Source organism: Janthinobacterium sp. BJB301 (assembly GCF_002735685.1).
Lineage (GTDB): Bacteria > Pseudomonadota > Gammaproteobacteria > Burkholderiales > Burkholderiaceae_D > Janthinobacterium > Janthinobacterium lividum.
The window spans coordinates 56,043-113,713 of record NZ_PDZJ01000003.1; the positions used below are offsets into that span (position 1 = coordinate 56,043).

The 57,671-nt window shown below is 60.9% G+C and carries 46 protein-coding genes and 1 tRNA gene (2 of these 47 cut by a window edge); 7 read left to right on the forward strand and 40 right to left on the reverse strand.

Annotated features, from left to right (window positions below; genetic code table 11):
- From CSQ91_RS19595 to CSQ91_RS19605, 3 genes are all read left to right on the forward strand, one after another.
- Window positions 1-22, forward strand: partial view of an NF038120 family PEP-CTERM protein gene (locus CSQ91_RS19595; RefSeq protein WP_099389352.1) — the end only. 737 nt of this gene lie to the left of the window's left edge; only the last 22 of its 759 coding nucleotides appear in the window; its start codon lies off the left edge, out of view; the stop codon is at window positions 20-22.
- A gap of 43 nt (window positions 23-65) precedes the next feature.
- Window positions 66-3,218, forward strand: coding sequence for a S8 family peptidase (locus tag CSQ91_RS19600; protein WP_070253556.1), 3,153 nt, complete (start codon window positions 66-68; stop codon window positions 3,216-3,218).
- 112 nt (window positions 3,219-3,330) lie between these two features.
- Entirely contained in the window at window positions 3,331-3,750 is a 420-nt protein-coding gene (locus CSQ91_RS19605; protein WP_180277066.1) for a protease inhibitor I9 family protein, read from the forward strand.
- Here the strand turns inward: CSQ91_RS19605 and CSQ91_RS19610 are convergent.
- From CSQ91_RS19610 to CSQ91_RS19625, 4 genes are all read right to left on the reverse strand, one after another.
- Window positions 3,747-4,418: a LuxR C-terminal-related transcriptional regulator gene (locus tag CSQ91_RS19610; RefSeq protein WP_099389354.1), complete on the reverse strand. Its 672-nt coding sequence runs from the start codon at window positions 4,416-4,418 to the stop codon at window positions 3,747-3,749. The two genes, CSQ91_RS19605 and CSQ91_RS19610, sit on opposite strands and share 4 nt — an antisense overlap.
- A complete protein-coding gene (locus CSQ91_RS19615) occupies window positions 4,415-5,113 on the reverse strand; it encodes a winged helix-turn-helix domain-containing protein (protein WP_099389355.1) in 699 nt (232 codons plus the stop codon). Before CSQ91_RS19615 ends, CSQ91_RS19610 begins: the two co-directional genes overlap by 4 nt.
- A 187-nt stretch (window positions 5,114-5,300) precedes the next feature.
- The gene (locus CSQ91_RS19620; RefSeq protein ID WP_099389356.1) at window positions 5,301-5,939 is read right to left on the reverse strand and encodes an NF038129 family PEP-CTERM protein; all 639 of its coding nucleotides are present in this window, start codon (window positions 5,937-5,939) and stop codon (window positions 5,301-5,303) included.
- A gap of 10 nt (window positions 5,940-5,949) precedes the next feature.
- On the reverse strand, window positions 5,950-8,943 hold the full coding sequence (locus CSQ91_RS19625) for an ExeM/NucH family extracellular endonuclease (protein WP_099389357.1): 2,994 nt from the start codon (window positions 8,941-8,943) through the stop codon (window positions 5,950-5,952).
- 456 nt (window positions 8,944-9,399) lie between these two features.
- Between CSQ91_RS19625 and CSQ91_RS29295 the strand changes: the two genes are divergently transcribed.
- A complete protein-coding gene (locus CSQ91_RS29295) occupies window positions 9,400-10,122 on the forward strand; it encodes a PEP-CTERM sorting domain-containing protein (RefSeq protein ID WP_257217412.1) in 723 nt (240 codons plus the stop codon).
- Window positions 10,123-10,180: 58 nt separating this feature from the next.
- Here CSQ91_RS29295 and CSQ91_RS19635 read toward each other — a convergent pair whose 3' ends face one another.
- The 8 genes from CSQ91_RS19635 to CSQ91_RS19670 all read right to left on the reverse strand — a co-directional run bounded on the left by CSQ91_RS19635 (window position 10,181) and on the right by CSQ91_RS19670 (window position 19,999).
- Window positions 10,181-11,203, reverse strand: a complete 1,023-nt coding sequence (locus CSQ91_RS19635; protein WP_306508843.1) for a TIGR03790 family protein — start codon at window positions 11,201-11,203, stop codon at window positions 10,181-10,183.
- 139 nt (window positions 11,204-11,342) lie between these two features.
- Complete coding sequence (locus CSQ91_RS19640) at window positions 11,343-11,921, reverse strand: FxDxF family PEP-CTERM protein (RefSeq protein ID WP_099389359.1); 579 nt, start codon at window positions 11,919-11,921, stop codon at window positions 11,343-11,345.
- 84 nt (window positions 11,922-12,005) lie between these two features.
- On the reverse strand, window positions 12,006-12,563 hold the full coding sequence (locus CSQ91_RS19645) for an FxDxF family PEP-CTERM protein (protein ID WP_099389360.1): 558 nt from the start codon (window positions 12,561-12,563) through the stop codon (window positions 12,006-12,008).
- 182 nt (window positions 12,564-12,745) lie between these two features.
- Window positions 12,746-14,200, reverse strand: a complete 1,455-nt coding sequence (locus tag CSQ91_RS19650; protein ID WP_070282750.1) for a mannose-1-phosphate guanylyltransferase/mannose-6-phosphate isomerase — start codon at window positions 14,198-14,200, stop codon at window positions 12,746-12,748.
- A 20-nt stretch (window positions 14,201-14,220) separates the two neighbouring features.
- Window positions 14,221-15,375 (reverse strand): sugar phosphate nucleotidyltransferase, encoded by a 1,155-nt coding sequence (locus CSQ91_RS19655; RefSeq protein ID WP_099389361.1) that lies wholly within the window; start codon window positions 15,373-15,375, stop codon window positions 14,221-14,223.
- Window positions 15,376-15,424: 49 nt separating this feature from the next.
- The gene (locus CSQ91_RS19660; RefSeq protein WP_099389362.1) at window positions 15,425-16,687 is read right to left on the reverse strand and encodes a glycosyltransferase family 4 protein; all 1,263 of its coding nucleotides are present in this window, start codon (window positions 16,685-16,687) and stop codon (window positions 15,425-15,427) included.
- Window positions 16,668-17,978 carry a nucleotide sugar dehydrogenase gene (locus tag CSQ91_RS19665; RefSeq protein WP_034782139.1) on the reverse strand — a complete coding sequence of 437 codons (1,311 nt, stop codon included), beginning with the start codon at window positions 17,976-17,978 and terminating at the stop codon, window positions 16,668-16,670. Before CSQ91_RS19665 ends, CSQ91_RS19660 begins: the two co-directional genes overlap by 20 nt.
- An 11-nt stretch (window positions 17,979-17,989) precedes the next feature.
- A complete protein-coding gene (locus CSQ91_RS19670; protein ID WP_257217413.1) occupies window positions 17,990-19,999 on the reverse strand; it encodes a heparinase II/III family protein in 2,010 nt (669 codons plus the stop codon).
- A 455-nt stretch (window positions 20,000-20,454) separates the two neighbouring features.
- On the opposite strand from CSQ91_RS19670, the gene CSQ91_RS19675 reads away from it, so the two are divergent.
- Genes CSQ91_RS19675 through CSQ91_RS19685 form a run of 3 tightly spaced genes read left to right on the forward strand, consistent with a single transcriptional unit; the run spans window position 20,455 to window position 23,857 of the window.
- The gene (locus tag CSQ91_RS19675; protein ID WP_143451061.1) at window positions 20,455-21,687 is read left to right on the forward strand and encodes a phenylacetate--CoA ligase family protein; all 1,233 of its coding nucleotides are present in this window, start codon (window positions 20,455-20,457) and stop codon (window positions 21,685-21,687) included.
- Window positions 21,684-22,781 carry a glycosyltransferase family 4 protein gene (locus tag CSQ91_RS19680; protein WP_180278469.1) on the forward strand — a complete coding sequence of 366 codons (1,098 nt, stop codon included), beginning with the start codon at window positions 21,684-21,686 and terminating at the stop codon, window positions 22,779-22,781. Before CSQ91_RS19675 ends, CSQ91_RS19680 begins: the two co-directional genes overlap by 4 nt.
- A complete protein-coding gene (locus CSQ91_RS19685; protein WP_099389365.1) occupies window positions 22,778-23,857 on the forward strand; it encodes a CapA family protein in 1,080 nt (359 codons plus the stop codon). The genes CSQ91_RS19680 and CSQ91_RS19685 overlap by 4 nt, the downstream gene beginning before the upstream one ends.
- 14 nt (window positions 23,858-23,871) lie before the next feature.
- On the opposite strand, the gene CSQ91_RS19690 is transcribed toward CSQ91_RS19685, so the two are convergent.
- The 28 genes from CSQ91_RS19690 to CSQ91_RS19825 all read right to left on the reverse strand — a co-directional run.
- Window positions 23,872-25,092: a glycosyltransferase gene (locus tag CSQ91_RS19690; RefSeq protein WP_099389366.1), complete on the reverse strand. Its 1,221-nt coding sequence runs from the start codon at window positions 25,090-25,092 to the stop codon at window positions 23,872-23,874.
- A gap of 312 nt (window positions 25,093-25,404) precedes the next feature.
- The gene (locus CSQ91_RS19695; RefSeq protein WP_257217414.1) at window positions 25,405-27,663 is read right to left on the reverse strand and encodes a DUF4962 domain-containing protein; all 2,259 of its coding nucleotides are present in this window, start codon (window positions 27,661-27,663) and stop codon (window positions 25,405-25,407) included.
- 541 nt (window positions 27,664-28,204) lie between these two features.
- The gene (locus CSQ91_RS19700; protein ID WP_099389367.1) at window positions 28,205-28,948 is read right to left on the reverse strand and encodes a glycosyltransferase family 32 protein; all 744 of its coding nucleotides are present in this window, start codon (window positions 28,946-28,948) and stop codon (window positions 28,205-28,207) included.
- Window positions 28,945-30,213: a lipopolysaccharide biosynthesis protein gene (locus CSQ91_RS19705; protein ID WP_099389368.1), complete on the reverse strand. Its 1,269-nt coding sequence runs from the start codon at window positions 30,211-30,213 to the stop codon at window positions 28,945-28,947. The genes CSQ91_RS19700 and CSQ91_RS19705 overlap by 4 nt, the downstream gene beginning before the upstream one ends.
- A gap of 2 nt (window positions 30,214-30,215) precedes the next feature.
- On the reverse strand, window positions 30,216-31,814 hold the full coding sequence (locus CSQ91_RS19710; RefSeq protein WP_143451062.1) for a hypothetical protein: 1,599 nt from the start codon (window positions 31,812-31,814) through the stop codon (window positions 30,216-30,218).
- A 62-nt stretch (window positions 31,815-31,876) separates the two neighbouring features.
- A complete protein-coding gene (gene epsI, locus CSQ91_RS19715; protein ID WP_180278470.1) occupies window positions 31,877-32,560 on the reverse strand; it encodes an exosortase-associated protein EpsI, B-type in 684 nt (227 codons plus the stop codon).
- Complete coding sequence (gene xrtB / locus CSQ91_RS19720) at window positions 32,557-33,435, reverse strand: exosortase B (protein WP_099389371.1); 879 nt, start codon at window positions 33,433-33,435, stop codon at window positions 32,557-32,559. The genes epsI and xrtB overlap by 4 nt, the downstream gene beginning before the upstream one ends.
- Before the next feature lie 17 nt (window positions 33,436-33,452).
- Window positions 33,453-34,325, reverse strand: a complete 873-nt coding sequence (gene epsG / locus CSQ91_RS19725) for a chain length determinant protein tyrosine kinase EpsG (protein WP_099389372.1) — start codon at window positions 34,323-34,325, stop codon at window positions 33,453-33,455.
- A 14-nt stretch (window positions 34,326-34,339) separates the two neighbouring features.
- Window positions 34,340-35,749 (reverse strand): chain length determinant protein EpsF, encoded by a 1,410-nt coding sequence (epsF, locus tag CSQ91_RS19730; RefSeq protein ID WP_099389373.1) that lies wholly within the window; start codon window positions 35,747-35,749, stop codon window positions 34,340-34,342.
- Between the two features lie 64 nt (window positions 35,750-35,813).
- Window positions 35,814-36,602: a polysaccharide export protein EpsE gene (epsE, locus tag CSQ91_RS19735; protein ID WP_099389374.1), complete on the reverse strand. Its 789-nt coding sequence runs from the start codon at window positions 36,600-36,602 to the stop codon at window positions 35,814-35,816.
- 57 nt (window positions 36,603-36,659) lie between these two features.
- Window positions 36,660-37,664, reverse strand: coding sequence for an EpsD family peptidyl-prolyl cis-trans isomerase (locus tag CSQ91_RS19740; RefSeq protein WP_306508845.1), 1,005 nt, complete (start codon window positions 37,662-37,664; stop codon window positions 36,660-36,662).
- Window positions 37,665-38,291: 627 nt separating this feature from the next.
- On the reverse strand, window positions 38,292-39,674 hold the full coding sequence (locus CSQ91_RS19745) for an undecaprenyl-phosphate glucose phosphotransferase (protein WP_099389614.1): 1,383 nt from the start codon (window positions 39,672-39,674) through the stop codon (window positions 38,292-38,294).
- 8 nt (window positions 39,675-39,682) lie between these two features.
- Window positions 39,683-40,954 carry an XrtB/PEP-CTERM-associated polysaccharide biosynthesis outer membrane protein EpsL gene (gene epsL / locus CSQ91_RS19750; RefSeq protein ID WP_143451063.1) on the reverse strand — a complete coding sequence of 424 codons (1,272 nt, stop codon included), beginning with the start codon at window positions 40,952-40,954 and terminating at the stop codon, window positions 39,683-39,685.
- 40 nt (window positions 40,955-40,994) lie between these two features.
- Window positions 40,995-41,684: a CAAX prenyl protease-related protein gene (locus CSQ91_RS19755; protein WP_257217415.1), complete on the reverse strand. Its 690-nt coding sequence runs from the start codon at window positions 41,682-41,684 to the stop codon at window positions 40,995-40,997.
- Window positions 41,685-41,833: 149 nt separating this feature from the next.
- Window positions 41,834-43,726, reverse strand: a complete 1,893-nt coding sequence (locus CSQ91_RS19760; RefSeq protein ID WP_034782110.1) for an ATP-binding cassette domain-containing protein — start codon at window positions 43,724-43,726, stop codon at window positions 41,834-41,836.
- A 172-nt stretch (window positions 43,727-43,898) separates the two neighbouring features.
- Window positions 43,899-43,973 (reverse strand) — tRNA-Arg (locus CSQ91_RS19765).
- A gap of 88 nt (window positions 43,974-44,061) precedes the next feature.
- Window positions 44,062-45,066, reverse strand: a complete 1,005-nt coding sequence (locus CSQ91_RS19770) for a hypothetical protein (RefSeq protein WP_143451064.1) — start codon at window positions 45,064-45,066, stop codon at window positions 44,062-44,064.
- Between the two features lie 35 nt (window positions 45,067-45,101).
- Window positions 45,102-46,574 carry an MBOAT family O-acyltransferase gene (locus CSQ91_RS19775; protein ID WP_099389379.1) on the reverse strand — a complete coding sequence of 491 codons (1,473 nt, stop codon included), beginning with the start codon at window positions 46,572-46,574 and terminating at the stop codon, window positions 45,102-45,104.
- Between the two features lie 234 nt (window positions 46,575-46,808).
- Complete coding sequence (locus CSQ91_RS19780; RefSeq protein WP_218963766.1) at window positions 46,809-47,555, reverse strand: PEP_CTERM-anchored TLD domain-containing protein; 747 nt, start codon at window positions 47,553-47,555, stop codon at window positions 46,809-46,811.
- Window positions 47,556-47,677: 122 nt separating this feature from the next.
- Window positions 47,678-48,070, reverse strand: a complete 393-nt coding sequence (locus tag CSQ91_RS19785) for a RidA family protein (RefSeq protein ID WP_070253587.1) — start codon at window positions 48,068-48,070, stop codon at window positions 47,678-47,680.
- 26 nt (window positions 48,071-48,096) lie between these two features.
- On the reverse strand, window positions 48,097-49,257 hold the full coding sequence (locus tag CSQ91_RS19790; RefSeq protein ID WP_099389381.1) for an acyl-CoA dehydrogenase family protein: 1,161 nt from the start codon (window positions 49,255-49,257) through the stop codon (window positions 48,097-48,099).
- A gap of 1 nt (window position 49,258) precedes the next feature.
- On the reverse strand, window positions 49,259-50,113 hold the full coding sequence (locus CSQ91_RS19795; RefSeq protein WP_099389382.1) for an enoyl-CoA hydratase family protein: 855 nt from the start codon (window positions 50,111-50,113) through the stop codon (window positions 49,259-49,261).
- Between the two features lie 2 nt (window positions 50,114-50,115).
- On the reverse strand, window positions 50,116-50,628 hold the full coding sequence (locus CSQ91_RS19800) for a MarR family winged helix-turn-helix transcriptional regulator (protein ID WP_099389383.1): 513 nt from the start codon (window positions 50,626-50,628) through the stop codon (window positions 50,116-50,118).
- A gap of 13 nt (window positions 50,629-50,641) precedes the next feature.
- Window positions 50,642-51,430: an SDR family NAD(P)-dependent oxidoreductase gene (locus CSQ91_RS19805; protein WP_099389384.1), complete on the reverse strand. Its 789-nt coding sequence runs from the start codon at window positions 51,428-51,430 to the stop codon at window positions 50,642-50,644.
- 1 nt (window position 51,431) lies between these two features.
- Window positions 51,432-53,813 carry a bifunctional salicylyl-CoA 5-hydroxylase/oxidoreductase gene (locus CSQ91_RS19810; RefSeq protein ID WP_099389385.1) on the reverse strand — a complete coding sequence of 794 codons (2,382 nt, stop codon included), beginning with the start codon at window positions 53,811-53,813 and terminating at the stop codon, window positions 51,432-51,434.
- Window positions 53,810-55,429, reverse strand: a complete 1,620-nt coding sequence (locus CSQ91_RS19815; RefSeq protein ID WP_099389615.1) for an AMP-binding protein — start codon at window positions 55,427-55,429, stop codon at window positions 53,810-53,812. Before CSQ91_RS19815 ends, CSQ91_RS19810 begins: the two co-directional genes overlap by 4 nt.
- A gap of 93 nt (window positions 55,430-55,522) precedes the next feature.
- A complete protein-coding gene (locus CSQ91_RS19820; protein ID WP_034782102.1) occupies window positions 55,523-56,233 on the reverse strand; it encodes a response regulator in 711 nt (236 codons plus the stop codon).
- Between the two features lie 86 nt (window positions 56,234-56,319).
- Window positions 56,320-57,671: the 3' end of a hybrid sensor histidine kinase/response regulator gene (locus CSQ91_RS19825; RefSeq protein WP_257217416.1), read on the reverse strand. Its footprint extends 2,878 nt past the window's final position; the window shows 1,352 of its 4,230 coding nt (coding positions 2,879-4,230); the start codon falls outside the window, past its right edge — the gene reads right to left on this strand; the stop codon is at window positions 56,320-56,322.

A 57,671-nucleotide genomic window follows, 5' to 3' on the forward strand; every position in this document is an offset into this window, starting at 1 on the left:
GCGCCGCCGCCAGCAAGCCTGATTTATCCCTTTCGATTCCCGCTACCGTCACCAGGAAACCCTACATGACATTCCGTCCCGCCTTGCGTCCCATTTCGCTCGCCGTGCTGAGCCTGTTTGCCAGCCTCAGCTTCCAGGCCCACGCCGACGACCTGCGCCGCCCCTACATCGTGCAACTGAACGACAAACCGATCGCTTCCTACACCGGCTCGGTGGAAGGCCTGGGCGCCACCCAGCCTGCCGCCGGCGGCCGCCTCGACCTGGCCAGCACACAAGTGCAGCTGTACGGCGACTACCTTGAACAGAAACAGGCTCGGGTACAGGCCCTCGTCGCCGCCGCGCCCGTGCAATACCAGTACAAGATCGTCCTCAACGGCTTCTCCGCCCTGCTGACCGACGCCGAAGTGCGCCAGCTGCAGGCGAGCGGCGAAGTGGCCAGCATCGCCCCCGACGAACCGCGCGCCCTGCAGACGAACTACACGCCCACCTTCCTGGGCCTGGACCAGCCGGGCGGCCTGTGGAGCCAGCTGGGCGGCAAGCAGCATGCGGGCGAAGACATCATCATCGGCATCGTCGATGGCGGCGTGTGGCCGGAAAACCTGTCGTATGCGGACAAGGTCGACGCCAACGGCGCCCCGACCTTCGACCCGAACGCCACCCTGGCCTACGGCGCCGCGCCGGCCGCCTGGAAAGGCAGCTGCCAGACGGGCGAAGGCTTTACGCAAGACCACTGCAACAACAAGCTGCTCGGTGCGCAATACTTCAATGCCGTGCGCCTGACCGAGACGGACAAGATCCAGCACTGGAGCGAATTCACCTCGCCGCGCGATTCCATCGGCGACCCGAATGGCGAAGGCGGCCACGGCACGCACACCTCGTCCACCGCGGGCGGCAATGCGGGCGTGCCCGTCACGGCCAACGGCTCGCCGCTGGGCGCCATTTCCGGCGTGGCGCCGCGCGCCCGCCTGTCCGTCTACAAGGTGTGCTGGTCGTACAACCTGGCTACCCAGCCGACCGGCGCGAAGAACGGCTGCTACGGCGGCGACAGCGTGGCGGCGATTGAAAAAGCCGTGCAGGATGGCGTACATGTCATCAATTACTCGATCAGCGGCGGCGGTACCGTCAACGATCCCGTCGAGCAAGCCTTTTTGCACGCCTCGAATGCGGGCGTCTTCGTTGCCGCTTCGGCCGGCAATGCGGGACCGGCCAATACCGTGGCCCACGTCAGCCCATGGATCACCACAGTGGCCGCCTCGACGCACAACCGCGCCAACCAGGCCAAGGTGACCTTGAGCAACGGCGCCAGCTACACGGGCGCCTCGCTCAACTACAATCCGCTGCCGGCCACCACCCTGATCCGCGCGCAAGACGCGGGCCTGGCCGGCGCCGATGCACAAAAACTGGCCCTGTGCTACCGCGCCGGCGACAACGGCGGCGTGGCCCTGCTGGATCCGGCCAAGGTCGCCGGCAAGGTCGTCAGCTGCCTGCGCGGCACCACGGCGCGCACCGACAAGGGCGTCGCCGTGCTCGAAGCGGGCGGCGCCGGCATGGTGCTGGTCGACACGGGCGTGGGCCTCGTGTCCGACCCGCACGTGCTGCCGGCCGTGCACGTGAGCGCCGCCGATGGCGCGCTGATCAATGCCCAGGCGCAAACGGGCACGGCCACGGCCGCCATCTCGCGCTTCGTCACCAACGGCAACGGCCCTGCCGCGCCCGTGGTGGCCGACTTCTCGTCGCGCGGCCCGAACCTGTACGACGCCAACCTGCTCAAGCCGGATGTCACCGCGCCTGGCGTGGACATCCTGGCCGGCGGCACGCCTGCCCTGTCGCGCGCCCAGCGCGACGCCGTGCAGGATGGCAGCCTGGTCCCTGCGCAAGCCTACATCTTCCTGCAAGGCACCTCGATGGCCAGCCCGCACGTGGCCGGCCTGGCCGCCCTGCTGCGCCAGCAGCATCCGGACTGGAGCCCGGCCGCCATCAAGTCGGCCCTGATGACGACCGGCAGCACCACCTTGCCCGACATCCAGGCTGGCGACGCGCGCGGCATCCTGCCATGGGGCCAGGGCGCCGGCCACGTGACGCCGAACAAGGCGACCGATCCCGGCCTCGTGTATGACGCCAACCTGGCCGACTACAAGAAATACATGTGCGGCGTCGGCATGACGGCCGAGTGCGCGGGCGGCACCCTGGCCGGCTACAACCTGAACATGCCGTCCATCACCATCGGCAACGTGCTGGGCACGCAAACGGTAACGCGCCGCGTCACCAACGTGGGCAGCAGCAGCGCCACCTACACGGCCAGCGCCTCGCTCAGCGGCTACAGCGTAGCGGTGGCGCCTGCCACCCTGGCGCTGGCGCCCGGCGAAACCAAGTCCTTCACCGTTACCCTGACGCGCACCACGGCGCCGGACAACGCCTGGCAGTATGGCGCCCTCGTGTGGAGCGATGGCGTGCACACGGTACGCAGCCCCGTCACGGCCCGCTCGGGCCGCGCGGTGCAGTCGCCGGCATTGCTGCAGGCCGACAAGGTCAGCGGCCTGCGTTCGCTGACCCTGTCCACCGGCTTTGCCGGCAAGGTCGGCGCGGCAACGGGCGGTCTGAAGGAAGTGGCGCGCAGCGCGCAAACCATCAGCCAGGCCGCGCCGGGCAGCGTGGAAACGCTGGTGCAGATGGCCGACGCGTGCAAGGCGGGCGGCAGCGGCGTGCGGGTCGTCAATGTCAGCATTCCCGCCAGCACCGTCGTGGCGCGCTTCGAAATCTTCGACCGCGACACCAGTGAAGGCGCGGGCAATGACCTCGACCTGCTGCTGCTCAACAGCGCTGGCGCGACCGTTGCCACCTCGGCCACGGCCGGCTCGAACGAGGCGATCACCGTGACCACCCCGGCGGCAGGCAGCTACAAGGTGTGCGTGGTCGGCTATGAGCTGGCGAATGGCGCGTCGACCGGCTTCGGCCTGTCGTCGGCCGTCGTCACGACAGCCGACAAGGGCGGCAACCTGAAAGCCACCCTGCCTACCAAGGTGTATGTGGGCGGCAGCGCCACGGCCGGCGTTAGCTGGTCGGGGCTGGAAACGGGCAAACGCTACCTGGGCGGCGTAGTCTTCCTTGATGGCAACAACGCGGCAGCGTCCACCACCGTGCTGTCGGTGGAGACCAACAGCCCGTTGCCGCTGGCCGTCCCCAGCCAGCGTAACGTGAAGGCGGACGCCAAGCTGTAACGGTATCGCTCCAGGCGGTAACACGACGCGCCCTGCGGGGCGCGTTTTTTATGCGTAACACGCGTACAATCGGCGCACGGGCAACTCGTCCGCCATGCGCAAAGGAGTTTGCATGTCCGCATTTCGCCTCAGCATTGCCATCCTGGCCGGCATGGCCAGCCTCCATGCACTGCCTGTCGCGGCGCAGGCCGCTGCGGCGCGACTGTCCTATCTGGTGCAATTACGCGCCCCGCCGCTGGCCTCGCAAGCGGACGGCGTGCATAGGCTCGATACGGACAGCGACACGGCGCGGCGCTACACGGCCCAGTTGGAAGCGCAGCAGCGCGCCGTGCTGGCGCTGGTGCCCGATGCCCCAGTGCAATACCGCTACACGGTGGCCTTCAATGGCTTTGCCGCCATGCTGACACGCGCCGAAGTGGCGCGCCTGCAAGCGAGCCCGGACGTGGCACGGGTCTCGCCCGGCAGCATCGAACACACGCAAGATGGCGGCGGCAGCGGCAAGCCGCAGGCCAGGCCGCAGGACCAGCGCTAATGGCTGAGCAAGCGCAGCGCGATGCCGCGCGACACGGCTTGCATGCGATTGCTCACGCCCAATAATTTGTAGATACGCTGCAAATGGCTTTTCACGGTAGTGCCGCTGATACCGAGAATTTCCCCCACCTCCTCATTGCTTTTCCCTTCGCGCACCCAATGCAGCACTTCCAGTTCGCGCGCACTGGCCGCGCGCGTGGCAGCCGGGCCCGTCATGCGCGCGCGCTGGCCGCCTGGCAGCGCCAGCCAGTGGACGTGCAGGTAGGGCAACAGAAGTTCCAGCACATACGCCTGGCGCGAAGCGTCCGCCGGCATCACGGCGAACAGGGCAAAAAAGCTGCCGCCGGCGTCGCCCACGCTGCCGTGCACCAGCACGCCGTCGATGACGGCAGCCCCCTGGCCGCCCGCGCGCCAGGCCAGCGCAAGGTGCGCCAGTTGGCCCTGGCGCTCGCGCAGCAGCGCGTGATCGGGCGCGGCGCTGTGCCAGGCTTCGCTGCGCAGCACGGCACCATCGGCATCCAGTTGCGCGCACATTAATATGTCGTGCGGTAACAGCGTTTGCAGCGGCCCCTGGCTCCACAGAAAGAAATCGCCGGGCGCGGCGATGCCATGCGCGCCGAGGATGGCGTGCAGCAGGTATTCCTGCTCCCGCCCCGTCAGCAGCATCATGCGCACACGGCGGCGTCAAACGCCAGATAGCGGTAGCCGCTGCCGCGCACGGTTTCGATGCGGTGGCCGCAGCCGCCCGGCTGCAGCGCCTGCCGCAAACGCCCCACGTGGGCGTCGACCGTGCGCTCATCGAGATACGCTGCATGGCCCCACACCTGGTCCAGCAACTGCGCGCGGCTATGCACCCTGCCCGGATGGTTCATCAGGAAATGCAGCAGCTTGAATTCCACACGGCCCAGGTTGACGGGCACGTTACCGGCCGTCACGCGCAGGGTGTGCGGGTCGAGCCGCAGCGCTGCCGTGCCTGCGCGCAAGGCCGATGGCGCGCGCCGGCGCAGCAGCGCGTGCACGCGGGCCAGCATTTCACGGGGACCGAAAGGCTTGCACAGATAGTCGTCGGCGCCGCTTTCCAGCGCCAGTACCTTGTCCTGTTCGCTGTTGCGCGCGCTGACCATGATGATGGGCAAGTCGCACAGCACGCCATCCTGGCGCACCTGGCGCAGCAGCGCGATGCCGGACGCATCCGGCAGCTCCCATTCCAGCAGCAGTACATCGGGTGGGCCGGCCGCCAGCAGCGCCAGCGCGCCGCGCGCATCCAGGGCGCAGCTGACCCGGTAGCCGGCGCCTGAGAAGTTATGCGCCAGCAGCGCTTGCATGGCAGGCGCAGGGTCCAGCACCAGGATATGGCCAGGCATCGATGCATCCTTCCAAAAAAGTGGCGGCCGCCCATGAAAATACTAGACTGCCCGACAAGTTTTTTACTATGCATCAAGCGTAAAACGGTGACCAATACAATTTAGTTTCCTGATTTATAGCTATTTCAAATAAATAAACAAAAAAAACACAGCGGCCCGCAGGCGCGCTGTGTCCAGGCTGGAAAGACTAGGCCCGTGTGCCAGGCTGGCGGCGGCGCAGGGCAAAACCGATCAGCGCCAGGCCACCCGTCAGCATCATCCATTCCGACGCTTCCGGCACGGCCGAGATCGTCGCGATGCTGGCGTAGCTACTGCCCGCAATGCTGGCGGGCAAGCCGCCGTTGAGCGGGGTCAGTTCGAATTGCACGAGGTTGCCATTCGCATTGCCCAGATAAGCCATGCCGGTGTAGTCGAGCAAGCCCACGCCAAACGTCGTGCCCGCGTTGCCGGCCGTGTTCAGGAAGTCGCCGCCGAAGACGATATTGAAACCGAACTTGCCGCCCAGGGTCACGTTGTGAAACCAGTCGTTGTAGGCGCCGCTATTGCCGAAGGTCAAGGTGCCGGGCAAGCTGCCGCTGACATTGCCTTCCTGCGATACCAGCCCGCCAAACGCACCCGAGAAATTGCTGAGCACGGCGCTGGCGCCCGGCGCGGGGCTGTTGCCGGCGATAAAGGCGAAGTCGAGGAAACCGGCGCCCGAGAACTGGCTCGTGTCGATTTCCACGCGGTAGCCGAGCGGATCCGCCAGCGCCAGGCTGGAGCTGGCGGCCAGCACGGCGGCCAGGACGGCGCGGCGCAGGGCCGGATGGAGTGTCGTTGTCAACATGATCGTGTCCTTAGAAGTTGCCGGCGAAAATGCTGGCGGAATAATTGATCGTCACTTTCGACGGATTGGTGAAACTGACGGCAAACGAGGCTGTCGCGCCCGGCGCCAGGCTGGCCGCGTTGACCGTGACATACGCGGCGCCCGCATGGCTGCCCGTGGCATTGGCCAGGGCCACGCCGGCAGGCAAGCCGCCGAACACCACCTGGAACGGGCCGTTCAAGGCGCTCGTGCCCGTGTTGGTGAACGAGAAGGTGCCCGTGTATTTTTGCGTCACGCGGTTGTACGCGAGGCCCGAACTGGCTTGCGCCACGCCGGCCGTGATGTCGCGGTAAGCGGGCTGCAAGTCCAGGCTGATGACGACGGGATCGTGGTCAGAGGCGCGGTAAGGCAAGCCGTTGTACAAGTCTTGCGGCTTGGCCGAGTCGATGTTGTAGTCGATCACTTCCGGCTCGTCCGCATTCACATGCCATTCGGCCACGCCCGCCACTTGCGGGCTCAGCGACGCACTGGCCAGCGCATGGTCGAGGTAGCCGCTCTGGCCGCCGAATACATACGAGTACGGCATGCCGGACGGCCGCACGAAACGCTCGAGTTCATTGACGAAGCCAGCGCCCGTGATGACCTGGATCGGGTCTTCCGCGCCATATGAATTCAGGTCGCCGATGACCAGCACGTCCGCGTCGCCGGCAGCGGCCGCCACTTGCGGCACGAAACTGCCCACCAGACGCTGGGCTTGCTGCACGCGGGTGGCATTCCAGCAGCTCTGGCTATCGTTCTGGTCCGCGTCCAGCCCGCTCGATGGGCAGCTGCCCTTCGACTTCAGGTGGTTGACGACCAGCGAGAATTTCTCGCCATTGCCGGCGCGGAAGGTCTGTGCCATGGGTGGACGGTTGTTGATGGCGTTGGCATCCGACAAGGCGCCGCCTACCAGGCCCAGCTTGGCCGGCTTGTAGATCATGGCCACGCGGATGGCATCCGTACCTGTGGCGGCCGGCTTCGGCACCACGGCATACGTGACGCCGCCGATGGCAGCGTTGAGCTGCTCGACCAGATAAGTGACGGCCGTTTCGCCATTGTTCTGGATTTCCATCAAGCCCACCACGTCCGCATCGATGGCTTTCAGTTCGGCGACGATCTTGTCGCGCTGGCGCACGAATTCGGCCAGGTTGTCGGCGCCGCGGCAATTGCTCTTGGTGGTAGACGAGCCCACGGTGCAGCCCTGCCCCGTCTGGCCAAACACGTTATTGCCATTGGTAAAGGTCGTAAAGAAGTTCAGCACGTTCGCGCTGGCCACCTTGACGTTGCCTGATGGCAGTTCCGGGCTGCCCGTGCGCGGGTTGTCGCGCGAAAATTGCGGCGCCTGCGTCGGCTGCAGTTTGTAGGCGGCACCGCCACCGCCGATGGCGCCAAAGTCCACCACGCCCGTCAGGTCGGCCACCGTGTCGCCGCTGCGCACGGTGCCATCCTGGCCGATGTACGGTATCGTTGGCGGTGCGACAAAGATGCCATCATCGAGCACGATCAGGTTGTTCGCATTGGCGGCGATCAAGGCTTGCGCCTCGGCGGAGCCGGCCGGATAACGGTTGGTCGGCACTTCGCGCCGTCCCGCCGAGAGGGTCAGCTCGCCGCGCGCGCCCAGGTAGGCGTTTTGCGACACGGTCAAGGGCTGCGTGAAGCGCACCAGCATGCCTTCCACGGCGGCCAGGTTCTCGTTCGGCAAGGTCACATTCGTCGGCACGATGGCGTGGCCCGCGCTTTGCGTGAGGATGGCCGTCACGTCCTTGAATTCCGTATAGGAATTTTTCGCGCCCGACGGCGTGTATTCGACCACCGTGCCCGTCACGCGCACCAGCTCGCCCGGCTGCACGGTGGTGGCCGTCGCGCCCGTGTACACGAAGATGCCGTCCGAGGTGGATGGATCGCCATCGCCGGCCGCGTCCTGGATGAAGAAGCCGGTGCCTACTTTCAGGGTGACCACGCCCTGCGTCGTCTGCACGGAATTGGCGTACGGGCTGGCCGCGCCGCTGCCCTGGATCTGCGGGATCGTGTGGCTGACGGCAGCCAGTCCTTGTACGGCGACATCGATCTTGCAACTGGCGCTTTGCTGCTGGTCGTTGCTGAAATTCACGATGACAGGGTAATTTCCCACCGGCACGCCGGCGGCCACCAGCAGGCTCACCATGGCGCTCTCGCCCGCCACGCCGGCCGCGCTGAAATTGGCCAGACTGATGCCGGCCACGGCCGGCGAGCTCAAGGTGGCGGCATTCACGACGCCATCGACGTCGGATGCGCGCAGCACGGCGCTGCCGCCATTGCCCACGGCCAAGGCCAGGCTGGCTGGGCAGCTGGTGACGATCTGGTGCACGACAGGGCCGCCGCAGGCATTCAATGGCGACGCCGTATTGCGCGGCGTCACGCTGCCGGTGGCGAAGTCGGCGCTGTTATCGTCCGTGTCGGCGCAGCCGCCATTCGCGCGCGCAATCGACAGCGTATTCGATGGCGCGGGCGCGACGGCGCCTTCGAAGCCGTTGGCCGTGCCGAAGCCGACCAGGTCGATGACGGCGGCGCCCGTGGGGCTGGTGCCCGTTTGCGCCGTCTTGCTATTGCTCAGCAACACCTTGCCCGCCGTACCGGACATGGCCAGGCTGCCCGTGGCATCCGGCGCAGGCAAGTCCTGCGTACCGCCCGCGCCCTTGGCTTGCTGGACCAGCAAATACTGGCCAGGTTGCAATTCGATAGCCGGCAAGGCCGTCACCGACCAGCTGGAACCGGCGGCGGACGCGTATTGCACGCTCCAGTTGCTCACATTCACGGGACTGGCACCGCGGTTGAACAGTTCGATGAAATCGTTGCGGTACAGCGCCCCCGTATTGCCGCCCCCGCCATACACCTGGCTGATGACGATATCGGAAGCAGCCAGGGCCGGCACGGACAGGCTGGCCAGCAGGGAGGCCATGACGGTCAGGCGCAACGGCGTGCGCAAGGGGGAAAACGAGGTGTGCATGAGGATCCCGGTCGGTAAATAAATGACGCCGGTCCCGCATGATCGGCCGGCGCGCCACAATTAACAAAAGTATTTCAGACTTGTTATTTGCATATTAAAGGCCCAGGATGACGACTTGATGACATTTGATTAAGCCGAATGGAGTAAAAGTCCATTCTCCCATCGCTCATGCAAGTAGTTAGTCAACAACATTTGACCTTCGGACTTCAGCAAGCACAGCAAATTGCTCAAAAATATGATATATTTCTACTAAATAAGTTTTATTCCTTGCAAGTTTGTAAAGCTTGCCCAGTCAGTAGCGACACGCCAGTAAATAGAGATATGCAAAGGGCCCAGTCCACGCCCTGCGCCACGCATAATTCGATGCGCTATTTGAATGTACTGCTAATTTTATTGCGTCGAGATTATGGAGCGCACAGCGCCCTGTCGACATGAAAACCCTAGCGAGATCAAACCATGAAAAAATTCACCCCCGCCGTCCACCTATCCCTGCTGGCCATTGCCGCCACCCTGGCATTGAGCACAGGTTCCGCGACAGCGCAAACAGCGGTACCAGCCGCTGCGGACAATAAACGCTGCGAAGCAGACAATGCCGGCACCAATGGCAATGCCAGTGAGGCAGACATGAACAGCACATATAGCGCTTGCCGTTTGGCAAATGGTGCCGTCGGCATGGGTTGGCGCACCAACGACGGCAAAGGGTCCACGCCCGAATTTGGCAATGAAGAATCGTCACAAGTGTTGCGCAAGCCACATTTTGACAGTCGCGGCCATGATCTGAGCCAGTTCGATACGGATGCCAGCACTCGGGCCAAGGGACTGGGAAGAGGCGTCAAGCAAGATGGTTTTGACTATAGTTCGGGTACGCGCAATTTTGTTGCGCAAGAAAAACTGGAACCGTTTAGCGGCGGCGAAGGCTATGGTGTTGTGGGACGGGCGATGCCGGAACAATACGCCTCGCTGCTGACGTCCTCCGACACGGCCCCTCCTGCAGCAGCCGGTGGCGGTGGCGTTGGCGCAGGCGGCGCCGGAGGTGGCATCGAGGGCAGCGGCACGACTCCCAATGTCGTATTACCGCCTGTACTCGCCGTTCCTGAACCGGAAACCTATGCCATGCTGCTGGCTGGCCTGGGGTTGGTGGCCTTTATTGGACGCCGAAAACGCACTGCCAAAATCTAATAAAAAAAGCTCGCAAGAGCCTTTTTTATTAGCCTGACAGCAATGCAAGCTAGCGCTGTTAACGTCGGAACTTCCCGTAGGGCGCCGCCAGCGGATCGCCGATGAACAATCCCTGCGCCGGCCACGCCACACTCCCCCAGTACGCTTCCAGTGCCGTCATTCCTGTCAGATAACGCCGCAGCAATACTGTAGGATTAGGAAACTTTTGCCAGTAATTGCACGGCTCGCTGACAGTACCGTAGCTGGCCGTCGCGCCCGCCTCCAGCCAGCGTTGGCTGCTCATTTGCGCCGTCCCCTGCAGATCGCCACCGAACGAAGTCAGGTGATCCGCCAGGGCGCCAGGCAGGAAGCGCAAGGTGTCGAGCTTGGCGACCTTGGCCATGCCCGTCTGGTACACCATGATGTCCTGCGCCCCATCGAGCACATCGGCCTTCAGGTTCCTGACCGTCAACTTGCGCTGGCGCACGATCCCGGCAGGCGGAAAAAAAGCGGCACGGCTGTTGCGCGCATTTTCGCTGGTGGTCAGATAATACGCGCTGGCGGCAGGCACGGAAAAACCGCTGACCGTTCCACGATCCACCACGGCCTTGGCCTCTTCCACAAAGTCGATGGGCAGCAGCATGGACAGGCGCATGCCCATCTGCGTAAATGGTTGCGGCACATTGCTGTTGAAATAGCTACTGGACTTGCCGGCGTCACACGTCTTCGCGCATTGCCCCGCATCATAGCCCAGGGTATAGGCGGAAGTAATGGAATTGCATTCGACCGCATATGGCGCACTCCACACCATCAGCACGGCCTGAATATGGGGCTTCAATTGCGCGTCGATACGTTCCTTCAACTGTGCGAACTGACCCATGCTGAGCTTGCGGGGGCGATTCGGGATATTCACGTGCACAACATTCGCAAGTGGGATGCCATGCGCCTGGCGGTAGTATTCACCCACTGCGATGCTGTTCGGTTCGGCGTCATTGATCACGACAGCCAATTGCGCGGCATGCAATCCCAGGGGCATGGATGGCGCATCGGCGTGGGCGATGCCAGCGGCCAGCGCCAGCGAAAGGAAGAGAGATTTGTGCAAGGTCAATTTCGTCGTTGAGGAAGATCGAAGCAGCCATGCCGCAGCCGCCCACTGTGCGTGACGATTATAGCCCCACGGCGGCCGGCGGCAAAAAAAACGGAGGCCGCAGCCTCCGTTTCATGTCCAGAATGTTTTATCTTCAGGCTTGCAGCTTGCGGCGGCGCGCCGCGAATCCCACCAAACCCAGGCCCGCCAGCAACATGCCGTAGGTTTCCGGTTCCGGTACCGGCGTGACGGCCAGGATGCCGCTATAGCTGCCGCCAGTTGGCGAGGCAACATAACCATCAATTTGCAGGAAGTAATTACCAGCAGCCAAAGGCGTGGAACCGGACTGCAGCGACCATGCCTGGTCTTGCGCCGTGAAGTTGATCAGGTCAAGCGCGCCATGAAACAGAATGCCGCTGGCATTACCCAGGCTGAAGCCGGTCAAGGTCAGGCCCGAGTTGGCGCTCGGCTTGAGCGATGTCGCCAGTGCGCTCAGGTCGTTAAAGCCAGTCACGCTGAACGTGAATTTGTCGCTGAAAAAGTTATTGCTGGCGCCAGCCAACTGGCCTGGGGCCAGCGAAAACGAGCCCAGCAGTTCACTGCTGGAATAATCGAGCAAGTCTTGCGTCAGATCCACCGTGGCGTGGCTGATGTCAACCGGCGCAGCATGGGCTGCCAGGCTGCTGCCGGCAAACATGGCGGCCACAAACAGGGATTTCAGGAATTTTTTCATACTTTTCACCAAGAGGACTGCAACTGGCTCAGGCCAGCTGCGGGAAGGAAACGCAAACGAGGATGCCAATCAACCAGGCAGGGCTCAAGCCGCCTTCTGACGACGGCGTGCCATGAAGCCCAGCAGACCCAAGCCCGCCAGCAACATCGCATACGTACCGGGCTCAGGCACGGCCGATACCAGGCTGCCGTTCGCACTGAAAGCCGCGCCCGAGTTCGACACCACGTTGCCGCTGACTTTCAAGTAATAGGAACCAGCAGCCAGGTTGGCATACGACAGGGTCCACTTGTCATCAATGCCGGTCAACAACTGATTACCACCCAGCAGCAAGGTATTGCCAACGCTGCTGTACAAGCCGAAACCCGTCAGGTTCAGGCCATTCGTCGCGCTGCTGCTGCGCGAACTCAGTACCACGCTCAGGTCGCTGGCCTGTGCCACATTGAACGTGAACAGGTCATTGAAAAAATTACTCTTTTGATTGTTTTTGAACTTGTCGCCAAACGTCAGCGAACCGCCCGCTGCCAGATTGACGGCGCCAGGCGTGGAACTGATGTCAACGGGCGCGGCAAAGGCTGCCTGCGCGAATAAAGCTGAGCCGGCAAAGGCCAGCGCGGCCAGCACCGAATACGTATTTTTCTTCATGCGATTCCACTGAACGTGAATGCGGACGCGCCAGCGCGTCCGCATGAGTTATCTGATCAAACCAGACAGAATCATAGCATAAAGCAATTTTTTATGTTAACTATTGTTTAATGAGAAGTTACTTTATAGCATCATTCTTTAAGCCAATAGTTTCACGGTGCTGGTATCGCAAAAAACGCACCTCAGGCACGCTGGTAGACATCCTCCAGGCGCACGATGTCGTCTTCGCCCAGGTAGCTGCCCGACTGCACTTCGATCAGGTGCAAGGGCAGCTTGCCCGGGTTTTCCAGCCGGTGCGTCATGCCGATGGGGATGTAGGTCGATTCGTTTTCCGTCAGCAAAGTCACCTTCTCGCCACACGTCACTTGCGCCGTGCCGCTGACCACCACCCAGTGTTCGGCGCGGTGATGGTGCATCTGCAGCGACAGTTTGCCGCCCGGATTGACCGTGATGCGCTTGACCTGGAAGCGTTCGCCGATATCGATGCCTTCATAACTGCCCCATGGGCGGTACACCTTGCGGTGCTGCACGTGTTCGCTGCGCCCCGCCTGCTTCAAGTGATCGACCACCTGTTTCACGCGCTGCACCTGGTCCTTGTGCGCCACCAGCACGGCGTCGTCCGTTTCCACCACGATCAAGTCCTGCACGCCCAGCACGGCCACCATGCGGCGCTCGGCGCGCACCAGGCAATTGCTCACGCCGTCGAGATACACGTCGCCGCGCACCACGTTGCCGTTGGCATCACCCTGCTGCACTTCCCACAGGGCCGACCAGGAGCCGACATCGCTCCAGCCGATGGCGGCAGGCAGCACCACCGCATGCGCCGTATGTTCCATGACGGCATAGTCGATCGAATCGGATGGACAGGCGGCGAAGGCTTTCTCTTCCAGGCGGCAGAAATCGAGGTCGCGGTAGCCGTCGCGCACGGCCGTTTCACAGGCGGCCAGCATGGCGGGCTGGAATTGCCCCAGCTCGCCCAGATAGCGTTCGGCGCGGAACATGAACATGCCGCTGTTCCAGAAATAGTTACCGGCGGCCAGGAACGACTGCGCCGTGGCCAGGTCCGGCTTTTCCACGAAGCGCTCGACCTTGCAGCCAGCCGTACCCGACGCCACGGGCGCACCGCTGCGGATATAACCATAGCCCGTTTCCGGCGCCGTCGGCACGATGCCGAAGGTGGCCAGCGCGCCATCGGCCGCCAGCAGCGCCGCCTGGGCGATAGCCTGGTGAAACGCAGCCACGTCGGTGATGACATGGTCGGCCGGCAAGACCAGCATCAGCGCCTGCGGGTCGATGGCCAGCAGGTATTGCGCGGCCACGGCCACGGCCGGCGCCGTGTTGCGTCCCACGGGTTCAAGCAAAATGCCCAGCGGCGGCAAGCCGATCTCGCGCAGCTGCTCGGCCACCATGAAGCGGTGCTCATTGCCGCACACCACCAGCGGCGGCATGACCTCGAAATCGGCCAGTCCGCTATCGCCGGCACGGCGGTTGGGCAGGCTCTGCACGCGCAGCGCCGTTTCCTGCAGCATGGTCTTGTCCGTTACCAGCGGCAACAGCTGCTTGGGCAGCACGGCGCGCGACAGCGGCCATAAACGGGTGCCCGAACCGCCGGACAGGATGACTGGGTAAATTTTCATGATTTCATTTCAAAAACAGTTTATTGGGCAGCATACAGGGCCGGCGGCGTTTCGTCGCGGCGCAGGCTGCGCCGGTCGCGCGCATTGCCCCAGGCATCTTTCTCATAGTCGGAAACATGGCGCATCTGGCCGGCGCGGTCGACACTATAATCCTTGAAGACGATCATTTCATCGAGTACCACATCCGGCAGAACGCGCGTGTATTCGAACAACACACTGCGCACCACCTCGGCACCGGCGCAGACGTGGCTGCCGTGGCCTATCCAGGTGGGGCCGATGATGGTCGCGCCCGCCTCGATGCGGCAGCCCGAGCCGATGTAGACGGGCCCCTCGATGCGCGTGCCGCCACTCCAGTCGATGCGGGTATTCAAGCCAGCCCATACCCCATCGGCAATCTGCGTGCCCGGCACGTGCAACTGGGCCACCTCACCCATCAGCACGCTTTGCAGCACTTCCCAGTAATCCTTGACGCTACCGATATCGATCCAGTTGTACTGGCGCTTTTGCGCATAGAAGGGCAATCCTTGGGCGACCAGCAGGGGAAACAGTTCCGAACCGATATCGAAGGGGCGGTCGCAGGGAATCAGGTCCAGCACTTCCGGCTCGAACAGATAGATGCCGGTGCTGACGCAATTGGACAGCGCGTCGGCCTGTGCCGGTTTTTCCTGGAAGGCGCGGATGCGTCCGTCGTCGTCGCTGACCACCACGCCATAGCTCGACACCTTGTCCCACGGCACTTCCAGGGTGATGACGGACGCCAGCGCGCCGACACGGCGATGCTCGCGCAGGGCCGCTTCCAGGTCGAGGTCGATCAAGGCATCGCCGCACAGCACGATCGTCGTGTCGTCAAAAAAGCCGCCAAACTCCTGGATCTTCTTCATGCCGCCGGCCGAACCGAGCGGTTGAGGCACGACCTCGCCAGCGTCATTCGTATAGCCTTCGAAGGAATAGCCGATGCGCACGCCAAACTGGTGGCCCTCGCCGAAATATTCCTCGATCTTTTCATGCAGATAGCTGACGTTGACCATGATGTCGGTCACGCCATGCTGCGCCAGGTGTTCCACCAGGTAAGCCATCACGGGCTTGCCCAGGATGGGGATCATCGGCTTGGGCAAATCATAGGTCAGGGGCCGCACGCGCGTGCCCTTACCTGCCGCTAGAATCATTGCTTTCATCGTCAAACTGCTCCATCAGGGTTGGGGATGGCTGGCCAGGCAGCGCACTTCAGCGGCCATCCTTGCTCAAGGTCACGGCAGCGGCGGGCGCGGCGGCGGGAAACAGGCGCGCATACGCGGCCAGCAGCTTGGGCGCTTCATATTCCCACTCCAGCTCGTTGATCACGCGATGGCGGCCAAACGCGCCCATCCGTTCGCGCTGGGCCGGGTCATCCAGCAATTCGACGATCTTGCGCGCCATGTCGATAGGATCGTTCTTCAAGGCATACAGCGACGCCTGCTGTGCGGACACCTTGCCCTCGACCAGGTCGAATTGCACGATCGGCTTGCCAAGCGCCATGTATTCCATGATCTTGTTCATGGTCGACTTGTCGTTCATGTCGTTGGCCACGTCCGGGTTCACGCACACATCGGACGTGTTGAGCATTTCCAGCAATTGCTGGTCCGGCACGCGCCCGGTAAACGTCACGTAGTCGGCGATGCCCATGTCCTGCGCCATCTGCTTCATCTGCTCCAGCGACGTGCCGCCGCCCACCAGGCCGAACTGCACATCCTCGCGCTTCAAGGTCTGCACGATGTATTGCGCCGCCTGCAACAGCAGATCGATGCCTTCCTGCGCGCCCATCACGCCCACATAGCCGACCAGGTAGCTACGGCCCTTCTTGAGTTCCGGCACGGGCGGCAGCACGCGCAATCGGTCCAGCTTGGGCCCGCTGCGCACCACGTAGACATCCTCGGGCTTCATGCCGCCCCGCTCGATGGCAATCTTCTTGTACGACTCGTTGGTGGCGATCGACACGTCGGCGCTCTTGAACGACCAGCGCTCGAACAACACCATCAATTTATAAAAGAAATCGCGCCGGCCGAACTTGGCTTCGTACAGTTCCGGATTGATGTCGTGGTGGTCGAACAGGAAACGCTTGCCCATCGTCAACTTGAAGAAGCCGCCGATGAGGAACAACAGGTCGGGCGGATTGCAGGCGTGAATGACGTCGAAGCCGCGCGCGAAATGCACCTTCCACGCCAGGCGGAAAGTGTGGAGCAGCGCCAGCGAATATTCGACCAAGTAGCCCTTCGCCCCTTCCGCTTCGAGCGGGAGGTTGTAGCGGTAGATATGGATGCCGTCGATGGCTTCGTAGCGCGACTCGTAGCCCTTACCCGTCGGGCAGATGATCGACACTTCATAGCCGTTCGCATGCAGAGTGGTCGCTTCCTGCCACACGCGCCGGTCGAATGGCGACGGCAAGTTTTCCACCAGGATCAGCACGCGCCGCGGCTGGCCTGCCACGGTGTTACCAGCAGATGCCGTCATACTGCTCTCCACTTTGTTCCTTGCTGATGCGCACCAGGTCGACGATGTGCTGGTGCGGCTTCAGGCTGCCCGGCACGCTCTTGAATTCGGCTGCGCCATTGCCGATGACGATGGTGTCGGCAAAGTCGAGCACGTCCTGCATGTTGTCCACCATCAGCTTGGAAATATGCGGGATCATGTTCAGGATGTAATCCTGGTTGGCACCCGTCAGGGCGGCCAGGTTGACGTTCTTGTCGTACAGCTTCAGTTCGTAACCTTTGCCCAGCAGATACTCGATGACATCGACCAGCGGCGACTCGCGCAAGTCATCCGTGCCGGCCTTGAACGAGAAGCCCAGGATGCCCACCTTGCGCGCGCCTTTGTCGACGATCATCTTGATGCCCTTTTCCACTTGCCGCTGGTTCGACGGCAGGATGGAGTTAAGCAGCGGCAAATCGAGGTCCAGGCTGCGCGCCTTGTAGGTCAGCGCGCGCACGTCTTTCGGCAGGCACGAGCCGCCGAAGGCAAAGCCCGGCTTCATGTAGTACGGCGACAGGTTCAGTTTGGTGTCCTGGCAGAAGATTTCCATCACCGTGTGGCCATCGATGCCGACGGCCTTGCAGATGTTGCCGATTTCATTCGCGAACGCCACTTTCACGGCATGCCAGGTATTGTCCGTGTACTTGACCATCTCGGCCGTTTCCACATCCGTGCGCACCAGCGGCGCGTCCATCTTTTCATACAGCTGCACCAGCAGCGCGCCAGCCTTTTCATCGGATTCGCCGATGACGGTCTTCGGCGGATTGTAGTAATCGTAGACGGCCGTGCCTTCGCGCAGGAATTCCGGGTTGTTGCACACGCCAAAGTCGACGCCGGCCACCTTGCCCGACGCCGCTTCCAGGGTCGGAATGACCAGCGAGCGCATGGAACCAGGCAGCATGGTCGAGCGCGCCACGACGACGTGGAAGCTGTCTTTTTCACGGATGGCGGCGCCGATTTCCTGGCACACCTTGCGCACGTGACTCAGGTCCAGGTTGCCATTGAGCTGCGAGGGCGTGCCCACGCAGATGAGCGACATGTCCGAGCCGAAGACGGCGTCGCGCACATCGAACGTGGCGCGTAAATGGCCGCTCTTCACGGTGGCGGCGATCATCTCGCCGATGTCTTTTTCGATGATAGGCGTGGTGCCCTGGTTGATCAGTTCCACCTTGGTCCGGTTCGGATCGACGCCGATGACTTCATGCCCATCCGTTGCCAGGCAACCTGCAGAGACTGCGCCCACGTAGCCGAGGCCAAAAATACTGATTTTCAAAATATGCTCCCTTAATAATTAGCCGGCGAATCAGCCGGCGACGCCTGCGGCATCAGTTCGATGTGCGTCACGATTTCAGTTGTTCCCTGCACCCTCATGCGCCAGGCGGCACTGGCAATCGGTGATTTCTCGTCGAAGCGGCGCGATATCCAGCCGCCAGGCGGTGTATCGCTGCCGCGCAATAGGTCCAGCGTTCCGTGCGAACAGCGCATGCGCAATCCGGACCGCAGTCCCTGTGCCCGCAATTGCCCCTCGTCGACGATGACCTCGCAGTGTTCGCCGAACTGCCAATGCACGGAAATATCATGTACATTTGTACATTGTAATATGTCTTTTACAACAATGCATTTATTATTAAAGTTGAACTCGATACGACGCCGGTGCAGCACGGGATCGGTCAGGCGGCCGTAGCCATCGTGTTCGCCCTCAAAAACTTGCACGTCGGAATTCGTTTCATGGGTAATCATGCGCGCATTGGCTTTTTTCAGCCACATGAAATTACCGCCGATTTCAGACTGGTCCAGGCCATCGACGGCTACCGTGTTATGCGCAGGCGTGCTGCGGAAGTAGTCGCGCCATTTTTTTTGCGTGTGATAGGCGTAGGTGCCGGGATCGGTGAGCAACTCTTCACCGGCGACGGAGAGGGTAAATGCCAGCGCATCGGCATGTCCATGCGCGGCAATGGAAAGATAGCCAAGCGGTGCGCAATCGGCCACCAGACGTACTTCATCGGTCGTGCCGAAATGGCTGCCAAGCAAGAAGTAGCCGCCGTCGGGAAATGCCATCACGGGCGCTTCGGCCCCGCTCGCGTCGAGCGCCTGCCACTGTCGTAACCCCGCCACACCGAACAGCCAGCGGTTCTTGTCGTCAAAATGGCTGGCCTTGCGCTTGAAGTCGGCGCGGCCAAACAATACGGCGCAGCTGGCCAGCAGCGAGCGGTAGCGATGCCAGCCATCCTCGTGCGCAAGGCGCACCATCTGCGCATCGTCGGCATCGCCCGTCATCGGTACGTTGCCGTCCACGTCCATCAGCGCGGCGATGAACTCAGCCAGGCGCTCCAGGCGCTGCAAGTACGCCGTGGAAAAGCCTGCACCGTTGGCCTGGCCGATCCTATGGCACAGCAGCATCATGTCCATCACCTCATGCTGATAATAGACGGCTTGCTCGCGGTTCACGCCATCGGGCGTATTTTGCTTGAGCGCCTCCTCTTCCAGCCCCTTGCGCGCCAGCGCCTGCCACTTCGCACTTTCCGGCCAGCAAGGCCATACGACACCGGCCACAAACAAGCCCATGTATTCGCCAAACAGATGGTTGTTCGCCGACGAGTGGCGCGAAAAATAACCGGCGATGAAGTGAGCATGCTGGTAGATGGCGGCTAGCCACTGGCGCTGGAAACGCTGGCCCGCCTCGCCCTGGAACAGCGGCGACGCCAGGCCGCCCAGCAATTCCCAGGCGCAAGCCCAGTTCAGCAGGCGCAGCGCCAGTTCAAGTGAACTGGTCCAGTGCACACCCATGGGATACGGGCATTGCGCGAACCACGACTGCAGCAAGGTGCGCGCGCCGTCGGCGTAGCGCGGCTCGCCCGTCACTTTCCATGCCTGCGCCAGCGCCACCAGTTCCAGGTGCCGGTTCGGCTCCCATAGATACTTGATATCACCGACCACTTTTTCGCTGCGGTAATCGATCTGCTTGCCCAGAGTCAGCGGCGCCACGGTACCCGTCTTCGGATCGCGGTTCCATTCTGGCGGGAAACCCAGTTCCGCGCCACGCAGGGCAAACACATTCCAGCGCCCCGCCAGCACGGCATCGGCCGCGGTGCGCAGAGAGGCGATATCGGTATCGCGGCCATCGCCAGCCAGAAAAGGCAGGCCCATACGCTTCAATTGCGGCGCCGGCACGCGACGCAGCAAGCCGATGCCCAATTTGCTGGCCTTCTTTTGCAGCAACTGTTGCACGCGCCAGGCAATTTCGGGGGCGCCCATCAGCTTCAGACGGTTGATTTTCCACGCGATCGACGTCATACCCTTACCGTTCCATTCTTTTCATGTTGTAGCCTGCAATCTTCCAGCACATCGATAAACACCAGCAGGAATTTCCTTGTGGAATTATTATTAATTCAATGACATGATAATACCGTATTGCAGCAAAACTGCGAAGTCGATGGTGCCAAGCAACATTCCCGTGCCGCGCATGATGCCTGTAAGAAAGCCTATTTTACTTACCCATTTGACGGAGATGGCCCTGTAACGCTATAGTCCGGGCAAGTGGGAAAATTTCATATACGTCAACATAATTGCCCCGTATCCCGCACCGCCTGTGTGCGCCGGCACCATCCTAGCTAAGAAGCTCACGTATGCCTTTTCCAGTTGTGAAAAATTTATCATTCCTGACCCGTCATCTGGTACGCCGCAATCCCTTTGCCCTGGCGCGTGCACGCGCCCTGGTCGCACGCGAACGCTGGCCTGCGGAACAGTTGATGGCACGTCAAGAGAGCCTGCTGCGCGCCACCCTTGCGAGCGCGCGTCGCCTGCCTCGCTATGCCCGGATGGCCGAGGCCCCAGCCGATGTGCCCGTCCGCGACTGGCTGAGCGCCACTTATCCCGTGATCAGCAAACCCGACCTTGTCTCCGGGCGCGACAGTTTTTATCCGAACGGGGGGAAACGCCGCCCATGGTGGGCACAGGGAAAAACCAGCGGCTCATCCGGCACACCGCTGGAAATATTCCGCAGCATCGATTCGATTATCTGGGAAGAAGCGTTTCAGTTGCAGTTCTGGCACTGGGCCGGCCATGAAAATGGCCAGGCACAAGCCATCTTGCGGGGGGACCAGGTCATCGGTATCAGCCAGCAGGATGCGCAGCCCTGGCTATGGGACCGTTTCGGCAAGCAGTTGCTGGTATCGACGCGCCACATGAACCGGGATACGGCCGAGGGCATGCTCAACAGCATAGCCCGCGTCGGGGCCAGACAGCTGCGGGCCTATCCATCGTCAGCGTTTGAGCTGGCGCGCGCGGCAGAACGGCTGGCGCACCCCTTACGCCTGCGCGGCGTCGTCACCGGTTCCGAACCCGTCTACCCGGCCCAGCGCGAACAAATCGAACGCGCCTTTGGCTGCAAGGTATTCGACTTCTACGGCATGGCCGAACGCATCGCCTTTGCCGGCCAGTGCGAACATGGGTATTACCACCTGCATCCAGAATATTCCTACGTGGAAATCCTGGACCAGCACGATCAGCCCACGGACGATTTCGGCTACGTGGTCGGGACCACCCTGCATAACCATGCGATGCCGCTGGTGCGCTACCGCATTGCCGACCGAGCGCGCTGGGTATCGGGTGCCTGTCCCTGCGGCAGGCATTATCCCCGTATCGAACTATCCTCCGGCAAGGTTGAGGATCAGCTGTATGACAGCGAAGGCACGCCCATCAGTGCGGGCATCATTACCTTTGCCGTCAAATTTCTCGCCAACATCAAAAAAACGCAGGTGGCGCAGGTTGGCCCGGGGCAATGGCAATTGCGCGTGGTGCCAGACCATGGCTATACGAACACCGACGAACTGGCTTTGCGCGAACATTTCGACAAGTATGTAAGCCTGAAAGTAGCAGTTGACATCGTGCTGGTGGAGGATTTGGCGCTGCAATCGAGCGGCAAGTTCAAGTGGATCGTGCAGGAATGGCCTGGCGCCAAGGCTCTGGCGGAGAAACGATGAAAGCCACAATACTCTTTTGCGGCCCCATTCCGTTGTCCGGCGCAACGCCCGTAGGTGGCTACGAAGCATGCAACCGGCGCACCATCGATGCCCTGCGTGCTGGCGGCACCATCGTGCATGAATTGTATTACCCTCAACCGCGCGGTAGCGCGCTGGCCAAACTGCGTGGCTACCTGAGCGGCTTTGCCGCCCTGCGGCGGCAGATCCGCGCCATGAGCAAACCAGGGCCGGAATCGAAGATCCTGCACTTGACGGGCCTGTACAAGCACTTTGCAATCGGCGAAATCCTGTTGCTGCGCCAGGCGCGCAGGCATGGCGTCAGGACGATCTATGATATTCGCGCCGGCTCCATGCACAAGCACTATGCCCGCCTCGGCCCCCTGTATCGCTGGCTGTTCCGACGCCTGCTGTGCAGCGCAGACCAGATCATGATCGAAGGCATGGACTATGCGCCCTTCGTTGCCGAGACAACAGGCGGCAAGGCATTCTATCTGCCCAACCATATCGAGACAGGCAGCCTCCCGCAGCGCTCTTGCGAGCGCGCATCGCCGCTGCGGCTTGTGTATGTGGGGCGGGTTAACCTGGAAAAGGGCGTCGCGACCGCCTTGCAGACGGCACAACTGCTGCAAACACAGGGAGTGGACTGCGAGATCGCCATCATCGGCCCGGGCGATCCACAGCTGATCGCCAATCTGCGCAGCGAGTATGCGCCGGTGGGCGCACAGTGGCTCGGGTCGCTGCCGTCGGCACAAGTGCTCGAAGCGCTGGGCCGCTCGCACATCTTTATCTTCCCCACACGCCACCATGGCGAGGGCCACTCGAACGCGCTGACCGAAGCGATGGCCATGGGTTGCGTTCCCGTCGCCACGGATAACGGCTTCAACCGCTCGGTGATCGGTGCCGCAGGCATGGTCGTCCCTTTCGATGCGGAGGCCGGCGCCTATGCGGCCGCCATTGCCGCTCTGTGGCAGCAAGGGCGCTGGCCGGAGCTATCCCGCGCGGCCATGCAGCGCACCCGTCAGCTATTTTCTACGGAGCAAGCCATTGCCCGCCTGGCCGACGCCTACCAAGATCTTTTGAAAGTATCCCGATGAGTCTTTTTGTTGCCGGCGACCTGGCCTGGCCTGAAGCCGATGTGCTCGCCTTTGATGAATTGCAGCGCCTGTGCGCGCACGGCCAGATGGTCGTCAACCTCGAAGGCGGCGTCCTCGCTGCAAGCGCCGAAGCGAGCAGCGTGCACAACGATTACAAGTTCAACCTGTATTCGCACGCCAGCGTCATCGATACGCTCAAGGCGCTCAAGGTGCGCGCCTGTGGCCTCGCCAACAACCACATTTCGGACTATGTGGGCGGCATCGGCGCCAGCAAGGCCATGTTGGCGGCAAATGCCATTGCCGCGTTCGGCACGCGCGAACACCCTTGGTGTGAATTCCAGGTCGGGGAGCAGCAGTATGTGCTCTTTGCCGCCTGCTCTCCCTTGCCCGAACCTCGGCGCGACCGCCAGGACGACGAGGCGCTGCTCTTCCAGCCTGCGGCGGCGCTGAGCCTGCTGCATCAATTGCGGCGCGATTTCCCGCATGCCACGTTGATCGCCTTCATGCACTGGGGCTACGAGCTTGCCACGTTCCCGCAGCCGGCCGACCGGGAATGGGCGCGCCAGGCGATCGATGCGGGCGTGAACCATGTCATCGGCCACCATCCTCACGTGGCGCAGGGTTATGAAGTTTACAAGCATGGCAGCATCGCCTACTCGCTCGGTAATTTGCTGTTGCCACAAGTCGACTTCCGCGGCCGCAAGCTGCATTACAAGACGCCCGCCGTATGCGAACAACTGATGCTGGAACTCACGCCTGCCGGATTGCGCTCGCACTGGCTGCGTTACGCGCCGCAGGAGCAGCGCCTGTCTTATCTGGGTGCCGCGATGGCGGCAGAGGATGAAAAACTACGACAACGCACGCCATTTGCGGGCATGGACAATGCGCAGTACCGGCGCTGGTTCGCGGCCAAGGGCCGCTTTGGCAGCGAAGGCAAGCGCGCCGGCACCGTCTTCTGGAGTTACCGCGGCTGGGGCCGTATCGACTCGGCCATCAAACAGGCGCTGCTCGATGCCAAGGTCAGGGTGCGCAAACTGGCGATCAGGAGCGGCCTGCACACACCGTACAACTGGTGATGCCGGTCTGCTAGCTAGCGGCCCCTGGACGCGAGCGGCAGCAAGGCCTGATAGCGGCACGCCAGCATCGCGGCAAGTTCGCGGTAACTGCGGTGCGCCTCGATGTAAGCCGGACCGCCGGCTGCGCGCTGGCGGGCGGCGACGGGGTCGGCCAGGATTTCGTTCAATGCCTGCGCCATGGCAAGCGGATCGCTGGTGGTCAGCCAGCCGGCCCCGCTCGCTTCCAGCACGTGCGCCTGGTCGGGAATGTCATTGCCCACCGCAGGCATGCCCAGTGCCAGATATTCAAGCAGCTTGGTCGGTGAACTGACATCGTACAAGGGCCCGCGCGGAATATAAGAGACCGCCGCATCAGCGGCAACCAGCAACTGCCACGCCTGCGCCGAAGGCAGCCAGCCCGTGATGCGGACCGCCTGTTCCAAGCCCGCCTGGCGCACATACGCGAGCAGCTGGACTTCATCGTGTGGCGTGGGCGAGTTGCCAATCAACAATAAACAGGTGGACGGCGAGGTCATGCGCACGATCGCCAGCGCGTCAATCACCCGCTCCAGCTGCCGCGCCTTGTCCAGGGTGCCCAGATAAGCGATCAGCGGTACCGCCTCCCAGCCTTCCGGCCGGCGCGGCTGAGGCTGCGACTTCCCCAGCAGCGCCATGTCGACCCCCATCGGCACGGCCGTCATGCGCTGCGCCGCGATGCCTTTCGCCTGCAGCAAGGCCAGCATGGCGTCGCTTTGCACGAAAACATGTTGCGCGCGTGGCAAAACCACCTTGTAGAGAAGAGCCTGCTCCAGCTGGCCCTTCCACAATACCAGCCGGCTGCGCAGGCCCGCGCCTTGCCGCAATTGCTCCTGCGCCCGCTCGATGCGCCCTTCGCTCATCAGGTACGAGACCCAGTAATAAAACGGAATGCCCTTGCAACGTGCGATCAGCATGGCCAGCAGACCCAGGGGCACCATGTCGCGTACCTGGATGGCATCGCACCCGCTGCGCCGGACTTGCAGCAATGCACGCAAACTCACAAAAAAATAGGCCAGTTCGCGGCGCGCGCGGCTGCGGTGGTAGGCCGGCCGGCGCACAGATCGAAAGCCCTGCAGCTCGGGCGACTCGGCAGAAGCCTTGCCGACAACATCGCACAGCACCTGATGCTGCGGCAAGTACTTGCCAAACAAAACGCTGACATCGGCGCGGAACGTGGGCAGGGCCTCGGGCACGAACTGCAAGATATGTAAGGACATGGTCGACGAGGAGAGGGAAAAGTGAAGACAGAAGCGGCGGGAACACAAAGCCAGCCACAAAAAATTGCATTATATATCACAATTCATGGATGACAGAAGCCAATTGGCGTCGCCGCGCGGGCGGCGCCCGCGTCAGACAATGCCATGAGTGCTTTCCGTTCGCGAGAGCGGTCCGGCACATGGCGGGCGCCCCTGAAGCCGCGGCAAAGACGGGGCCGTTTTTGCTGTCCGCATAAAAAAAGCCTGCGGGTAGCCGCAGGCTGATCCGGGCGGGCATCGCATGGCAATGCCCGCCGCGGTCCCCTACCTCGCTCAGTTGGGGATGGTGATCGTCTGCGTACCCACCATCAACGACTGGCCCGTCGCATTCGTGGTGAGCGTGACTTTGGGACGCTTGCATCCGACATCGAGCAGTACGATGAATTCCGCGTTTTTGGCCGCCACCGTGCTGACGAACGCACCATGGTCTTCCGTCGTGCCCGGTTTTGGCGGCGGGCCTGAGCGCAGCTGGTAAGCATTGCCTTCCTTCCCGAGCGAACTGACGCACAAGGTGCGGTCCACCTTGGTGATCTTCACCGCCGTGGCGCTTTCCTTGAGAATCGGCCCACCCGCATGCAGATTCCATTCGAACGACAGCGGGCCCGGCGCCGCCAGCCTGTCGACAACGACGACCGCATCCTGCCCGCGCAAATACCAGACCTTGCGCACGGCCGAGCTGAGCGCACCGCCATACGACAACGTGGCATCGCCAGCCGCATAATCGAGTGTCGGCGTGGTTGAAAACGCCGTGATCTTGCCATTCAGGGCGAGGTTTTGCGTATTCTTGTCGATGATCTGACCGATACCGCCATTGAAGGTAATCGCATTGTGCGACTTGGTCTGGCGATACCATGACAGCACCAGCGGCGAATAGTAATAGTCCTCATAACCGGACTCGATCAGCAGACGGCGTCCGCCGCTGTCGATGACGAGCGAGTTCTGATCACCATGGCTATGGTTATAGGAACCGTAGGGACTGGACTTGAAATACACGGAAGTACGCGCCCTGTCCGCCAGATTGCTATGCATGGCAACCCAGCCGATGCTCGGGTATAAAGCCGCGTTCGGTGGCGGAACCGGCGCTTCCTTGACGGTATCGACAGGGAGAGGAAATGGCGCCTGCAGCAAGGTCAGGTCCGCTTCCTCGCCGACGATATTCTTGACATACCACGCGGCATTCGGCGACTTGATGCGTGCGGAAAAACCCTTCAACACAAAGTTGTAAATATCGCCCTCACTCTGGTCGCCAAAAACCTGACCAGGGGCGCCCGGCGGCAGGAAATGCATCAGGTAACGCGAGAACCCTTTGGCCCAGGGCTTGTCGAAGATATTTACCCCCGTCGACTCGATCAGTGGCTGCCACAACTGCAATGCATAATCGGTGCTGAACATCGCATAGGAGGTGCCATTCGAATAACCGCCTTCCGGGCCGCTCCAGACATAGATCGAATTGACGTAGGAACGGAACGCAAAATCGAACCAGGTCGTGGCCGCAGGGATATCGCCCATCGTCAAGGCAGAGATGACGGCCAGGTAGCCCATCGCCACCGTGCCGTGCGAATCGTACGGTTCATCGTCGAGACGGTAGTTGTCGCGGATAAGATCGGCATACATCGGGGCAACCCTGGCGCTGATCGCCGCCATCCAGCGCGCCTTGCGCGCCGCATCCTTGTTCAGCTGTGGTGCAATCAAATCCGACACCTTGGCCAGTGCCAGCATGATGCTGCGCGTGGCAATGTCGTGATTGACATAACTGGTCATGCCGTTAGGATCGAGCGCCGCCAGCTGATCGCCGCGCGTCAACGCTTCCTGCAGATACTTGGACTCTCCCGTGATCCGGTACAACAGGGCTGCGCCCAATGCCTGGTTGGTCGTATTGCCGATCGAACGCGTAATTTGCGCGATATAGGCGGTACGCGCCGCCGTTGGCGTGGTCGAGGTCAGAGGCCACTGTGCATCGGCCGGCGCGGTCAGGCTGGCCAGTTGCCCTGTCATCTGATTGCTCACCTGCACACTCAGCCGGGCAACCGCCGGGCCCCGCGCGGCCTGCATGGCGCTCGACCAGGAGGCCTGCGGCAGGAAGTCGGGCGCTTGCTGGCGTGGTCGCGTATGGGCGAGCAGGCGGGCCTTGATGGCATCGTTTTCTGGCACTTCGAATAGTTGCGCAGAACTGTCGATGGTAAAGCTGCGTGGCGTCGACCAGTCGACCTTGGTATTCGGACGCACGCGCCAGGAATACTGGCCGATCGCTAACGCCTTCGATGGCAGGTAGAAATTACGTGTGGATGTGTAGTTGGCGATCACGGTGCCACTCTTGCTTACTTCCAGCATATAGTAGGCGGGCTTGACTGCACCAGGGTAACGCGCCCAAGCAAAGGCCGGTGGATTCTGCGCCTGTGACTGGCGGTCCACTGGCGCTGGCCGCACCACGTACAGATCCGCTGCCTCAGCCCAGTCTGCGCGGCTGGGTGCCGCAAACACACTTGTCGCCAGCGCCAGGCTGACGGAAAGAAGCGGCTTATTGAACATCATTGTTGGCTCCCTCAAAAGACGATTCGACACAGGCGGAAATTTCAACGGAGAAGTGGACGCTACACCAGGCCACCAATTAGTCGGCCTTGCATCATTTTCATTAACACCTGAATATGATTTCTCGCCTGCGCCATTAATCCGTCCACTATACACTTTCAACCCACAAACCACGTTGTTTCAGGCCAACAAATAACTCAAGAAATAAGAAAACCACGCAAAAAAATTATTTTCCAGATGACTCAATTGCAACAAAGAAAACAAAATAAAAGAACATTACATTTCTTAAAATACTGGACAATAAATATTAGAAAATAACAAATAGTAACTCAAGATAAATACTATTAATTATTTTCTCATATATTCCAGCATCTACAATTCCGGCATCGTCAAACCAGCCAGCCTTCCCTGCCAGGCCCGCCAGGCCTGGCTTCCCGCGATACCGCGGCGGCACCATCCTGGCCGCGCAGAAAAACAGCGGCAATGGCCAGCCAGGCGATGCCTTCCCGCGAAACGGACAAGCCTGCGAATGAGACGAAAATTATTACTTTGTCGGCATTCCATTCAAATCACCAAATGGTGCAAACGAAATATCCCAGCGCCGTTGCAACGCCAGGCGTTTGATGATTTTAAAGATAATCCGCTTTAATCTGCTGCTCATCCACGATGCTTTCAACCCATAATGATGAATACCCAATGTTTCCGGTGTAATGTCGCTATACATCAATTGCATGGCATTATTCGGATAACTGCGGTCATGCGGATTAAAGGGATAAAAAGTCACCGGATCGAGCAGCGTAGCATGCTGACCACCGTGCATGTCCACCGCTCTTTTCAAGATAACGGGCGAGGTGGCAAACACACGGCGCGGCACCAGCTCACGCAGCACCAGATCGCGCGCCAGTATCATCACGGGGTTGTTGGCTTCACAGGCCAGGAAGCCGGTACCAAAGCCGATACCTTCCTCGCACTTGGTTTCGCGCGCCATCAGGCAGCCAGGCATGTCCAGCAGCGCATCGAGTGAACTGATCAGTTCGAGGTCCGTATCGATATAGATGCCGCCTTCCCTGGCCAGCACATCGAAACGCACCCAATCGGCAACAAAAGCCCATTTTTTCTGAATGATCGCCTCGCGACAATATGCATTGTCGATATCGGAATTATCTTCATTCCATAACTTCAACTCATATTCGGGGCAGTATTTTCTCCATGATTCGATGCAGCGGCGATGCAGCACGCTCATTTCACCCCGGCCAAACCAGCAATAATGAATAACTTTAGGAATCATAGGCTTCTCACAGCAATTTTTTGGAGCAAAACAATCTTCACCAGAGCGACAAAGACGACGTGAATCAAGAAGGAAAAAACAGCACCAAACAGGCCAAATTGCACAGTGAGCAACCATAATAGTAGCAGATATAGCAAGTTTGTCCCCACTGAAATGATGGTGGACTGCCGCAGCTTTCCCAGTCCCCAATAGAACGCGTGCGTGGTCACAAACGTACCAGCAATCACGGCCGTCAACAGGACGACAATGAACTCGGGCAAGTATCCCTGCAGCACGGGAAACAGTCTCGGCATCCAGAGAACTTTGCTGACATAGCACGCCACACCTGCCACAGCCGTCACGCAAAACAGCATCTTCATCGTCTTGTGCCACAGACTGAAGGCACCAGCCAGGTCGCCGGCGTTGGCGCGCGCGGCAAACTCGGGAATCGAGGTGGTATAAAACGGTGCCGTGGCGAGATTGACGAGCGAATAGATGCGCTTCAGGATGCTGAAGACGCCCAGATTTTCACCGGGCAAGGAAAAACCGATAATGACGCGGTCCAGTTGCACCACCGGCAAGTCGCAGATCGCTTGCAGCGTGCTCCACTTTCCCGCTTCCATCAGACGCTCCTGGCGCAAGGCGGCGTACGGCAGCGCACCGGCAATGCCGCTGCGGCTGCCAAAGATGAGCAGGAAAAGCAGCAGGCAGCGAATGACTTCCGGAATCGTGTAGGCCAGGATCATGCTCGACAGGTCCGGCTGGTAACGTGAGACGCCGAACAGGAGGGCCAGTTTGATCAAATTGGTCAGGAAGCCTGCAAACATCAGCACGTTGTAGCGGTTGACCAGTCGGAAGTACGCGCTGTGGGTGCCGATGACGGGAAAGACGGCCGCCAGCGATAGCAGCAGCAGGTCGCACCAGGAAAACTGGGCCACCTGCGACAGCGTTGACATCGCCAGGCCGCCAGCGACCAGCAGCACGGCCAGCAGCGCCAGCAATTCGAAACGCAGGCTTTTGAACACCGCGGCACGCAAGGCACTGCCGTCTATTTGATGGCCTGGCATTGCCACCAGCATGCCCTGCCAGTACTGGAATCCGCATACGGTAAAAACGGTCAGGGCGATCGACTGCACCAGCACCAGATGGCCATACGCCTGCACGCCGGCGATCGCCAGCATGACGGGAATAGTGATGACGCTCACTCCTGCCCCCGCCACATTCAGCAGGAACATCATCGAACTATTTTTTACCAGGTTGCCAAAGGACTTGCTTACCTTGCTCATGACTACGCTGGCATCCCGCGCAAGGTCTTGTCATGCTCCGGCACCGCAGCCCCGGCCGTCGGCAGGCTGGCCGCCGGTTGACCATAACGCACGAACTGCACGATGCAACCAAGGCAGAAAAAACACAGCAATTGCATGGGCGGCTCGTCGATCAGCGTGCGGTTGTATACCAGCGTACTCAGGAAGAGCATCAGCATGATGGTGCTGGTATCGGCAATCGCCAAGCGCTCGGCGCTGGCGCCGCTGCGTGCGACATAGCGGATACCCAGTAACGTGCCAAGAATAAAGATGGATAGATAGGCAAGCGTCCCCAGTATGCCCACGTCCCACAGCAGCGTCGCCAGGCCCGTGGAGCCTATCTGCAGCAAGCGGTAGCGGGCAGCCACGACGCCGCGTCCTACCGATTGGCTGGTCAGGCTCGCACTCGGTCCATAGCCGATCAGCCGCTCCTGAATGGTGGGCATGGGATCGTAATACCACAGCGCAAGCGTGGCGCCGCGGCTGATTTCACCGGTGACATAGTTAATATTATTCGGGTTGACCACATAACCGCCAAGCGTATTGAGCTTATCCTCGGTGGTTTCAGTCTTGGTCACCGCGCCCCAATATAAAGCGTGATAGGTCATGAAGATGCCCGAGCTGATCACGGACATCAATGCCACGAAAACAATAAACGCCATCAGGTTCTTCATCACCCGGCGGCGCAATACCCAGAAGACGCCGAATGGCAGCCACAGGAATACTGCCTTGACTTCTCCCAGCAGGATAATCGCCAGACCTATCACAAATACGCATACCACCTGCCAGACGGGGGTAATCCCGCGCACCCAGCGGGCCAGCATGTACAACATGCCGGCGACCGTAAATAGCACCAGCACCGGACTCATGCTCGTGCCGAAGGAACCCACGACGCCGTCCCAGCCCAAACTGGACATCATGAAGAAGTGCTGGTAGATGACCAGCGGAAGTTGCGCCAGGACGATCCAGACGATCATCCACCACAACGTCAGCAGGCGCTTGTCCGACCACTCGAACCAGTACATGGCGAACAGCACGCCAAAAATGGGCAGGCAGAAACGCAATACGGAAATCAGCTGAGCCGTCTTGGCGTGGCCAAGAAAGATACTGAAAGCATAAAATGCCAGATAGATCCAGGCTGCGGCGAGGACATAGGTGGCGCCGCGCGCGTTCTCGGCGATGCTCTCCTTGCGCAAGCGGTTCGACAGGCTCACCTCAAGAATGACCCTGGCAAAAAAAAGCGCGCACAGGCCGCTGGCCATCCATGTCGCCATGCGGATATTGAAAAAAAATTGAATCGACCCCGCAATCAAAAACACGACGACGAACATGATCGGCATTAACTTCTTGGTGTCGATAAAAAGCAGGATCGGTATGAAAATCAGCAAACCAGCCAGCATGGCTGTCAGCTGGATAGCTCCTAGCGCAATTACCATGCCAAGCAGTAGCGCCGTCGCAAGGCCGCCAAGCACCAGCATGGCGGCAGTCAATCCAGTGATACCCGTCCTTGCATTGCCGGGCTTGCTGCGTGCAGCGCGCGAAGATCCGCCATTCCATCGCAGTTTCTGGGACAAAAAACTCATATGTATTCCATGCGCGGCGCGGACGCCGGGCTCAATAAGGTGAAACGCCGACAGCGTAGCGCTTAGTGCGAAGTGCCGGCAAAGTGGCCGCGCAAATCGGCCGGCATCGCCTGCAATAACTGATCGACAAAGGCCTGCTGCAATCGATAGCCTTGTTCCGTATCGCTATTGATATTCGAGACACGCATCAAGGTGGCATCGGGGATCAAGCCGCGCACCGCGTAGGCCAGCTTGACCTTCTTGACTTCCCAGGAATTCGGCACCGCCTTGTCGCCCACGACAACCCAATAGGTAATCGGTTCGATGCGATTATTCAAGGTTGCAACCGTGCGAGAGACGGGGATAGTGCCGGCCATCGTCGGCAAGGAAACCTGATTGGTCTGCCCCACGGCGAAGCCCTGCCCGCCATAACAGCCTTCCGGGAAATGCACGGACAGATTGTCGCGCTGATCGGTTCCGTAGGCGATCGAGAGCATGATGCGTTCGCCCTGCCCGTTCACATAGGTGCGCGACAGGGTTTCGGCATAGATCTTGTTGAGTTCCGCCACGGTGGTGGGATTGACGACGGCAGCGACCTGGCTCGCATCTTCTTGCCAATCGCCAAACTTGGTAGGAATCACCGTACTGAGGACGATTTGCGGACGCGTGTCGGCCAGACGCACCGTTGGCGTAACCGCCTTGGTGCACAGGGCGCCGGCCAGCATCAGGGCGCCGATGGTCAGGCTGGTGATGGTGCTTTTTTTCATGATGCCGCCTTTCGGGCATGCCACACGCGTGCCAGCCATTGCAGAAGGGAATCCAGGCTGAGGATCAGTATCAGGGCGCTGACAAACAGCACCATCCCGGCGAAGCCATGCAGGAAGCCCTGCCCGGCCGCATCACCGAAGTAATACGTAATCAAGGTCAGTGCCACGACACGCATCACATTGGCGGTGAATGAAATGGGAATGATCAGGATCGCCAGACCGATGTTACGGATGGCGGAAGTATGGCGCACCAGGTTCAGATAAAACAGGCCCAGCGCCTCCAGGGTCAGCAAGGTTTGCAAACCGGCGCAGGCGTCGGCCACCAGCAGCTGGTATTGGCCAATTTGAAGAATGACGCCGGTACGCGCGATCGGGTAGCCAAGCCAGTACAAGATATGCTCGCAGACATACGATACGGCCATTTTCATGGGCAGGGTCAGCGCACTGACCACCGCACTGGGCAGCGGTATCATGAAGAGCATAAAAAAGAACGGAAACCAGGCGACGAGCAGTGAGCGCATGCCCAATTTCAGCACCAGAATCGCTGCCACGATCAGCACGAAAGAACCGATCTCGAAAGCGAGTATCTGCTGCGAACGGCCAGCGATATACAGCAGCAAGCCGACGGTCAACATCAGCCAACCCGACAGCGGTGCCCGGTTGTATTGCGCAACGGCCAGTATCTGTTCGCGCTGGCGCCACAGCAGCCAGATGGACAGCGCGAGGATAATGGGACCATGCGCCTGCTCTTCAGTGGCCCAGACACCAGTAAACAGGGTATAAAACGAGGGGACATACAGCACTGCGAAGCCGATGACGATGGGCAGCCATTCCAGCAGCTGATCGCGCCGTTGCAGGGCTGGTGCCAAGCTCATCCGAGTGCTCGTATTCATCAGAAATCTACCAGGACCGAGCCGACCACTTGCGCGCCGCTGTGCAGCATCTGTTCCGTCATGGCATTGATGTCGGCGACCGGCGTGTGGTTCTTGCGCGCCACCAGCAGGACACCGCCCGTGCGTGCCGCCAGCGCCAGGGCATCGGATCCCAGCGAAAATGCCGCCGAATCGTACAGCACGACGTCATAGGAAGACTCGAGTTCCGTGCGCAAGGCGGAAAACGCGGGACGGCTCAGCAGTTCCTGCGGGTTTGGCGGCAAGGTACCGGCCCCCAGCACGGACAAGTCAACGAACGATTCGATGCGCGTGATCACATCGCGCTCGGCACGGCCAGCCAGGATATCCGACAAGCCCTGGCGCGCATCAAGACCGAACACTTCATGCTGGCTGGGATTGCGCAGATTGGCGTCAACCAGCAGAGTCTGTTCGCCCAGCTGGGAAAACACCACGGCCAGGTTGGCGGCAAACAGGCTCGCCCCGTCGCCGTCGTTGACACCGACCACGACCAGCGATTTACGGCCCAGAGCCATCCAGCGCAACATTAACTGGCTACGGATGGCACGCAGGGTTTCCACTTGCGGACTGAACGGTTGATAAGCGGCGATCAGCTTGTCCGAATACTTGCCCTCGCCCTGCTGCAGATAGGGATAGTCGAACTGCCGTGCCAGAACTTGCTGAATATCGGCCTCGGTCACCAGTCCCAGGCGCTGCGCCGCCTCGCCAAAACGGATGCCCAGTTCTTTCTGCATGCGCAGGACGCGCTCGGCGCTCTCCGGCGTGATCTTGCCAGAAGCAAGCAAAAGGCTACCGATGCTGGAATCGGCCGTCCGTGGCACGGCGGAGACGAGCGGTTGCAATGCTGGATTCATATTATTTCCAATACTTAATTAAGACGCAAGCTGCGAGGCAACAACGATTTGAAGCGGTTCAGGCGGGGGCGGGTCGGTGCGCTCCAGTCGATCGAGCCGAGCACCGGCAACTGCAACAAATCGCTCAAATCGGCTTCGGAACGTACGCGACGGTCCAGCATTTCAGCCAGCAAGGAAAAGCCCACGCCCAGCAAGCTCCCCAAAAACAGTGCCAGCAAGGTATTCAACAATACTTTCGGACCGGCCGGCTTGATCGGCGCCACGGCAGGATTGAGCAGGGAGATATCCGATTGCTCCGACTGACCCTCGATACGGGTTTGCGAGAAGCGTTGCGAGGCGATATCGAAGGCGCGCTGTGCGCTCTCGACATCCTTTTGCATGACGCCCATTTCGTCACGGGTGCGGTTCAATTCCAGGACTTTATCCTTTTGCGCCGCCAGTGCCGCCCGCACGGCGCCTTCGCGCTGCTGCAGGATGCCGGCATTCTTGCTGACCGAACTGGACGTTACGCGCGTGCCGTCCGCCAGTTCGCGGCGCATGCGCTCGACTTCCGCGTTCAGGCTTTCGTATTGCGGATGATTGCGTCCCAGGCGCTGCGCCATCTCGGCCAGCTTGGATTCAGCCGTTGCCAGGCTCAACTTCAGATTCTGCACCAACGGATTCGACGCCACGTCCGGCGACTCGAAGCCGGCATTGCCCTCGGCCATGCGCTGGCGCGACGAGGCTTCCATCGCCTGGCCTTGTGCGGCCACAAGCTGCGCCGACAGGTCATTCAAGCGATTCGATTCGACGTCAAGGCGGTTATCGACGCTGACGATACCATGCTCCTGCTGATACTTCGACAGGCGGCTTTGCGCCACTTCGAGATTGTCACGCAACAGCTTGGTTTGCTCATTGAAATACACGGCCACCTTTTTCAGGGGATCGACTTTCAACTGGATACTGGTTTTCTGGTATTCATCGGCAAAGGCATTCGCAATGGCGGCAACAAACTGCGGATCGTTACCCTGGAAACTGATATCGACGACACTGCTTTCGCGCGACGGAACGATCTCCAGCTTGGCCAGCAAGAGATCCGCCAGCCAGTCGCGCACAGTTCCCTTGCCTTCCGTAGCCTCATTAAACTGCGCGATGACAGCCGGGCTTTCGGCCAACCGCAAGTGATCTACTACTTTCAGCGCCACATTCTTGCTGCTGATAATATCGATTTGCGTCGCCATATACCCCGGCAACAGTTGCATCGGCAATGCCAGGCCGGTGACGGGGTCAACCCCTTTGTAGTTTATTAACAGCGACGCTGTTCCCTTGTAGGTCTTGGGCAGCACCAGGCTGACCACCACCGTCGCCCCGACCGTGATGAGCAAAGTGAATAGCAAGATTCGTTTGCGCGCAAACAAGACGAGTAAAAACTGGTGAAAATTCATGGTCAACTCTCATATTAATAAAACAGCGCGCGCCAGATTGGACCGCGTGTCGGAACGATGTAGCTTAAAACAGGCTTTCTTTGACATACACGATGTCATCGACTTGAATGATATCGTCATGCTTGGCGTCGAGTATCTGCATCACGCCGGCCGCATCGCGACGTTTGATACGCACGCCACGCTCGGTACCGCGCTGCGTCAATCCTCCACCGACGGACAAAGCCTGCAAGACCGTCATCGAACGCTCCAGGCGGAACGCACCAGGACGCTGCACTTCACCATAGATGTAAAAACGCGGCGCCCGCTCGACGTACAGGACATCGTTGCCCGTCAGGTCGAAGTCACGCGCCAGATCGGCGCTGCGCATCATGTCGACGATGTCGATGGTTTCCTTGGTGGTGGTGCCATTGCGCTTGCGAATCAGGCTCACCACGTCGCCGCCATCAGGACTCTGGCCACCGGCCATGGCCAGGATGTCGAGCAGGCTGCGCTTGCCCTCGATCGGATAGCGGCCGGGACGATTCACCTGCCCCAGCACGGATACTTGCTGGCTCTGCAAGGCCGTCACGATGATATTGACTTGCGCCTTGCGCAGGAAGCCGCCGCTCTCCAGTGCCTGGCCCAGCTTTTTCTCTGCGCCGGCAACGGACAAGCCACCCACTTGCACCGTCCCGACCAACGGGAAAGTAATGCTGCCCGCTTCGCTCACGCGCGTTTCCAGGCCCAGGTCGGGACTGCCATACACGGAAATTTTCAGCACATCGCCAGCGCCCAGCAATACCTCCGCCGCGCCCGCCACACCCATACTGCAGGCCATCAGCACGGCGGCCATCCACATTGCGAGTCGTTTCATGATTTGCTCTATCCTTTTAATAACATCCGTTGAACCGCCAAAATACCTGCCGACGCCTTATTTCAAGCCTGCCACGCCACGCGCATTGACCTCGCTGGCATCGGCAGCGGGCGCCGCAGGCGCTGCAACGGGCACTGCCGGCGCTGCCACTGGCGCAGGCACCGGAGCAGAGACGGCAGGAGCAGATGCCGCAGCCGGGGTCTCCGTCTTGTTCAGATACTCGATCTTCGCACTGGCACGCAGGCGCTTGATCTCGGCGTCTGCCGCATCCTTGTTCTTTTTATTGAACAGGAACTGCTCGATCTGCGGTGTCACTTGCGCCAGGGTGATCGGGCTGTCCTTGATATCAACCAGCGAAATCAGCAAGGTACGATCACCTTCGCGGATGATGAACAGCTGGCCTTTCGGCATCCCCGACAGCTTGGTGCTCAGTTCCGGAGCCAGGTCGGTGCTGCTACGCGACAGCTGTGTGCGGCCATATTTGACCTTGTTCGCATCCAGCCATGCCGCCACGTCCTCCAGCGACTTCGCGCTATCCATGGCCTTCTTCAGCTCATCATTCATGTCGGATGTAGCAATGATCAGCTCGCGCATGTCGAATTGCTTGCGCTGGCTAAAATACAGTGGATTCTTTTTAAAGTAATCTTCCACCTCGGCCGCCGTGGGCTTGGCAATATTGCCGATGCGTTTTTGCATGTAAGCCTGGGCCACAATCAGGGCCTTGGCCCGCTCGACGGCCTGCACGACCTTGGGATCGCGGTCAACCTTATCCTTGACGGCTTCGTTCTGCAGCAACTGGCGGTCGATCAACGATTCGAGCAACTGCTTGGTGGCGGTTTCCTGCTGCGCCGCAGGCACGTTCGCACGTTGCAGCTCTTCATTCAACTGCAATACCGTGATTTCCTCGCCGTTGACGCTGGCCAGAGCCTGGCCTGCCTTCTTTTCCTTGCCGCCGCAGGCGGACAACCCGGCCGCCGCCAACACGACCAGCGCGGCGCACAACAATCGGGCATTGACGGCTGGTGTACGCATGGTCAAACGAGAGTTGTGAAAATGGTTCAAGATGGCTCCTTCGATTTCATTATTGAAAATTTAGTCATTGTAGTGCAGAACGCAATATTTATTTGCAAAAACGTTACATAAAAGACATGTAAGGCCATTAATTAGCAGGCCATGGCAAATAATTATCAATATTGTAAATATGATACACAAGATGCAAGCCGCTAAGGGAAATATTTTGCTTAAAAATCTATTAAGAAGGCTTTAATACAACTGTTTCTCGTGTCGCATGTTCGAAAAATTATGCTTAACTGAAAAAATTTCCTAGAAGAATATTTTGAAGCGATAATTTCCGTAGGCTGTCCTGTGCTGAGTCGCAGGCAGCGAATCTGAACGCCGCAGCGGCGTATGTCGGCAAAGATGGGGCCGACGCAAAATGCAAACTGATGTCACGCCGCACGACACTGAGTGAAGGCAAGCCAAGACCGACGTGCTGCATGACAATGGTGACTGTCGCATATCTTCGCTATCGCGATTCTCCGCAAGCCATGGCATGGGCCGGCGGCATCCTGTACAAGAAGCGCACCTGGCGACAGCGCGGGGCAATTGGCATCATTCGTCTGCGTCCATTTTATCGCGTATTGATTGAGCGCAAAACAAATTCAACATTGCCGTACACTTTGCCACACATCAATGTGCGTTATCTCGCTTCAATACCACCTTGACAGTCCGCATGATGATCCATAAATCGAGCCACAGGGACCAGTTGCGCAAATAGTCGAGGTCGAAATGGATGCGCGCTTCCATCTTGTCCAGGGTTTCCGTTTCGCCGCGCAAACCGTTGACCTGCGCCCATCCCGTGATGCCGGGCTTGACCTTGTGGCGCAACATGTAGCCCTTGATCAATTTACGGTACTGCTCGTTATGCGCCACCGCATGGGGACGCGGCCCGACTATGCTCATGCGGCCCTGCAACACATTGATAAATTGTGGCAATTCGTCAAGCGAACTGCGGCGTAAAAAACCGCCGATGCGCGTGACGCGCTGGTCGTTCTTCGTAGCCTGCACCACCTTGTCGCCATCCTCGCTGACCGTCATCGAGCGGAATTTATACACAATGATTTCCTCGCCATACAAGCCGTAGCGGCGCTGGCGAAAAATCACGGGTCCTTTCGAGGTCATCTTCACAGCGATGGCGATGACCAGCATCACTGGCAACAGCATGATCTGGATCAGCAAGCCCAGAACGATATCGCTGCCCCGCTTGACCATGCTGTTAAAGCCCGTGAACGGCGACTCACGGATGGCGATCACCGGCATGCCGCCCACATTATCGAAGCGCGCCTGCATCAGGTCGAAGATATAGATATCGGGCAAGAAATACACGGAGGCCGTCGTGTCCTGCAGTTCATCGAGCATCTTGCGGATGCGCGGCTGGGCTGAAATCGGCTGGCTGATGAATATCATCTTGATATTGTGTTCGCGCACATAGGCGGCAATATCAGCCATCTTGCCCAGCATGGGTTCACGCATCTTCTCCGGCCAGCGGTCATCGGTACGGTCGTCAAAAAAACCCCGCACGCTCATGAACAGGTTCGGATTGCGCTCCACGGTCGCGGCGAACTTCAGGCTGGCGTCATTGGCGCCAATGATGACGACCGAGCGCACTTCGCTGTCGCGGCCGGGATCGGCCACCATGCGCCGTGCGGCAAGATGACTGAGCAACAAGATGAATGGCGTCAGCAGAAACCAGGCCAGTACCAGCTCGCGGTCGAAATGGAACGCCAGCCCCGTCGCCGAGCCGAGAAAGATCAGAATCAGGGCGGTAATGGTCCAACTGACAAAGACATCGCGGGCGTAAGCGAGCATGCGGCCGCTGCGCCACGTACGATACGGGTCGACATACTGGAACACGGATGATGAAATAAAGAACGCCAGGATCATCAACACCAGCGAATAACCGGTGAAAGGCGAGCCCGACAGGACTGACAGCAGGTACAGCATACCCATGATGATCAATGGGTCGAGGATGCGCTGGAAAAACGAAATCAGGGGTATATCATTAACCGTCATGATGCTCTTCAAAACTGGGCACTGGCATTGAAGGAAATGCCATTGGCGTGATAGGTGCTGGTATTCACAATCGGTGCGCCTTTGCGCTCATCACGGAATGCGCTGATGCCCAACTGGATATTCGGCCGCGGCGCATATGTAAGGCCTATGCTGGCCGTTTTCGTGGTGTCTTTGACATCGATAGGCAACACCAGGCCGCTCGCGGCGGCAAAATCTCGCTTCTCGCGACGCAATTGTGCGTCCATGCGGACCTTGGCCGAAATATCCCAGGCGGCGGCCAGGCTGGCACCATTGTTCAGGCTGCTGCTAATCAGAGAATTTTCCACGGCGGCAAACTCATGCCACACGCTGCCCGTAAAACGCACCTTGCCCAGCGGGGCCCAATATACCGTGACGCGCCCGTTGGCGCCGCTGGCGTCGCGTCCAGAGAATATCTGGTTCTTGCGCTTCACCCAGCCACCAAGCAATTGCACCTGCGTGATACCGCTCACACGCCAATATATGTTGGCCTTGACCTCGTCCTGCTCGTAGCCCTGATCAACACCGAATCCGACCAGGTTGGCGCGATTCGGATATTCCCCTTTCAGGTGGCGCAACTGTATCCCGATCCGGCTTTCGCTGGCCGGCAAATAGTCGAGGCCAAGTTCCACTGCGTCTTCCTGCCGGTCGGAAATTCTTTGTGCAATGGAATCATAAGTATATTTATCGCGAGAAACACCGCCACGCACTCGCCAGCTTGGATGAAAACGCCAACCGCCATTCGCATACTCCCGACGAATCGTGCGCAGGTTGCGATCCGAGCTCTGCAAATCGCTGAACGGTGTCAGTGTCTGCGAATAGCTACCGCCCACATGGCCCTCGAGATGATTGGCGATATGCCACTCCAGGTCGGCCAGGTAATCTTTCCCTGTGTAGTCGAGCTGATCAAAATGGTCAAAATAAACGCGCGACCACTTTAATTGGCCAGTCAATACTTGACGGCCAATGGGGCGTTTGATCAACAGCCCTGCCTGTACTTGGCGCGAAGTGTCCGAGCGCTGGCCATCGAAGCCAGGCACGTTATCATCGCGCCGAAATAAATTATTATCATAAGAATATGATGTCGCAATAAAAGGCGAGATCGTATCGCTGATGGCAGCGCTGGCTGGCAAACTGCATGCTGCACCACCGGCCGCCAATAGCGTAGCTGGCAATATGCGCGCCAGAGCCGAAGCCAAACGGTTGCGCTGCAATCCTGGTTGCCCGATACGGGCAGGGCAATGATACGATGAAGTCAACATGGGCATTGTCTTTGAAAGAGCAAACAGTTGGTTAGCAATATTACCAGTAAGTCCAGTGGCCGCCGGAAATAATCCAGAGTCCCAGCACGCCGTTGGTGACGCCGTGCGCCAGGATGGGCGACCACAGTGACTGACTGCGCATATAAAGCAGAGTATAGGCGGCACCAGCAACAATGCCCGCCAGCCACAAATTATGTTCAAAGCCAAACAACACGACGCTGATGACAAACGCCTTGGCGCTGGCCAGGCGTGGCTGGAATTTCAGGAAGTCAGGGGCATCGATCCAGCGCAGCAGGAAGGAACGCCAGAACAGCTCCTCCATCACGGGCACCACCAGGGCGGCGCCGGCGATGCGCAGCACCACCAGGCTCCACTCGATCTGCCCGTCATTGCGCGGATCGAAGCCATCGGCGCTGCCGATCATCATCCAGCCTGCGTCCAGGTTAATCCACAACAGAAAAACAACAAGCCCGGTGGCCAGCGCCACCGCCAGGGCACGCGCGCCCAGCGGCATCCACCGCAGTTCCGTATAACTGCGGCGCCAATACAACAACATGCCCAGCACGACGCCGATCTTGACGGCGTACAGCCAGCGCAGGTCCTGCGCGGCAAAGCCTGCCCGGCCCAGCATGTCGGCGATAAAGATAAAGGAGAGGTAGGCCAGGAATGGCGCTACCCGGGGCAAGGCGGCGCGGTCAAACATGCTGATGCGCATCGGAGGTGGAACCACGCGCCGGACGCCGTGGTCCGGCGCGCGTGTTTTTGATAACAAACATACATCCCCCGATGTAAAAAATATAATTATATAATTATATCAAGCTGAACCGTTGCCGTGGCAAATAATCCTAACTTAATTACAACAGGAGAGGTGGAAAACAATCAACCGTTGGCGCGCGCCTCGATCTGCTCCCACTTTTCCAGCGCTTCCAGCAGTTCGCCTTCGATCTCGGCCACGCGCGCATTCAGGCGCTTGCCTTCGGCCGGCGTCTTTTTGTAGAAGTCCGGGTGCGACAGCTCGGCGGCCAGCACCGATTGCTCGTCTTCCAGCTTGGCGATCAGTTTCGGCAACTCTTCCAGCTCGCGCTGTTCCTTGTAGCTGAGCTTTTTCTGCTTGGCGGCCGGCGCGGCGGCCTCGACCTTCACGGCCGGCTTGCTGGCGGGCGCCGTGGCGATCGGCAAGGTGCGCACGCGCTCCCAGTCCGTGTAGCCGCCGACGAATTCGCGCCACTTGCCCTCGCCTTCGGCAACGATCACTTGCGTGACGACGTTGTCGAGGAAGGTGCGGTCATGGCTGACAAGGAAAACGGTGCCCGTGTATTCTTCCAGCAACTCTTCCAGCAATTCCAGGGTATCGATATCCAAGTCATTGGTCGGCTCATCGAGCACCAGCACGTTGGCCGGCTTGGCGAACAGGCGCGCCAGCAGCAAACGGTTGCGCTCGCCACCGGACAGCGACTTGACGGGCGAACGGGCCCGCTCCGGCGCGAACAGGAAATCGTTCAGGTAGGTCATCACGTGACGGCGCTGGCCATTGATCTCGACCCAGTCGCTGCCTGGCGCGATGGTTTCCATCAGGTTTGCCTCTTCGTTCAGCTGCGTGCGCATCTGGTCGAAATACGCCACTTGCAGCTTGGTGCCCAGGCGGATGGTGCCCGTGTCCGACTCTTCCTGGCCCAAGATCATCTTCAGCAAGGTGGTCTTGCCGGCGCCGTTGGCGCCGATCAGGCCGACCTTGTCGCCGCGCAGGATGGTGGCGCTGAAATCCTTGACGATGACCTTGTCGCCATAGATCTTCGAGACGTTTTCCAGGTCCGCCACGATCTTGCCCGAGCGTTCGCCGGCCGATACATCCAGCTTGACCTGTCCCTGCTGTTCGCGGCGCGCATTGCGCGTCAGACGCAGTGCTTCCAGGCGGCGCACGCGGCCTTCGTCGCGCACGCGGCGGGCCTTGACGCCCTTGCGTATCCACACTTCTTCCTGCGCCAGGAACTTGTCGAACTTGGCATTTTCCACTTCCTCGATTTCCAGCTGCTCCGCCTTGCGGGTCTGGTAAGCCGTGAAGTTGCCCGGGTACGACAGCAAACGGCCGCGGTCGAGCTCGATGATGCGCGTGGCGACATTGTCGAGGAAGGAGCGGTCATGGGTAATGAACAGCACGCTACCCTTGAAGTCGCGCAACAAGCCTTCCAGCCACAGGATGGAGCTGAAGTCCAGATGGTTGGTCGGCTCATCGAGCAGCAGCACGTCGGGTGCCGAGACCAGCGCGCGCGCCAGCGCCACGCGCTTTTGCATCCCGCCGGACAGGGTTTTCATCAGCATGTCGCCCGTCAGGTTCAAACGGTCGAGTACGGTTTCCACCTTGTTCGGCAAGCTCCACGCATCGGCCGCATCGAGTTTGACCTGGATGTCGTGCATGCGTTCCATCAGTTCGTCGTCATTGCCCTGGCCAAACTGGCCCGTCAGCGCATCGTATTCCTTCAGCCACGCCTGCGATTCGCCCATGCCGGAAGCGACGGCGTCGAACACGGACATGTCCGGGTCGAATTGCGGTTCCTGCTCCACATAGGCGATCTTGATGCCTTGCTGCATGACCAACAAGCCGTCATCGAGCTTGAACTTGCCCGAAATAACCTTCAACAGCGACGATTTACCCGTGCCGTTGCGGCCAATCAAGCCGACCCGCTCCGAGGTTTCCAGTGAAAATTCCGCGTGATCGAGCAGCGCGACGTGACCGAACGCAAGTTGCGCCGATGAAAGAGAAATGACAGCCATAATGAGTAAGAGTGCTCGGGCGCCGCCTCGCGCACACCGCGTGGTGTGCAAAACAGCCGCCGATTGGATGAATGAAGCACGCATTGTACCGATAACTTGGACTTCAATCGCCATCGACCAGTAACTACCGCCTGGATGATCACAGGCTGCCGACGCGCGTTGCGTGGAAACGTGGTGTCGCCAGCAGGAATCGAACCTGCATTTAAGTCTTAGGAGGACCTTGTACTATCCATTGTACGATGGCGACACGCGCAGCGGCATTATACAGGCAAGCGCCCGCCATTGACAGCGTGGCAAGCGGGCGGCTCAGCAACGCGCCGCCCATTGCGCGCACGCTACGGCGCCGGGGCCGTCTGTTTCAGTCGGGACAAGATTTGCTGGGCCGCCAGCGCATGGGACACCTTGTTCCAGTGCGCATCCATGGGAGCGAAGTCCATCCGCTCGCGTTGTGCCTCCCAATGCCGCGCGAACACAGGTTGCATGTCGATTGCGGCATAGCCATGCTGTTTCAAACGGCCAAGGAAAAATGCCCGATCGCCGTCCTGCCAGGACGGCTTGCCCTTGCGCCCGTCGTACAGCAGACCCCGCTCACCATCGACGAGAAATAAAAACTGTACCGTGGAGCTACCTTCGATGGCACGCAGCTGTGTCAGATAGTAGTCGAGCACCAATGCCCGCGCCGCTGTATCCCGGACCGGCAACGGAGCCGCCGATGGCGGATTCTTGCGGCGCAGCGTCGCTGACAGCCAATCGGGCAACTTGAGATTGTAATAACAATACCGCGCCAATGCCGAATAAGACACCACCCGCTTGATCTTGGGTTCCTTATACGGTGTATGCACCATGCGCAAGCCATCTGGGCCGGATTCGATCTGATTGTGGCCACGTTTTGCCGCCTCCAGCAGGGAAGCAAGATTGCTGCCATCGACAAATAGCACCACCGTGCGCGGATGCACGCGCGGCACATAATAGCGCGCCATGGCCAGCGTATCGGCGAGGCCATTGCCGGAACTGCCGGCCGCATACACCCCGCCGCCAAGCGCATGCTCCAGCTGTCCCTGCATGGTATCGGGATAGTCGAGCATCAGGCTCTCGACAAAACTGTCACCAAGCACCAGTACGGCGGCGCCATCCTTGAAGTCGCGTGAATTCGATGCCCCTTGGGCATTGATTACGCCGCTGCGTGCATTACTCAACGCCCAACCATACGAGTACACATAGGGCTGGTGCGCCAGATAGCGGCGAAATGGAATTTGCGGGTCGCTATTTTCCAGCCGCAAGCCGGACGAGACAGGCAAGCATTGCAGGACGGCCTCGAGCACCAGCACCGTTGCCAGCATGCCCAGGCCTATGGCAAATAAAGGACGCATATGGTTTAGAAATTAAAATAAAGAAATTCAGAAATGCCACGCGTTTCGCTAATCGCCAGCAAAAGCAGACAGAGTATCAACAGCGCACCCAGGGCAATATTGCCGTTTCGTCCGGACAGGCGCTCTTCCTGTCTACGCAAAATGCCGCGGCCCAGCAGGTCATACGCATTGGGCATGAAGAAGGCAATGGCCGCGCAAGCCAGCAACCACCAAAGGCAGCTCTGCAGCGCCATAATCCTGTCAATTCCCAGCATCGCCTCCTGCATCGCTGGCGTCAGGGTGCTGCCGCTCATGGCTTTCAGCACATCCAGCGCCACCTCCACCGAACTGGCACGGAAAAAGACCCATGCCAAAACGACTGCCAGGAAAGTGGCGATGCTGCCGGCAACGCGTATTGGCAGATTGCTGCGTCCACCAAGAGCATGGCGTAGCGCATGATTAATAATCAGGTAAATACCGTGCAGCATGCCCCATACGAGAAAAGTCCAGTTGGCGCCATGCCACAAGCCACCCAACAGCATGGTCAGGAACAGATTGCGGTAGCGCTGGAAGGCGCCTTGGCGATTCCCCCCCAAGGGAATGTACAGATAATCGCGCAGGAAAGTGGATAGCGTGATGTGCCAGCGACGCCAGAAATCGATGATGGAAGCCGCTTTGTACGGCGAGTTGAAATTGATGGGCAGTACGATGCCAAACATATAGGACAGGCCGTATGCCATATCGGAATAGGCGGAAAAGTCGAAATATAGCTGGAAGGTATACGCCAGGGCTCCGGCCCAGGCTTCCAGCATGCTCAGATTCTGGTGGTGCGCATCGAACACGGGGGCGACATAACGGGCCACGCCGTCAGCCAGTATCACTTTCTTGAACAGGCCGATGGTGAAAAACGCCAATCCGATGACGATGCGTCCATGCCGCAGCACGTGCGATTCCGGCTGTGAAAATTGCGGCATCATATCTTTATGATGCAAAATGGGGCCAGCAATCAGGTGAGGAAAATACGTGACAAACAGGCCATAACTTTCCGGTTGATACTCTTTCACTTTACCGGTATGGCAATCCACCAGATACGCAATCTGCGTAAACGTGAAGAACGATATACCGATCGGCAACACGATACCGATCGGCGTCAACGGCGCCCCGGTCAGGGCCGCGATATTTTCTATAAGAAAATCAAAATATTTAAAAAAGATCAGCAAGGAAAGATTGAAAACGAGGCCGCAGACAAGCCACGCCTTCGCAGGCCGACGGAGTCCCTGCTCATAACGCTGTGAAATACGACGTCCGACCGCAAAGTTGACACAGATGGACAGGGCTAGCAACGGCAGGAAACGAATATCCCAATAGCAATAAAATGCGAGGGAGGCCAGCAGCAAAAAAATAATCGATACGCGTAAAGAATACTTTGACAGAGCAAAATATCCCAGCAGGGCCAAGGGCAAAAAGATCAAAAAGAAAGCAAATGAGTTAAATAGCACCGCGTCTTCCTACAGGTAATATATTGGTGTACAGAGGAATATGGGTGGCCTGGTCTACTTGTGACTGGGCTCACGCTCGCCAATCCGGCAGAGGCATACCAAGCGCCTGGCCGATCTCGAAACAGGTTACCTACCTGTTCGCTTTACCGTCCCCATGAATAGCGGGCTAGCACCTAACCCGCCGTCCTTAGATGCCCGCCTGGCACAGCATACTTCACAATGTTTTTCTCAGCGTCATTTACCGCCGTGCACATTGCCACCCGCACGTTTTCCACGGCGGCGCGCCACTATCAGCAGCAATCCTGCCATGAGCATTCCATACGTTGCCGGCTCCGGCACGGCACTGATGGCAAATACCTGGATGGCGCCGAAAGTCACATCATTCCCGTGCCAGGCGGAACCGTCGAGCAGGCTGACGCCGGTCGATGGCTGGCCCAGATAATTATAGGTATAGAGAAAGGAACTGCCGCCGTGCGTGAGGTCCTGCGGCACATACAAATCGTGGCCATAGCCAAAAGTGGGGCCATAATTGGCCTGATTGTAGGTCTGGTCCTTGCCGATGCCATCGCCGTTGAAATACTGCTTCAATTGCGGCAGCATGAAGTCCGACGTCAAATTGAACAAAAAGGCAGTACGCTGGCTGTCGTCCATCGTGACATGCGTGCCATCGGTGGAGCTCCAGCTCTGTGGATTGTAACCACCCACCAGCCACGTCTTGCCCGATGAATTCGTGGCCTCCATGACGGAAAAAGTGCGTCCCTTGCCGTCGGATGCCTTGTGAAAATCCAGCGAGGTATCGCCCGCCGCCTTGGTATAAATATTCGTCAGCGACAGGCGCCCTTCGCCGAGCCAGGTTTCCAGCTGTGCCTGATAGCCGGGGGACAGTAGCGACGTACCGGATCCCGCCTGCGCGCTCAGGCAGAAAACCATACCGGCCACGGCCAGAACCACATTCCTTGTCACTTTGAAATTAGTACGCATCCTCTACCTCGACTGTCAGTATTTAAAACCGGCGTATTTTCCGGTTGCCAAATATAACACGATAGATAATGTTTTTATATTTATTATTTAGATGCTGATACGCAATATTTCATAGCAGAAATTCAGTCAGGCAGCACCGCCGTCACCTCGATCTCGACCTTCGCCCTGTCTTCGATCAGTCCCGCCACCTGCACCGCCGTCATGGCCGGAAAATGCTTGCCGATCAGCTCGCGGTAGGCAAGGCCGATTTGTGGATATGCCGCCACATATTCCTTCTTGTCCAGTACATACCAATTCATGCGCACGATGTGCTCGGGCAAGGCGCCCGCCTCGGCCAGCACGGCGACGATATTCTGCAAGGCCTGGCGCACCTGTGCCGCAAAATCGTCCGTGTGGAACTGGCCCTGCGCATCCCAGCCTATCATGCCGCTGACGTACACCGTGCGCCCGCTGGCGGCAATGCCATTCGCATAGCCGCGCGGCCTGGCCCATCCCGGTGGTTGTAACACTTGCATATTGTTTTCCTCGTTATTCATGCGGTTCATGCGTCCGCTGCCTCGCGCAGCAGTTCGCGCGCGATGATCAGTTGCTGTACTTCGCTGGCGCCCTCATAGATGCGCAAGGCGCGGATTTCGCGGTACAGGCGCTCGACCGGATGCCCGCTGACCACGCCCATGCCGCCAAACAGTTGCACGGCCGCGTCGATCACCTGCTGCGCCGTTTCCGTTGCCGTCAGCTTGGCCATGGCCGCTTCCTTCGTCACCTTGCGGCCCTGGTCGCGCTGCCAGGCGGCGCGGTAGGTGAGCAGCGCGGCCGCGTCGATGCCGGTGGCCATCTGCGCCAATTTTGCCTGCGTCAGCTGAAAGTCCGCCAGGGTCTGGCCAAACATCTGGCGCTTTGTCGCGTGGCGCAGCGCCTCGTCGAACGCGCGCCTCGCAAAGCCCAGCGCTGCGGCGGCGACCGAGGTGCGGAACACGTCGAGTGTCGCCATCGCCACCTTGAAGCCCTGCCCTGCATCTCCCAGGCGCTGCGACACGGGCACGCGGCAATTGGCAAAGCGCAGGCGCGCCAGCGGATGCGGCGCAATGACGGCGATGCGCTCGGCGATTTCCAGCCCGGGATTGTCGGCATCGACGATGAAGGCGCTGATACCGCGCGCGCCCGGCGCCTCGCCCGTGCGGGCGAACACCACGTAAAAGTCGGCGATGCCGCCGTTCGATATCCACGTCTTTTCGCCATCGAGCACATACGCGTCGCCATCGCGGCGCGCCGCGCACGCCATGGCCGCCACGTCGGAGCCGGCCTGCGGCTCGGACAGGGCAAAGGCGGCGATGCGCTTGCCGCTGGCCACGTCCGGCAAATAGCGCGCCTTGTTCTCGGCGCTGCCGAACAGGCCGATGGCGCCCGAACCGAGTCCCTGCATGGCAAAGGCGAAATCGGCCAGGCCGTTATGGCGCGCCAGGGTTTCGCGCATCAGGCAAATGGCGCGCGTATCGATCTTGCCATCGATACCCGTGGCATGCGCCAGCCAGCCGCCCTGCCCCAGCTGCGCCACCAGCGCGCGACAGGCCGCATCGACGTCGGCGCCGTGCGCGTCGTCCAGGTGCTGCGTCGCCCAGGCATCGAGCTCAGACTCAAGCTCGGCATGGCGCGCTTCGAAAAACGGCCAGTCCAGGTAAGTCGTATCGCGTGTATGTTGCATCTTAATCGCCCTCGAATTGCGGTGTTTCCTTCGCCACGAAGGCGTGATAGGCGCGGTGGAAATCGTTGGTGGCCATGCAAATGGCTTGCGCCTGCGCTTCCGCCTCGATGGCTTCATCGACACCCATGTTCCATTCCTGCTGCAGCATTTTTTTCGTCATGCCGTGCGCGAACGTGGGACCGCTGGCCAGGCCGGCGGCGAACAGCTGCGCCGCCTGCGCCAGTTCTTCCGGCTCGACCAGGCGGTTGAGCCAGCCCCAGCGTTCGGCCTCCACCCCTGGCAAGGAGCGCCCCGTATACAGCAGCTCGGCGGCGCGGCCCTGGCCGATCACGCGCGGCAGCAAGGCGCAGGCGCCCATGTCACAGCCGGCCAGGCCCACGCGGGTAAACAGGAAAGCCGTCTTGCTGCGCGCCGTGCCGATGCGGATATCGGAAGCCAGCGCCAGCATGGCGCCGGCGCCCGCGCAAATGCCGTCGATGGCGGCGATGATGGGCTGCGGGCAGGCGCGCATGGCTTTCACCACGTCGCCCGTCATGCGGGTAAACGCCAGCAGGCCGGGCATGTCGAGCTGCGTCAGGGGGCCGATGATGTCGTGCACATCGCCGCCGGAGCAGAAATTGTCGCCGCTGCCCGTAATCACCACGGCCTTGACGTCGTCCGCATACGCCAGCGCGCGGAACAGCGCGCGCAGTTCCGCATACGAGTCAAAAGTGAGCGGATTCTTGCGCTCGGGCCGGTGCAGGGTCAGGGTGGCGACGCCTGCGTCGACGGAAAACAGGAAATGCCGCGCGGCGTAGCCAGCCAGGCTGGCGCGGTTGCCTGGCAGGTCTTGCGGCTGGCCGGGTAGATAGCGCATGGTCAATCCTTGAGGGAAGTGTTATTCAACTGCTGCTTCATGTGCGACAGCAGGTCGATCAATTGGTTTTTGTCGTCCGGCGTCACGCCGTGCAGCAGTTCCGCGATCCAGCCTTCGTGCACGCGCGCCATCTCGTCGAACGCGCGCCGGCCGGCCGGCGTCAGCTTGACGCTGTACGAGCGGCGGTCCTTCGGATCGACCACGCGCGCCACCAGTTTTTCCTGCTCCAGCTGGTCGGTGATGCCCGTGATATTGCCGCCCGTGACCATCATGCGCTTGGACAGTTCGCCCATGCGCAAGCCATCGGGAAAGCGTTCGAGCTGCGCCATCAAGTCGAAACGGGGCAAGGTGATGCCGAAGGTGGCGCGCAAGCGTGTGCGCACCTCGTTTTCAATCTTGACCGTGCACGAGAGCATGCGCAGCCACAGCTTGAGCGACTGGTGGTGGTCTTGCGTCAGCCGGCTCGCCAGGTCCAGCACGGGTTCTTCCGGTACGTTCTCGGTGTCTTTATCCATGGTCTTCATTCAGTTACATGACTTCGCCGCCGGCGACGGCGATCGATTGTCCATTCATGGCGGCCGACGCGGGCAGGCAGAGCCACGCTACCGCATCGGCCACTTCCCGTGGCTGCACCAGCCGCTGCTGCGGATTGCTGGCCGCCAGTTCCGCGCGCGCCGCGTCTTCGCCGCGCCCCGTCTTGCGCACGATGTTTTGCACGGCCTGCGCCACCATGTCCGTTTCCGTGTAGCCGGGGCAGACGGCATTGACGGTGACGCCGCGCGGCGCCACTTCCAGCGCCAGCGCGCGCGTCAGGCCGATCACGCCATGCTTGGCGGCGACATAGGCGCTGACATAGCGATAGCCTTTCAAGCCCGCCGTCGACGCCACGTTGACGATGCGCCCCCATCCCGCTTCCAGCATGGCCGGCATGGCCGCCTGGCAGCAGTGGAACACGCCCGTCAGATTCACGGCCAGCATCTGCTGCCAGATGGCCGCGTCCGTCTTGCCGAAGGGCGCCGCATGCGCCTGGCCCGCGTTATTGATCAAGATATCGATGCGGCCGAAATGCGCGGCCGCCTGCGCGAAGCCCGCCTGCACGGACGCTTCCACGCTCACGTCGAGCACGCAGATGGCGACCCTGCCCGCATGGCCCGCCTCTTCCAGCTGCATGCGCGCGCGCGCCAGCCGCGCGCCATCACGCCCGGCCAGGGTCACCCTGGCGCCCAAGTCCAGCAAGGCGCGCGCGCAGGCCAGGCCAATGCCGCTGCCGGCGCCCGTCACCAGCGCATGCTTGTCGATTATCGCTTGCGTCTTCATGTCATCCTTCCAGCAGCCGCGCGGCCACCTGTTGCGGGGTGAGGCCCGTACTGGCGGCGGCCAGCTGGCGCTCGCGCTGCAGATTGCGTTCCAGCTGCTGCTGGCCCGGGCGGTACTGTTTCGGCCAAGCCGCTCCGGCGCCAGCGCCGCCGTAGCCGATGCGCGCCATTTCCGTCAAGGTCCACGCCGGGTTGGCCAGGTGCGGCCGGCCCACGGCGCACAGGTCGGCGCGCCCTGCGGCGATGATGCTGTTGGCGTGGTCCGCTTCGAAGATCGAGCCGACGGCCATGCTGGCGATGCCCGCCTCGTTGCGCACGCGGTCGGCAAACGGCGCCTGGAACATGCGCCCGTACACGGGCTGTTCGAGCTTGCTAACCTGACCCGAGGAGCAGTCGATCAGGTCGGCGCCCGCCTGCTTGAACAGGCGCGCGATGACGACGGCGTCGTCAGGCGTGATGCCGCCATCGACCCAGTCGTGGGCCGAGATGCGCACGCTCATGGGCTTATCTTGCGGCCAGGCGGCGCGCATGGCACGGAATACGCGCAGCGGATAGCGGCAGCGGTTTTCCAGGCTGCCGCCATATTCGTCCGCGCGGCGGTTGGTCAGCGGCGAGATAAAACTCGACAGCAGATAGCCATGCGCGCAATGCAGTTCCAGCCAGTCGAAACCGGCGACGGCCGCAGCCAGGGTGGCGCGCACGAAATCCTGCTCGATGCGCGCCAGGTCGCTTTCCGTGGCCGCCCGCGCCACCTGCGACACGCCCGCCAGATATTGCTGTTCCGACGCCGCCAGCAGCGTCCAGTTATCCTCTTTCAAGGGCAGATCGATGCCATCCCACATGGGCCGCGTCGAGCCTTTCGGCCCCGCGTGGCCCAGCTGCAGGGCGATCTTCGCATCGCTGTTCGCATGCACGAAATCGACGATGCGGCGCCAGGCTTGCGTATGCGCTTCGCTGTACATGCCGGGACAGGCGGGCGTGATGCGCGCATCGGCCGACACGCACGTCATCTCGGCAAACACGAGCCCCGCGCCGCCCATGGCGCGCGCGCCCAGGTGCATCAGATGGTAGTCGCCCGCCACGCCATCGACGGCGCTGTACTGCGCCATCGGCGAGACAGCGATGCGGTTTTTCAGCAGCACGCCGCGCAGGCGGAAGGGCGTGAGCATGGGCGGCAAAGCCTCGTCCCGCATCTCCACGCCAGCCTGCTCGCCCGCGCGCCGCGCCAGCCATTGTTCATAGCCGGCCACGTAGGCAGGGTCGCGCAAACGCAGGTTTTCATGCGAAATGCGCTGGCTGCGCGTGAGCATGGAATAGGCGAACTGCGGCGCTTCCATGGCGCTGTAGCGCTCGACGTTTTCAAACCACTCCATGGAATTGCGCGCCGCGCTCTGGATTTTCAGCACTTCTATGGCGCGCAACTGTTGGTAGGCGGCCAGCGCCGCAGCCGTCTCGGCATGCTGATCGAAGCAGCGCGCCAGCTCGATGGCGTCTTCCAGCGCCAGCTTGGTGCCCGAGCCGATGGAATAATGGGCCGTGTGGGCCGCATCGCCCATCAGCACGACGGGCACGCCGTCCTGTACATGCACCCATTGCCGGCAGACGATGCGGGGAAAGGTGATCCACTGGGCCGAACCGCGCAAGTGCGGCGAATTGCTCAGCAGGCCATGGCCGTCGAGTTCCTCGGCGAACAGGGCTTCGCAAAAGGCGATGCCCTGTTCCTGGCTCATGGCATCCAGGCCGACCGCCCACCACACGTGTTCGGGCGTTTCGACGATAAAGGTCGAGGTCTCGCCGTCATACTGGTAGATATGCGCCTGGAACCAGCCGTGTGGCGTCTGGCGGAACGCAAACGTGAACGCTTCGAATTTCTTGCGCGTGCCCAGCCAGACGAAGCGGCAATGGCGCTGCTCGATCTCCGGCTGGTAGCTGGCCGCATAGCGCGTGCGGATGCGGCTGTTCAAGCCGTCGCTGGCGATCACCAGGTCGGCGCCGTACTGGCGCGCGATGGCCTGGTCGTCCTGCACCTCCGTCTCGAATACCAGCTGCACGCCGAGTTCCTCGCAGCGCGCCTGCAGGATATTGAGCAGGCGCTTGCGGCCGATGCCGCAAAAGCCATGGCCGCCGGAACGCACGGTCTCGCCCTTGAAGTGGATCTCGATATCGTCCCAGTGGTTGAACGCCTGCAGGATGGCGCGCGCAGTCGGCTCGTCCGCATTGGCCAGGTTGCCCAGCGTCTGGTCGGAAAACACCACGCCCCAGCCAAACGTGTCGTACGGGCGGTTGCGCTCGATGACGGTGATGCGGTGATCCGGGTTCTGCTTTTTCATGAGCAGGCTGAAATACAGGCCGGCGGGACCGCCGCCGATGCAGACAATATTCATGGAGTGTCCGTGCGAAGTTTGAAGCGCTGCAGCTTGCCCGTTTCCGTGCGCGGCAGGGAAGGCAGGAAACGGATGGCGCGCGGATATTTATACGGGGCGATCTGCTGGCGCACGAAGTCCTGCAGTTCGGCTGCCAGCAGGTCGCTGGCCTGGCAGCCATCCTTCAGCACCACGTGCGCCTCGACGATCTGGCCACGCTCGGCATCGGCGCGCCCGACCACGCCGCATTCGGCCACGGCCGGATGGCGCAGCAGCGCCTCTTCCACTTCCGGACCGGCGATGTTGTAGCCGGCCGAGACGATCATGTCGTCGCTGCGCGAGCGGTAATAGAAATAGCCGTCGGCATCCATCTCGAAGGTGTCGCCCGTCAGGTTCCAGCCATTCTGCACATACTCGCGCTGGCGCGGGTCGGACAGGTAGCGGCAACCGGTGGGGCCTTTCACGGCCAGGCGGCCCGTCACGCCGGGCGGCTGCGGCACGCCGGCGTCATCGACGATGCATGCCTGGTAGCCGGGAATCGCCTTGCCGATGGCGCCGCGGCGGATGCCCTCGCCCGTGGCGGAAATGAAGATGTGCAGCATCTCGGTGGCGCCGATGCCGTCCGTCATGGCCAGGCCCGTCGCCGCCTGCCAGGCGTCGCGCGTGGCCAGCGGCAGCGCCTCGCCGGCCGACACGGACAAACGCAGGCTGCGCACGTCGTGGCTGGCCGCCAGGGGCGCCATCTGGCGGTAAAAGGTAGGCGCCGTGAAGCAGATCGTGGCTTGATAGGCGCCGATGGCGCGCAGCAGGCCGTCGGGCGTGAGTTTTTCCAGCAGTACGGTGGCCGCGCCAAAGCGCAGGGGGAACAGCAGCAAGCCGCCGAGGCCAAAGGTGAACGCCAGCGGCGGCGTGCCGATGAAGATATCGTCGGCGCGCACCTGCAGCATGGAGCGGGGAAAGCAGTCGCAGATGGCCAGCAGGTCGCGGTGCATGTGCATGGTGCCTTTGGGGACGCCCGTCGTGCCCGAGGTAAAGCTGATCAGGCAGACGTCGTCGGCCGCCGTGTCGCATGCGGCAAATGGCGCATCGTGGGCCGCCATGCGCTGCTCCAGTTCCGTGTCGTCGGCGCCAAAGCACAGCATGGGCGGCAGGGACGCCAGCGCGTCAAGTTCCGCGCGCAAGCCCTGCGCGCACAGCACGGCGTTCACTTCCGCCTTGGCCAGGATGGCGGACAGTTCGCGCGCGCGCAGCAGCGGCATGGTGGGCACGGCGATGCAGCCGGCTTTCAGCACGGCCAGCAGGCAGGCGGCCATCATGGGCGTATTCGCGCCGCGCAGCAGCACGCGGTTGCCGGGGATCAGATGCAGGTCGCTGCGCAGCGCGTGGGCGATGCGGTCGACCTGCCGCGCCAGCTGCGCATAGGTCCAGCGCTGGCCGTCGGCAAGGATGGCGGTGCGCTCGCCACCGCCGCCGGCCACGGCCACATCGAGCAGCGCGGCGACGCAATTGAGACGCGGCGGATACTGCAGTTCGGGCAAGTCCAGGCACAGCTGCGGCCAGAGTTCGCGCGGCGGCAAGTGCGTGTGGGCAAAGTCGTCCTGGGGAGATGCGGTGGTAGGCGAAGGGTCGCTGCTCATGCTCATCCTGGCTGATAGCGGGCGCGTGCACAAGGCCCGGAAGCAGATACTTTAAACCTAAAGTATTTTTCCAGCAAGCGGAAAACAGCAATTTCAGTCGACGCCGTCCTGCTGCCGCAGCAAACGCGCCTGCTGCGCCACGCTGCGCGCCAGCGCGGCCAGGGCCGCTTGTATCTGGTCGCCATCGAGCACCGAGGCCTGCAGCAGGGCCATCATGCCCGCTTCAGCGCCATGCAAGCCGAGGGTGCGGCAACCGAGGTGCAGCCGTTCGAGCTGCTGGCGCGCCTGGGCCGGCTCGCCGCGTGCCAGCAAGGCATCGACCTGTTCGCCGGCGGCGACTATCTGCCCCTGGAAGCCCGTCAGATACGCCAGCAGGCGTTCGCTGTCGATGCCCAGCCGCTGCAGCGTGTCGCGCGGGGCCTCGGCCGGCAAGGCCGAGACGTCGAAGCAGGCGTCGATATGCTGGCGCACCTGCTCCGGCTGGAAAGGCTTGACGATATAGCCGGCAGCACCTGCCTGCACGGCGTCACGCACCGTGTCATGGTCATTGGCCGACGATACCAGCACGAGCGGCATGGCATCGAGCGCGCTGTCGGAGCGGATTTTCTGCAGCAGCTCCATGCCGGACAGGCGCGGCATGCGCAAATCGCAGAAGCACAGCGACGGACGCAAGCCGCCTTCGAGCTGCTCCCACGCGGCCGCGCCATCTTCGGCTTCCACGATATCGTGCACGCCGCAACTGTCGATCAAATGCATCAATACCATGCGCGACACGACATCATCGTCAACCACCAGTACTTTCATTGCTTTCTCCATTGGCGGCAGCGTCAAGGTGCCTGGCCGTATTCTACCCAGTTTCGCCGCGCGCTCGATGGCCGGCATTGCCTATTTTACATTTCCTTGCCCGAAACGGCTATTTGCGCCAACAGTGCGCGCAATTGCGGCAAATGCATGGCCACTTGCGTCCAGCGCCCGCCGTCCGCCGCCTCTTCCATTTCCGTGCACAGCATGTGCAGCTGCGTTTCATCGAGATAGGCGGCGCTGCCCTTCAAGCCGTGCAGCAGGCGCCCGGCGTTTTCCTTGTCCTGCGCCGCCAGCGCGGCATCGAGTTCACGCAGGCGTCCCTCCAGGTCGGCGACGAAGGCGACGCGGATGCGCCGTTGCAGTTCGCCGCTGCGGATGGACTGGGACGGCGCCGGAACGGGAATCGCCGGCGCGATGCCGAACAGCGCATCGAGTTCGGCCTGCCCCCGCGCCGCGCCGCGCTGCACGTTCGACGGCATGCGCGGCAACATGAAGCCGCGCTGCAGCTGGCGCTCGATGGCGCGCGCCAGCAAGCCATGCAGCGCCGCCTCGTCCACAGGCTTGCTGAGGAAATCATCCATGCCGACGCCGAGATAGCGGCTGCGGTCTTCTTCGCTGGCATTCGCCGTCAGGGCCACGATCATCAGTTCCTGGTCGCGCACGGGCTGGTCCGGCCAGCCGCCCACGCGGATCAGGCGCGTCGCCGTCGCCCCATCCATCTCCGGCATGCGCCCGTCCATCAGGATCAGGTCATAGCGCGTATGCACGCAGGCCGCCACCGCCAGCACGCCGTTGGCGACCACGTCGACCCGGTGCCCCAGCTCTTCGAGCATGACGCGGATGATGATCTGATTGGTGGGGAAGTCTTCCGCGCACAGCACGCGCAACTGGTGGCTGTGCGGCGCCAGCGCCACCTGCGGCACCAGCGGCGGCGCCACGCCATCGGCCAGCGGCAAGGTGAAGGCAAACGTGCTGCCCTGCCCCGGCGTGCTGGCCACCTCGATCTCGCCATCCATCAGTTCGACCAGCTGGCGGCAGATCGCCAGGCCCAGTCCCGTGCCGCCGTAGCGCCGCGTGGTGCTGGCGTCGGCCTGCTCGAACTTCTGGAACAGCCGCGCCATGGCTTCCGCATCGATGCCGATGCCGCTGTCGCTGACGGTGAAGCGGATCAGGTTGACCTTGCGTCCGCCGCTGCCGCTGGCCACGCCGGCGCGCTCGACGCACACGCTGACGCCGCCGCGCTGGGTGAACTTGAAGGCATTGCCGACCAGGTTGACCAGCACCTGGCGCAAGCGGGTCGGGTCGCCCACCACGAAGGGCGGCAGGTCGGGCGCAAAGTCGATGGAGAAACCGATGCTGCGCGCGGCCGCCTGCTCCTCGAACAGGCTGACGACCGTCTCGATTGCCGCGCCGAGCGCGAAGTCGATGTTTTCGATGC

Coding starts and splice junctions, on each gene's coding strand:
- CSQ91_RS19680 (WP_180278469.1), top strand. CDS start 21,684: ATGAAAGCCACAATACTCTTTTGCGGCCCCATTCCGTTGTCCGGCGCA.
- CSQ91_RS19810 (WP_099389385.1), bottom strand. CDS start 53,813: ATGAATATTGTCTGCATCGGCGGCGGTCCCGCCGGCCTGTATTTCAGC.
- CSQ91_RS19640 (WP_099389359.1), bottom strand. CDS start 11,921: ATGAAAAAATTCCTGAAATCCCTGTTTGTGGCCGCCATGTTTGCCGGC.
- xrtB (WP_099389371.1), bottom strand. CDS start 33,435: ATGAGCTTGGCACCAGCCCTGCAACGGCGCGATCAGCTGCTGGAATGG.
- CSQ91_RS19710 (WP_143451062.1), bottom strand. CDS start 31,814: ATGAGTTTTTTGTCCCAGAAACTGCGATGGAATGGCGGATCTTCGCGC.
- CSQ91_RS19790 (WP_099389381.1), bottom strand. CDS start 49,257: ATGCAACATACACGCGATACGACTTACCTGGACTGGCCGTTTTTCGAA.
- CSQ91_RS19675 (WP_143451061.1), top strand. CDS start 20,455: ATGGCACGTCAAGAGAGCCTGCTGCGCGCCACCCTTGCGAGCGCGCGT.
- epsF (WP_099389373.1), bottom strand. CDS start 35,749: ATGAATTTTCACCAGTTTTTACTCGTCTTGTTTGCGCGCAAACGAATC.
- epsE (WP_099389374.1), bottom strand. CDS start 36,602: ATGAAACGACTCGCAATGTGGATGGCCGCCGTGCTGATGGCCTGCAGT.
- epsL (WP_143451063.1), bottom strand. CDS start 40,954: ATGTTGACTTCATCGTATCATTGCCCTGCCCGTATCGGGCAACCAGGA.
- CSQ91_RS19620 (WP_099389356.1), bottom strand. CDS start 5,939: ATGTTGACAACGACACTCCATCCGGCCCTGCGCCGCGCCGTCCTGGCC.
- CSQ91_RS19705 (WP_099389368.1), bottom strand. CDS start 30,213: ATGAGCAAGGTAAGCAAGTCCTTTGGCAACCTGGTAAAAAATAGTTCG.
- CSQ91_RS19800 (WP_099389383.1), bottom strand. CDS start 50,628: ATGGATAAAGACACCGAGAACGTACCGGAAGAACCCGTGCTGGACCTG.
- CSQ91_RS19695 (WP_257217414.1), bottom strand. CDS start 27,663: ATGATGTTCAATAAGCCGCTTCTTTCCGTCAGCCTGGCGCTGGCGACA.
- CSQ91_RS19600 (WP_070253556.1), top strand. CDS start 66: ATGACATTCCGTCCCGCCTTGCGTCCCATTTCGCTCGCCGTGCTGAGC.
- CSQ91_RS29295 (WP_257217412.1), top strand. CDS start 9,400: ATGAAAAAATTCACCCCCGCCGTCCACCTATCCCTGCTGGCCATTGCC.
- CSQ91_RS19610 (WP_099389354.1), bottom strand. CDS start 4,418: ATGATGCTGCTGACGGGGCGGGAGCAGGAATACCTGCTGCACGCCATC.
- CSQ91_RS19770 (WP_143451064.1), bottom strand. CDS start 45,066: ATGCTGGCAACGGTGCTGGTGCTCGAGGCCGTCCTGCAATGCTTGCCT.
- CSQ91_RS19820 (WP_034782102.1), bottom strand. CDS start 56,233: ATGAAAGTACTGGTGGTTGACGATGATGTCGTGTCGCGCATGGTATTG.
- CSQ91_RS19745 (WP_099389614.1), bottom strand. CDS start 39,674: ATGACGGTTAATGATATACCCCTGATTTCGTTTTTCCAGCGCATCCTC.
- CSQ91_RS19815 (WP_099389615.1), bottom strand. CDS start 55,429: ATGAGCAGCGACCCTTCGCCTACCACCGCATCTCCCCAGGACGACTTT.
- CSQ91_RS19615 (WP_099389355.1), bottom strand. CDS start 5,113: ATGCCTGGCCATATCCTGGTGCTGGACCCTGCGCCTGCCATGCAAGCG.
- CSQ91_RS19605 (WP_180277066.1), top strand. CDS start 3,331: ATGTCCGCATTTCGCCTCAGCATTGCCATCCTGGCCGGCATGGCCAGC.
- CSQ91_RS19660 (WP_099389362.1), bottom strand. CDS start 16,687: ATGACGGCATCTGCTGGTAACACCGTGGCAGGCCAGCCGCGGCGCGTG.
- CSQ91_RS19785 (WP_070253587.1), bottom strand. CDS start 48,070: ATGCAAGTGTTACAACCACCGGGATGGGCCAGGCCGCGCGGCTATGCG.
- epsI (WP_180278470.1), bottom strand. CDS start 32,560: ATGAAAAAAAGCACCATCACCAGCCTGACCATCGGCGCCCTGATGCTG.
- CSQ91_RS19700 (WP_099389367.1), bottom strand. CDS start 28,948: ATGATTCCTAAAGTTATTCATTATTGCTGGTTTGGCCGGGGTGAAATG.
- epsG (WP_099389372.1), bottom strand. CDS start 34,325: ATGAATCCAGCATTGCAACCGCTCGTCTCCGCCGTGCCACGGACGGCC.
- CSQ91_RS19805 (WP_099389384.1), bottom strand. CDS start 51,430: ATGAAGACGCAAGCGATAATCGACAAGCATGCGCTGGTGACGGGCGCC.
- CSQ91_RS19780 (WP_218963766.1), bottom strand. CDS start 47,555: ATGCGTACTAATTTCAAAGTGACAAGGAATGTGGTTCTGGCCGTGGCC.
- CSQ91_RS19645 (WP_099389360.1), bottom strand. CDS start 12,563: ATGAAGAAAAATACGTATTCGGTGCTGGCCGCGCTGGCCTTTGCCGGC.
- CSQ91_RS19655 (WP_099389361.1), bottom strand. CDS start 15,375: ATGAAAGCAATGATTCTAGCGGCAGGTAAGGGCACGCGCGTGCGGCCC.
- CSQ91_RS19760 (WP_034782110.1), bottom strand. CDS start 43,726: ATGGCTGTCATTTCTCTTTCATCGGCGCAACTTGCGTTCGGTCACGTC.
- CSQ91_RS19670 (WP_257217413.1), bottom strand. CDS start 19,999: ATGACGTCGATCGCGTGGAAAATCAACCGTCTGAAGCTGATGGGCGCC.
- CSQ91_RS19625 (WP_099389357.1), bottom strand. CDS start 8,943: ATGCACACCTCGTTTTCCCCCTTGCGCACGCCGTTGCGCCTGACCGTC.
- CSQ91_RS19650 (WP_070282750.1), bottom strand. CDS start 14,200: ATGAAAATTTACCCAGTCATCCTGTCCGGCGGTTCGGGCACCCGTTTA.
- CSQ91_RS19795 (WP_099389382.1), bottom strand. CDS start 50,113: ATGCGCTATCTACCCGGCCAGCCGCAAGACCTGCCAGGCAACCGCGCC.
- CSQ91_RS19690 (WP_099389366.1), bottom strand. CDS start 25,092: ATGTCCTTACATATCTTGCAGTTCGTGCCCGAGGCCCTGCCCACGTTC.
- CSQ91_RS19685 (WP_099389365.1), top strand. CDS start 22,778: ATGAGTCTTTTTGTTGCCGGCGACCTGGCCTGGCCTGAAGCCGATGTG.